54 protein-coding genes (1 of these 54 running past the window's edge) are annotated in these 56,898 nt (G+C 51.6%); 30 read left to right on the forward strand and 24 right to left on the reverse strand.

The genetic code is table 11. The features are described 5' to 3' along the window. On the forward strand, positions 1-361 hold the end of the coding sequence (locus R6H26_RS03690; RefSeq protein WP_404788432.1) for a sensor histidine kinase. 1,325 nt of this gene lie to the left of the window's left edge; 361 of the gene's 1,686 nt are visible here — the last part of the coding sequence; its start codon lies off the left edge, out of view; the stop codon is at positions 359-361. An 8-nt stretch (positions 362-369) separates the two neighbouring features. On the opposite strand, the gene R6H26_RS03695 is transcribed toward R6H26_RS03690, so the two are convergent. Beyond that, the gene (locus R6H26_RS03695) at positions 370-1,035 is read right to left on the reverse strand and encodes an L-threonylcarbamoyladenylate synthase (RefSeq protein ID WP_404788434.1); all 666 of its coding nucleotides are present in this window, start codon (positions 1,033-1,035) and stop codon (positions 370-372) included. A 68-nt stretch (positions 1,036-1,103) separates the two neighbouring features. Here R6H26_RS03695 and larC point away from each other — a divergent pair, with 68 nt between their 5' ends. The 3 genes from larC (at position 1,104) to R6H26_RS03710 (ending at position 5,399) form a co-directional block, all read left to right on the forward strand. Then, positions 1,104-2,309, forward strand: a complete 1,206-nt coding sequence (gene larC / locus R6H26_RS03700; RefSeq protein ID WP_404788435.1) for a nickel pincer cofactor biosynthesis protein LarC — start codon at positions 1,104-1,106, stop codon at positions 2,307-2,309. A gap of 231 nt (positions 2,310-2,540) precedes the next feature. Further along, complete coding sequence (locus tag R6H26_RS03705; protein ID WP_404788437.1) at positions 2,541-4,829, forward strand: protein kinase; 2,289 nt, start codon at positions 2,541-2,543, stop codon at positions 4,827-4,829. Positions 4,830-4,952: 123 nt separating this feature from the next. Further along, positions 4,953-5,399 (forward strand): SufE family protein, encoded by a 447-nt coding sequence (locus R6H26_RS03710; RefSeq protein ID WP_404788439.1) that lies wholly within the window; start codon positions 4,953-4,955, stop codon positions 5,397-5,399. A gap of 55 nt (positions 5,400-5,454) precedes the next feature. Here the strand turns inward: R6H26_RS03710 and R6H26_RS03715 are convergent, their stop codons facing one another. Then, entirely contained in the window at positions 5,455-5,718 is a 264-nt protein-coding gene (locus R6H26_RS03715) for a transposase (RefSeq protein ID WP_404788441.1), read from the reverse strand. Between the two features lie 255 nt (positions 5,719-5,973). On the opposite strand from R6H26_RS03715, the gene R6H26_RS03720 reads away from it, so the two are divergent. The 3 genes from R6H26_RS03720 to R6H26_RS03730 all read left to right on the forward strand — a co-directional run bounded on the left by R6H26_RS03720 (position 5,974) and on the right by R6H26_RS03730 (position 8,997). After that, positions 5,974-7,236 (forward strand): MFS transporter, encoded by a 1,263-nt coding sequence (locus R6H26_RS03720; RefSeq protein ID WP_404788443.1) that lies wholly within the window; start codon positions 5,974-5,976, stop codon positions 7,234-7,236. 268 nt (positions 7,237-7,504) lie between these two features. Beyond that, positions 7,505-8,254 carry an NTP transferase domain-containing protein gene (locus R6H26_RS03725; RefSeq protein WP_404788445.1) on the forward strand — a complete coding sequence of 250 codons (750 nt, stop codon included), beginning with the start codon at positions 7,505-7,507 and terminating at the stop codon, positions 8,252-8,254. A gap of 47 nt (positions 8,255-8,301) precedes the next feature. Further along, positions 8,302-8,997: a hypothetical protein gene (locus R6H26_RS03730; RefSeq protein ID WP_404788447.1), complete on the forward strand. Its 696-nt coding sequence runs from the start codon at positions 8,302-8,304 to the stop codon at positions 8,995-8,997. Between the two features lie 145 nt (positions 8,998-9,142). Here the strand turns inward: R6H26_RS03730 and R6H26_RS03735 are convergent, their stop codons facing one another. Next, positions 9,143-10,492 carry an IS1380 family transposase gene (locus R6H26_RS03735; RefSeq protein ID WP_404783571.1) on the reverse strand — a complete coding sequence of 450 codons (1,350 nt, stop codon included), beginning with the start codon at positions 10,490-10,492 and terminating at the stop codon, positions 9,143-9,145. Between the two features lie 111 nt (positions 10,493-10,603). Here R6H26_RS03735 and R6H26_RS03740 point away from each other — a divergent pair, with 111 nt between their 5' ends. The 3 genes from R6H26_RS03740 (at position 10,604) to pstB (ending at position 13,532) form a co-directional block, all read left to right on the forward strand. Continuing rightward, on the forward strand, positions 10,604-11,302 hold the full coding sequence (locus R6H26_RS03740; RefSeq protein ID WP_404788449.1) for a phosphotransferase family protein: 699 nt from the start codon (positions 10,604-10,606) through the stop codon (positions 11,300-11,302). Positions 11,303-11,571: 269 nt separating this feature from the next. Beyond that, entirely contained in the window at positions 11,572-12,669 is a 1,098-nt protein-coding gene (locus R6H26_RS03745) for a CDP-glycerol glycerophosphotransferase family protein (protein WP_404788451.1), read from the forward strand. 35 nt (positions 12,670-12,704) lie between these two features. After that, on the forward strand, positions 12,705-13,532 hold the full coding sequence (gene pstB / locus R6H26_RS03750; RefSeq protein WP_404791192.1) for a phosphate ABC transporter ATP-binding protein PstB: 828 nt from the start codon (positions 12,705-12,707) through the stop codon (positions 13,530-13,532). 55 nt (positions 13,533-13,587) lie between these two features. Here the strand turns inward: pstB and R6H26_RS03755 are convergent, their stop codons facing one another. Then, positions 13,588-14,493: a LysR family transcriptional regulator gene (locus R6H26_RS03755; protein ID WP_404788453.1), complete on the reverse strand. Its 906-nt coding sequence runs from the start codon at positions 14,491-14,493 to the stop codon at positions 13,588-13,590. 135 nt (positions 14,494-14,628) lie between these two features. On the opposite strand from R6H26_RS03755, the gene R6H26_RS03760 reads away from it, so the two are divergent. The 3 genes from R6H26_RS03760 to R6H26_RS03770 all read left to right on the forward strand — a co-directional run bounded on the left by R6H26_RS03760 (position 14,629) and on the right by R6H26_RS03770 (position 16,276). Next, positions 14,629-15,333 carry a pirin family protein gene (locus R6H26_RS03760; protein ID WP_404788454.1) on the forward strand — a complete coding sequence of 235 codons (705 nt, stop codon included), beginning with the start codon at positions 14,629-14,631 and terminating at the stop codon, positions 15,331-15,333. 185 nt (positions 15,334-15,518) lie between these two features. Next, entirely contained in the window at positions 15,519-15,935 is a 417-nt protein-coding gene (locus R6H26_RS03765) for a XisH family protein (RefSeq protein ID WP_404788456.1), read from the forward strand. Beyond that, positions 15,923-16,276, forward strand: coding sequence for a XisI protein (locus R6H26_RS03770; RefSeq protein WP_404788458.1), 354 nt, complete (start codon positions 15,923-15,925; stop codon positions 16,274-16,276). Before R6H26_RS03765 ends, R6H26_RS03770 begins: the two co-directional genes overlap by 13 nt. Before the next feature lie 47 nt (positions 16,277-16,323). On the opposite strand, the gene R6H26_RS03775 is transcribed toward R6H26_RS03770, so the two are convergent. Next, entirely contained in the window at positions 16,324-17,994 is a 1,671-nt protein-coding gene (locus R6H26_RS03775) for an ABC transporter ATP-binding protein (RefSeq protein WP_404791194.1), read from the reverse strand. Between the two features lie 348 nt (positions 17,995-18,342). Here R6H26_RS03775 and R6H26_RS03780 point away from each other — a divergent pair, with 348 nt between their 5' ends. Further along, the gene (locus R6H26_RS03780; RefSeq protein WP_404788460.1) at positions 18,343-18,594 is read left to right on the forward strand and encodes a hypothetical protein; all 252 of its coding nucleotides are present in this window, start codon (positions 18,343-18,345) and stop codon (positions 18,592-18,594) included. On the opposite strand, the gene R6H26_RS03785 is transcribed toward R6H26_RS03780, so the two are convergent. Next, positions 18,554-19,237 carry a phage integrase N-terminal SAM-like domain-containing protein gene (locus R6H26_RS03785; protein ID WP_404788462.1) on the reverse strand — a complete coding sequence of 228 codons (684 nt, stop codon included), beginning with the start codon at positions 19,235-19,237 and terminating at the stop codon, positions 18,554-18,556. The two genes, R6H26_RS03780 and R6H26_RS03785, sit on opposite strands and share 41 nt — an antisense overlap. Positions 19,238-19,565: 328 nt before the next feature. Between R6H26_RS03785 and R6H26_RS03790 the strand changes: the two genes are divergently transcribed. Then, the gene (locus tag R6H26_RS03790) at positions 19,566-20,423 is read left to right on the forward strand and encodes a nucleotidyltransferase domain-containing protein (protein ID WP_404788464.1); all 858 of its coding nucleotides are present in this window, start codon (positions 19,566-19,568) and stop codon (positions 20,421-20,423) included. A gap of 158 nt (positions 20,424-20,581) precedes the next feature. Here R6H26_RS03790 and R6H26_RS03795 read toward each other — a convergent pair whose 3' ends face one another. Next, complete coding sequence (locus R6H26_RS03795) at positions 20,582-21,475, reverse strand: helix-turn-helix domain-containing protein (protein ID WP_404788466.1); 894 nt, start codon at positions 21,473-21,475, stop codon at positions 20,582-20,584. Between the two features lie 62 nt (positions 21,476-21,537). On the opposite strand from R6H26_RS03795, the gene R6H26_RS03800 reads away from it, so the two are divergent. Beyond that, a complete protein-coding gene (locus R6H26_RS03800; RefSeq protein ID WP_404788468.1) occupies positions 21,538-21,984 on the forward strand; it encodes a nuclear transport factor 2 family protein in 447 nt (148 codons plus the stop codon). Between the two features lie 133 nt (positions 21,985-22,117). On the opposite strand, the gene lepB is transcribed toward R6H26_RS03800, so the two are convergent. After that, positions 22,118-22,816, reverse strand: coding sequence for a signal peptidase I (gene lepB / locus R6H26_RS03805; protein ID WP_404788470.1), 699 nt, complete (start codon positions 22,814-22,816; stop codon positions 22,118-22,120). 141 nt (positions 22,817-22,957) lie between these two features. Here lepB and R6H26_RS03810 point away from each other — a divergent pair, with 141 nt between their 5' ends. Next, positions 22,958-23,350 carry a RidA family protein gene (locus R6H26_RS03810; RefSeq protein WP_404788472.1) on the forward strand — a complete coding sequence of 131 codons (393 nt, stop codon included), beginning with the start codon at positions 22,958-22,960 and terminating at the stop codon, positions 23,348-23,350. A gap of 8 nt (positions 23,351-23,358) precedes the next feature. Here the strand turns inward: R6H26_RS03810 and R6H26_RS03815 are convergent, their stop codons facing one another. Together R6H26_RS03815 and R6H26_RS03820 are read right to left on the reverse strand one after the other, a co-directional pair. Beyond that, positions 23,359-23,838 (reverse strand): GNAT family N-acetyltransferase, encoded by a 480-nt coding sequence (locus tag R6H26_RS03815; protein ID WP_404788474.1) that lies wholly within the window; start codon positions 23,836-23,838, stop codon positions 23,359-23,361. Next, a complete protein-coding gene (locus R6H26_RS03820; protein WP_404788476.1) occupies positions 23,838-24,440 on the reverse strand; it encodes a tRNA-(ms[2]io[6]A)-hydroxylase in 603 nt (200 codons plus the stop codon). Before R6H26_RS03820 ends, R6H26_RS03815 begins: the two co-directional genes overlap by 1 nt. A gap of 143 nt (positions 24,441-24,583) precedes the next feature. Between R6H26_RS03820 and R6H26_RS03825 the strand changes: the two genes are divergently transcribed. From R6H26_RS03825 to R6H26_RS03865, 9 genes are all read left to right on the forward strand, one after another. Continuing rightward, positions 24,584-25,144, forward strand: a complete 561-nt coding sequence (locus tag R6H26_RS03825; protein WP_404788478.1) for a LexA family protein — start codon at positions 24,584-24,586, stop codon at positions 25,142-25,144. A gap of 86 nt (positions 25,145-25,230) precedes the next feature. Next, on the forward strand, positions 25,231-25,455 hold the full coding sequence (locus tag R6H26_RS03830) for a hypothetical protein (RefSeq protein ID WP_404788480.1): 225 nt from the start codon (positions 25,231-25,233) through the stop codon (positions 25,453-25,455). Between the two features lie 28 nt (positions 25,456-25,483). After that, positions 25,484-25,873 carry a VOC family protein gene (locus tag R6H26_RS03835; RefSeq protein WP_404788482.1) on the forward strand — a complete coding sequence of 130 codons (390 nt, stop codon included), beginning with the start codon at positions 25,484-25,486 and terminating at the stop codon, positions 25,871-25,873. Positions 25,874-26,022: 149 nt separating this feature from the next. After that, a complete protein-coding gene (locus tag R6H26_RS03840; protein WP_404788484.1) occupies positions 26,023-29,379 on the forward strand; it encodes a tubulin-like doman-containing protein in 3,357 nt (1,118 codons plus the stop codon). After that, on the forward strand, positions 29,376-31,037 hold the full coding sequence (locus R6H26_RS03845) for an OmpA family protein (RefSeq protein WP_404788486.1): 1,662 nt from the start codon (positions 29,376-29,378) through the stop codon (positions 31,035-31,037). Before R6H26_RS03840 ends, R6H26_RS03845 begins: the two co-directional genes overlap by 4 nt. 199 nt (positions 31,038-31,236) lie before the next feature. Continuing rightward, positions 31,237-33,078, forward strand: coding sequence for a calcium-binding protein (locus R6H26_RS03850; protein ID WP_404788488.1), 1,842 nt, complete (start codon positions 31,237-31,239; stop codon positions 33,076-33,078). Between the two features lie 97 nt (positions 33,079-33,175). Beyond that, positions 33,176-34,360: a PstS family phosphate ABC transporter substrate-binding protein gene (locus R6H26_RS03855; RefSeq protein ID WP_404788490.1), complete on the forward strand. Its 1,185-nt coding sequence runs from the start codon at positions 33,176-33,178 to the stop codon at positions 34,358-34,360. Positions 34,361-34,568: 208 nt separating this feature from the next. Next, entirely contained in the window at positions 34,569-35,480 is a 912-nt protein-coding gene (gene ppk2, locus R6H26_RS03860) for a polyphosphate kinase 2 (protein ID WP_404788492.1), read from the forward strand. Continuing rightward, positions 35,470-35,736 carry a hypothetical protein gene (locus R6H26_RS03865; protein ID WP_404788494.1) on the forward strand — a complete coding sequence of 89 codons (267 nt, stop codon included), beginning with the start codon at positions 35,470-35,472 and terminating at the stop codon, positions 35,734-35,736. Before ppk2 (R6H26_RS03860) ends, R6H26_RS03865 begins: the two co-directional genes overlap by 11 nt. Positions 35,737-35,792: 56 nt before the next feature. On the opposite strand, the gene R6H26_RS03870 is transcribed toward R6H26_RS03865, so the two are convergent. The 5 genes from R6H26_RS03870 to R6H26_RS03890 form a co-directional block, all read right to left on the reverse strand. Continuing rightward, positions 35,793-36,731, reverse strand: coding sequence for a DUF4351 domain-containing protein (locus R6H26_RS03870; RefSeq protein WP_404788496.1), 939 nt, complete (start codon positions 36,729-36,731; stop codon positions 35,793-35,795). Between the two features lie 118 nt (positions 36,732-36,849). Continuing rightward, on the reverse strand, positions 36,850-37,011 hold the full coding sequence (locus R6H26_RS03875) for a hypothetical protein (protein ID WP_404788498.1): 162 nt from the start codon (positions 37,009-37,011) through the stop codon (positions 36,850-36,852). Further along, the gene (locus tag R6H26_RS03880; RefSeq protein WP_404788500.1) at positions 37,005-38,174 is read right to left on the reverse strand and encodes a CBS domain-containing protein; all 1,170 of its coding nucleotides are present in this window, start codon (positions 38,172-38,174) and stop codon (positions 37,005-37,007) included. The genes R6H26_RS03875 and R6H26_RS03880 overlap by 7 nt, the downstream gene beginning before the upstream one ends. Before the next feature lie 98 nt (positions 38,175-38,272). Continuing rightward, positions 38,273-38,866 (reverse strand): Uma2 family endonuclease, encoded by a 594-nt coding sequence (locus R6H26_RS03885; protein ID WP_404788502.1) that lies wholly within the window; start codon positions 38,864-38,866, stop codon positions 38,273-38,275. A gap of 45 nt (positions 38,867-38,911) precedes the next feature. Beyond that, positions 38,912-39,262: a recombinase family protein gene (locus R6H26_RS03890; RefSeq protein WP_404788504.1), complete on the reverse strand. Its 351-nt coding sequence runs from the start codon at positions 39,260-39,262 to the stop codon at positions 38,912-38,914. Between the two features lie 964 nt (positions 39,263-40,226). Between R6H26_RS03890 and ppk2 (R6H26_RS03895) the strand changes: the two genes are divergently transcribed. Continuing rightward, positions 40,227-41,012, forward strand: coding sequence for a polyphosphate kinase 2 (ppk2, locus tag R6H26_RS03895; protein WP_404791196.1), 786 nt, complete (start codon positions 40,227-40,229; stop codon positions 41,010-41,012). A 47-nt stretch (positions 41,013-41,059) separates the two neighbouring features. After that, positions 41,060-43,231 carry a glutamine synthetase III gene (locus R6H26_RS03900; protein ID WP_404788506.1) on the forward strand — a complete coding sequence of 724 codons (2,172 nt, stop codon included), beginning with the start codon at positions 41,060-41,062 and terminating at the stop codon, positions 43,229-43,231. A gap of 97 nt (positions 43,232-43,328) precedes the next feature. Here the strand turns inward: R6H26_RS03900 and R6H26_RS03905 are convergent, their stop codons facing one another. From R6H26_RS03905 to R6H26_RS03925, 5 genes are all read right to left on the reverse strand, one after another. After that, the gene (locus R6H26_RS03905) at positions 43,329-44,090 is read right to left on the reverse strand and encodes a hypothetical protein (RefSeq protein WP_404788508.1); all 762 of its coding nucleotides are present in this window, start codon (positions 44,088-44,090) and stop codon (positions 43,329-43,331) included. After that, positions 44,087-44,359: a DUF2188 domain-containing protein gene (locus R6H26_RS03910; protein WP_404788510.1), complete on the reverse strand. Its 273-nt coding sequence runs from the start codon at positions 44,357-44,359 to the stop codon at positions 44,087-44,089. Before R6H26_RS03910 ends, R6H26_RS03905 begins: the two co-directional genes overlap by 4 nt. Positions 44,360-44,507: 148 nt before the next feature. Further along, entirely contained in the window at positions 44,508-46,850 is a 2,343-nt protein-coding gene (pcrA, locus tag R6H26_RS03915) for a DNA helicase PcrA (RefSeq protein WP_404788512.1), read from the reverse strand. 173 nt (positions 46,851-47,023) lie between these two features. Further along, on the reverse strand, positions 47,024-47,506 hold the full coding sequence (locus R6H26_RS03920; RefSeq protein ID WP_404788514.1) for a thiol-disulfide oxidoreductase DCC family protein: 483 nt from the start codon (positions 47,504-47,506) through the stop codon (positions 47,024-47,026). Between the two features lie 28 nt (positions 47,507-47,534). After that, a complete protein-coding gene (locus tag R6H26_RS03925; protein ID WP_404788516.1) occupies positions 47,535-48,821 on the reverse strand; it encodes an RNA-guided endonuclease InsQ/TnpB family protein in 1,287 nt (428 codons plus the stop codon). A gap of 88 nt (positions 48,822-48,909) precedes the next feature. On the opposite strand from R6H26_RS03925, the gene R6H26_RS03930 reads away from it, so the two are divergent. After that, positions 48,910-49,143, forward strand: a complete 234-nt coding sequence (locus R6H26_RS03930) for a hypothetical protein (RefSeq protein WP_404788518.1) — start codon at positions 48,910-48,912, stop codon at positions 49,141-49,143. Between the two features lie 283 nt (positions 49,144-49,426). Further along, positions 49,427-49,882 carry an urease accessory protein UreE gene (gene ureE / locus R6H26_RS03935; protein ID WP_404788520.1) on the forward strand — a complete coding sequence of 152 codons (456 nt, stop codon included), beginning with the start codon at positions 49,427-49,429 and terminating at the stop codon, positions 49,880-49,882. On the opposite strand, the gene R6H26_RS03940 is transcribed toward ureE, so the two are convergent. The 4 genes from R6H26_RS03940 to R6H26_RS03955 all read right to left on the reverse strand — a co-directional run bounded on the left by R6H26_RS03940 (position 49,879) and on the right by R6H26_RS03955 (position 56,602). Continuing rightward, a complete protein-coding gene (locus R6H26_RS03940) occupies positions 49,879-51,084 on the reverse strand; it encodes a glutathione S-transferase family protein (protein WP_404788522.1) in 1,206 nt (401 codons plus the stop codon). The genes ureE and R6H26_RS03940 overlap by 4 nt on opposite strands. Before the next feature lie 99 nt (positions 51,085-51,183). Further along, entirely contained in the window at positions 51,184-51,834 is a 651-nt protein-coding gene (locus R6H26_RS03945) for a DUF938 domain-containing protein (protein WP_404788524.1), read from the reverse strand. 16 nt (positions 51,835-51,850) lie between these two features. Beyond that, positions 51,851-55,159 (reverse strand): efflux RND transporter permease subunit, encoded by a 3,309-nt coding sequence (locus tag R6H26_RS03950; protein WP_404788526.1) that lies wholly within the window; start codon positions 55,157-55,159, stop codon positions 51,851-51,853. 54 nt (positions 55,160-55,213) lie between these two features. Beyond that, positions 55,214-56,602: an efflux RND transporter periplasmic adaptor subunit gene (locus R6H26_RS03955; RefSeq protein ID WP_404788528.1), complete on the reverse strand. Its 1,389-nt coding sequence runs from the start codon at positions 56,600-56,602 to the stop codon at positions 55,214-55,216. Positions 56,603-56,898 lie beyond the last annotated feature (296 nt).

The raw sequence follows: 56,898 nt of genomic DNA on the forward strand, positions 1-56,898 counted from the left end.
CTCTTCCGCCCGCCCGCCAGTAACCATTTTTGTAGAGCTGCTTGCCTGCCTGTCCGGGGATTTCGGTTGCTCTATCTTGGTGGCAGACAATCCCGAACAAGCGGATCTGCTCGCCAAAATCTGGAAACCTCAAGCGATCGTCTGTACCGGATCGATGCAAACTTGGGCGGTGCATTTCTCAAAATCCTCTGTCTTGGCGCAGCTTCCGTTCTTTTTCCTCGCATTAGAAGGGCAAGAATTACCGCAGGTCGCCAACGCGAGTCGCTGTAGAATGCATCCCGTCGATCGCGACGTTTCGACTCGGCAAGCGGCCCGACATCTTTACGAGGCGTTGACCGCTGCTGTCCGAGAAAACGCCTGAGGCGTACCCTATTCTGCGATCGCCCCTTCCAGCAACGGTGCGATCTCGTCCCAACCTCGACCTTGGCGCAGGACTCGGATCGGATCTTCGCACAGATCTAAAATCGTTGAAACGTCATTGCTAGGAGCCTGACCGTTATCCACAATGAGATCGACGAGCTTGTCAAAAGCATCGAATAGCTCCGCCGTCGAGGCGGAAGAAATGGGGACGTATTCGTCGTCTGGGGACACACCAACGTTGGCTGACGTGGAGATAATGGGATTTCCCAGGGATTCCAGAAGGGCCTGAGCGACTGCGTGATCTGGGACGCGAATACCGGTGGTTTTGCGCTTGGGATTTTGCACTAGCTTAGGCACCAGCTTTGTAGCTGGCAAAATAAACGTCAGCGGTCCCGGTACGAACCGCCGCATGAGCCGATAGGAGGCATCGCTGACTTGGGCGTACTTGGCAATATCGGAAAGGGAAGAGCACAAAAAAGTTAGGGGTTTATCGTTGGCTAATTGCTTGATCTGTCGCACTTTTTGGACGGCGGATTTTGAGTTGAGATCGCAACCGATTGCATAGACCGTGTCGGTGGGGTAAAGCATCACCGCCCCGCCTCGCAGCGCATCCCGAACTTGCTCCACAACGCGGCGCTGGGGAGACTCTGGATGGACGGTGTACACTTGGGCCATGATGGTCGCTCGGGAAGACAATGCCGATACGCCTATCATAGACCCCATACTGTATTTCAAAATACCAAATGGCTCGAATTGCCTACTTTGACTGTCCCTCCGGCATTGCCGGAAATATGTGTTTGGGCGCTCTGTTGGATGTAGGAGTTCCCTTATCGCATTTAGAAGTTTCGCTCGCCCAGCTCCATCTGGCCGATGAGTATAAAATTTCGGTCGAACCAGCCTACCGTCAAGGTCAGCGGGGCACCTACGTCCGAGTAGAAGTTGTCGAGTCCCACCCCCATCACCCACCCCATCGCCACCTGCCGGAGATTGAGGCGTCGATCCGGCAAACTCAGCTTCCAGAGCGGGTGAAAACCTGGAGCTCGGACATTTTTCGAACCTTGGCGATCGCCGAAGGAGCCGTCCACGGCATCCCGCCGGAGTCAGTGCATTTTCACGAGGTGGGCGCGACAGATGCGATCGTCGATATTGTCGGAACCTGCATCGGTCTCGACTGGCTTGGCGTCGAGCGAGTATTTTGCTCCGCCCTCCCCACAGGCGGGGGGACCGTGCGGGCTGCCCATGGGTTGCTGCCCGTTCCCGTTCCGGCGGTGTTGCAGCTCGCAACTGCGCGCCAGATGCCCCTCTACGACAACGGCATCCAGAAAGAACTCGTCACGCCCACGGGGGCGGCCATCGTCGCAACCCTCGCCCAAACCTTCGGCCCCGTACCTGCCCTCGCCCTCGAACGAGTGGGATTGGGAGCAGGCAGCCGCGATTTGCCGATTCCCAACCTGCTGCGGCTGTGGTTGGGAGAAGACTGCACGACAAACGTCCCGCCTACCCCCCGAGAAACCATTGCCTTACTGGAAACTCAACTTGACGATATTAACCCGCAAGTTGTGGGCTATCTGTACGATCTACTGTTAGCGGTGGGGGCGGTGGAAGTCTTTACCCAGGCGATCGGCATGAAAAAGTCTAGACCCGGCTTATTGCTGAGCGTGCTCTGCCCCCCCGCCCTCATCGAAACCTGCGAAGCAATCCTCTTTCGCGAGACAACGACCCTTGGCATCCGCCGCTCGTTGCAGCAGCGCGCCATACTGGACAGACAGATCGAACGGGTCGAAACCCCCCTCGGTCAGATTCAAGTTAAAGTCGCGCGATATCACAACCGTGTTGTCAACGTTCAACCCGAGTATGAAGACTGCGTCCGGCTGGCACAGCAACACGGTAAACCCCTTAAAGACATCCAACAAATGGCCTTCCGTCACTGGGATGGTTCTTCGACCTGACCGCCTTTGAAGCCTCGCGAGAACCCTGGCATTTCCTCCAAACGCCCAAATGGTTGCGGGCAATGTCATCCCTCTGTTACAGAGCTTAATGTGAAGCCTAGCCCATCAAGAGTCAGGTCGCTTATGCTGGGGTAGATTTATCTGAAAAAATCAGCTTATCGATAGAGTCTGTCTCCCTCAAAATTGAATATGGGAGAATATAAATTAACTGCCACTGTAAAATACCGCACCATGGACGCAATCAGCCTCTCATCTGGAAATAAACTCGCCGGGCGCTATAGAGTGCTTCAAAAACTTGGTGAAGGGAGCTTTGCTGAGACTTTTTTGGCAGAAGACGAACATTTGCCCGATGCCTTTCGCTGCGTGATCAAGAAACTCAAGACGGGCGTCGAAGATGAAGCGAAGTTGAAAATTGCCAAGCGCCTTTTCGATGAAGAAGCTCGAACGCTGCATCAACTCGGCTCCCATCCCAATATCCCGCAGTTATTGGCCCATTTTGAAGAAGATAGCGAGTTTTATCTGGTTGAGGAGTATGTGGCTGGGACTAGCCTTTATCAGGAACTAGCCACAGGCCAGCAGTGGAGCGAAGGCTACGTCACAAAGCTGATGAAGGACATTCTGAGTGCGTTGAGCTTTGTGCATCAAAAACAAGTCATCCATCGAGACATCAAGCCATCCAACATCATTCGTCGCGAAAAAGACGGCCAAATTGTCTTGATTGATTTTGGGGCCGTGAAGCAGGTGGCCAATCAAGCGATCGATGAAGGCAGTCAGATTGCGCCCCATACCGTTATTGTGGGTACGCCGGGATACATGCCCGGAGAGCAGCTTCGCGGTAGCCCTCGGATGAGCAGCGATGTCTACGCGGTCGGGATGATTGGAATCTACGCCCTGACGGGACTCAACCCCGCTCTAGGTCAACTTCCCGAAGATGAATTGACTGCCGAAATTTTGTGGAAAGATCGCGCCTCGATTAGTCCAGAGTTTGCTTCCATTCTTGAAAAAATGGTGGCCTACGATTTTCGCCAGCGCTACCCTTCTGCCAAGGAAGCTCTAGATGCCTTGAACGCACTGGCACTTTATCGCCAGGACAACGCTCCTACAATTCTAAAAGACCCTGCCCATTCCATCGGCGTTCCGCCCGGTAGCGGTGCTGCGGTTAACCCCAACAACGGTCATGCTGCTAGCTCTAGCGGAGGCGTTAACGTCAACTTTGGCACCGGGCAGTCTACCGGACAAGGTTCTGACCGACAGGGAATTAAGAAACAGGGGACCGGGCAGGGCACGGCCAGTAGTGGCATTATTATTAATGCTGCGGCTGGAACGGGGAGCGGTCTTGGAGTTTCCCCTGGAACTGGCAGCAGTGCCGCGCTAGAGCCAACTTCAGTCGGTTCGGGAATTCATGCCAAGGCATCGGCAGCGCCGGATGACAGCGTCGAACGACCCAGCGGGAGGGTTGGGGGTGACGATCGAGGTTCGACTTCGACGAGCGCCTTGGAGCCAACTTCTGTAGGGACTTACGCTATTTCTAACGCTCGCCCTGCCGAAATATCTAAGCCAGCGCCAGACTCAGCGTCTGGAAACCGTCGCGCTTTCCCGCTGAAGGTTGTTGCCCTAGGGGGTGGGGTATTGGTGGGGCTGGGGGCGATCGCCGCCTTTGCCTCTCCCAATATCGAGCCGATTTGTAAGGCGCTCAACAATTGTTCTGCCAACGTTCGCTACGGTTCGGTCTATAAAGAAGCCAGCAATTCTGCCGAAGCGGCCTTGAGCGTTCTCAATAACGCAAAGTCTTTCCAGGATTTGCAAACGGCTCAATCTCAGCTCCAACAGTCCATTCAGCAACTGAACAAAGTTCCTAAAGGCGTCGATAGCTATAGCGACGCTCAAAAGTTACTGCCCAACTATCAGAAGCAGCTTAAAACGCTTCAGGAGCGCATGACTTTAGAGAAAAAAGCGCAGCAAGAGCTGCAACAAGCCGACACGATCGCCACCAAGGTGCTGACCCAGAAGAAGCTGCCCACTTCTGTCGCGGCTTTATCCACCAACAAGGCAAAGCTTCAGGAGGCCATTCAGCGCATCGACAAAATTCCGCAGAAATCTCTGAGTACGTCCCAAGGGTTGGCTCAAAAGCAGGCTTATCTTAAAAAATCGAAAGAACTAGATCGAGAAATTCAAAAACAAGCGGCTGCCGAGGCCGAGCGGCAGCGCCGTGCCGCAGCGGCAGCGCCGCAGCGGCGTTGGCGCGACCGCCCCGAACCTCAGTACTCGTCTGGAGGGCAGGAGCCTATCTGGGGAGAAGGCAGTTCCTCTCCGGCTGCGCCGCCGCCTGCGGTGTGGAATTCCGGTTCGTCTTCTGTCGCTCAAGATCCTCCTCGTTCCGCACCTGCGCCCGCGCCCGCGCCCGCACCTGCTGCTCAGGAACCGATTTGGGGCGGCGATGGCGGCGGTGGTGGCGCTTCGCAAGCGGCTCCTCCGCCTAGCAATGGCGGCGATGCTGGCGGCAATGAGCCGCTTTGGTAGTTTTACCTTCGAGACTTTTGGCAAAAACAGCGCGATCGATTCGGGATCGGCTGTTTTAAGGCTGCGAGGATCCTTTACGCGAAACCGTTAAAATAATAAATGCGCTGTCTATTTTTCTAACCTATGTCTTCTACGGCCCTTTCCCTTCCAGACTCTCTCGCAAAAGTGGTCAACCGCTTTGAGCGACTTTCTGAACCAAAGCGGCGTTACGAGCTATTGATTTGGTTTGCAAAGCGGTTGCCCGAGCTAGACGATGCGGCACGAACGCCAGAGAATAAGGTTCAAGGCTGCACGTCTCAGGTTTACGTAACGGCAAAGCTTGAGGATCGAAAGGTATACTTTGCCGGAGATTCGGATTCGCAGTTGGTGAAAGGGTTGGTAGCGTTGTTAGTAGAAGGACTCAGCGGGTTGCCGCCGGAGGTGGTGGGTTCCCTGTCACCAGATTTCATCCAAACCACGGGGCTGAATGTGAGTTTAACGCCGTCGCGCTCTAATGGGTTTTACAACATTTTTAGAGCGATGCAGCTTAAGGCGTTGGCCTATCAGCATGCTGAAAGTGCCTCTCAGTAGCTCATTGCAGATTCATTGGTTTGGAAAGAGCGATGATTGCGCAAAACTTGCGCAGTCATATATTCAACGATTCAATTGCGCTCGTGGTGCAGATCGCCTTACGGATTTTTAGCGAGAAAGCAAAGAAAAGAATAATGCTTTGATAGCGATTCATCCAGAATTTACTAATCATTGGGTACTGCTTATCCCACCTCTCAGCAAATAAGATCGAAACTTGCTTTGCGGCCCATTCCTCCTTCATTGAAGGTACGGTTTTGCAACTACTCGATACGATAAACCCTTTCGCTTCAATGATTTCCTGGATAAAGTGCGATCGCACTTAAGCTTCTCTAGTCGAACAGTGCGTCTGTAACTCTCTCTGCAACGAACTTACCCATCTCTTCTCTCTAAAAGTAGCGATGGAGATCGTGAGAAACTTCTCATGCAACCTTCATTTGGAAACGTTAATGGAGGGTTAAATTTAGGTTAACTCAATTCTGCGATTAAACTAAGCCAAAATTTTGCGGCTTTTTTAATCCCTTTTGCCCTTCATCTTTCGTCTCATCGCACTTGAATGCAATCATCCCACTCCACCATGAACCCAGCAACGATCGCCATTGTTGCCGAAGGGTTTTTATCTCGTCTCAGTTTTGGCATCATCAGTTTTGCCTTGCCCCTCTATGCCCATCGCTTAGGACTATCCCTATTTGAGATTGGTGTATTAATGACACTGAACCAAGTGGTTGCGATGGCGCTCAAGCCCAGTATGGGCTGGGTGGCCGATCGCATGGGTTTAAAGCGTAGTTTCACCGTATCCATTCTAGTTCGCAGTTTTATTGCCTTATTTTTAGTAGTTGCACAATCACCCTGGCAACTTTATTCGATTAAATCGATCCACGGTGCATCTAAAGCGCTGCGCGACCCAGCCGCAAATGCGCTCATCGCCGAACAAGGTGGCAAAAAAGCGATCGCGTCTGCCTTTGCTTGGTACCACACGGCCAAGATTGTGGCAGGTTCTATGGGAAAGGCGATCGCGGGAATTTTACTGACGCTTACAGTTTCTAACTTTTCCTTCGTGTTCAATATTGCCTTTATTCTGTCATTGCTACCCCTGTACAGCGTCATTCGCTATGTCAAGTCCGATCGGTCAAAAGTCTCAAAACGAGACGATTTAAGCCAGGTTCCGTCTGCTAATTCTTCTCAACCCAGCATCTCTCACTCGACGCATGAAGACAATACTGCGCTTTTAGCGCCTCTGCCCGCCAGTTCTAAGGCAATGCTTTTCTCATTCAGTCTGCTCTCCTTTGCGATCAACGGTACCGCTGAAATGCTACGGGGACTATTTCCCATCCTGGCAACGGAATATGCGGGCTTAAATGAAGCGCAGACGGGCTTAATTTATACTGCTTCAACGGTGATGGTGCTAGTTTCAGGGCCTATTTTTGGCTGGCTTGCCGATCGCGGGCGTCAAGAATCAGTTCTTCTGGTGAGGAGTTTGGGTAATATTCTCTCCTCGATCGTTTATATTATGGCTCCGAATCTCCTTGGTTTTACGGTCGGAAAACTATCGGACGATTTAGGAAAAGCAGCGTTTCGACCCGCCTGGGGCGCATTGATGGCGAATGTTTCGAGCTTCGATCCGAAACGCCGTGCCCAAACCATGAGCTGGATGCTGTTGGGCGAGGATGCCGGGGCGATCGCAGGGCCAATTTTGGCGGGACTCCTCTGGAGCACTTGGGGCCTGCCAGTCATGCTAGGCGCACGAGTCTTTCTGGCGATCGCGACTGAAGTGTATACGGTTTATCTAAGTCGTTCTCTGGAAGGAGTCTACCGACCGAGCGCGACTAGCCGTAAGTAAAGAAATCGATGATTAGGCTGGCTCCCTTGGCACTGCATTGTGCCTCAGACTTGGTGCGCCAAAGCAAGCAACAGGGAAAAAAACGCCGAAATCGGCAAAAGTAAGAACTTTCTCATACTAGTTTCATGAACCCTTTACAAAGTTAAGACAAGATTAATGAAAGGTTATTGAAAAGCTAACTCAATCCTAACGTTCGATTAACTTTTAATTCTATCGCGGTTTCTAGGCTGAAGAAGCCAATCGGTATTCATTAATAGAGGTATTTAAGATGCAAGCAATTATTTTAGCTGCGGGTTGCGGTTCCAGATTATCCACGGTTCTGAAGGGAAAGCCGAAGTGTCTGGCTCAAGTCGAGAACGACGTAAGCTTGATTGATTACCAACTTGCAGTCTTGAACAGTTTTGGAATTAACGATGTTTGTTTTGTCTTAGGCTATCGCGCTCACGAAATCTATCGGGTCATTAGCGATCGCGCTCACACGATTATTAACCGTCGTTATGCTGAGACCAATAGCCTGTACTCCCTATGGTTAGCTCGTCATTGGGTGAAGGAAGATTGCTTGATCGTGAATAGCGATATTCTGGCCCATCCGACCATTTATAAGCGATTGCTAAAGCACTCTGGAAACGCTCTGACCTATGATTCATGGTCTGGGGACCAAGACGAACATATGAAAGTAATTTTTCAAAATAAAAAGCTGCAAGAAATTAGCAAATCTTTGTCCGCCGAAGCGTCTCAAGGTGAAAGTGTAGGGCTACTCAAGCTCACGCACCAGGGCATGAATTCGTTATTTGAGGAAGCCGAAACAGCCCTAGCCTTGGGTGGAGAGAATCAGTGGGCACCAGCAGCCATTGCTCGTCTCGCGCAACAACAGGAGATTACAGGCATCGATGTGGCTGGATTACCTTGGGTTGAGATTGATTACCCCGAAGATTTGCAGCAGGCACGCCAAACCGTCTGGCCCTTGATTTCGCAAGTTGCCCTCCCTCAACCGTTAAGCCAGCGTAAAGTTGGCTAACTTACATCCCTGCTTCCTTGCTCTGAAATGCGTTTTGAAGTAAATCAATGAATTACACGACAGATCCGGTTTTTCAAGCCGTCCAAAACATTTTTACCCCTGCTGAAATTGAACCCGTCCTCAGTCAGTCCTGGGAACACTGGCTAGGACACAAGCCCCAATTCATCTCGGTTGTGCCCGCATTGACCTATTACAGACCGTTTAACCTTGCCAGAATTGTTGCAGAAGTAACGGTGACAGTAGAAGACGACGCAGAACCAACCCGACTCAATATCTTTTTTAATGTCTTGGCGGATAGCGACAAGATGCGCCAACAGCTCGAACAAGGCTATGAATTGGCGGTTCCTCCCAACGTCGCCTTACCCGTCTTTGCGATCGCCGATTGGCAAACCTTGGTTTGGACGCTCCCCCATGCACCTTGCTTGCCAGAGCTGATTCCACTTTTACAACCAGATTATTTCTGTCCGCTCCTGATTGCTCCTGAAGATTTGCCCGCTGACCCCCAAGATTATCCGCTGCCCCAATTGTTTCGTTACGTTCCTTTCAAGCGCGCTATCTTAACCTGGGACAGTCCTTGCACTCATCAACGTTACTTCATCAAACTCTGCAAGGAATTGGAATTTACCAGCGTCGTAGAGAATTTTCAACAGATTTACAACCTATCGAAATACCTCAGCTTTAGAGTCCCTGAACCCATTGCCGCAGATGCTGCTTCTAGCCTGCATTATTCACGAGGTGTATGAGGAGTTGTAAGTTTCACCAAAATTAGAGCTATAGGATGAGATGAAAAGTAAAAGTAGGCAAAAAAGCGATACAAATCGGCTCAAAAAGGCTAAAAACACCTATATTTCCGACAAATAGAGACAAGAATCCTATGACGGGCTTGGCCTACTCAAATTTGAGGGACTGGGACTGGGATAAGTTCCGAGAAATTTGACGCATCTCCTGGGCATAAGGGCAAAACGCAGCCAACTCCACCAGAATCCGTCGGGTAGAAACCGTTACCTTGGCAGCTCCTTTAATGAGCAACAACCGTAGGCGTTCCACCTGAGCCGTTGCCAGTTGTGTTCCATGGGCCGCTTGGCGAATTGCAATCATCAAAATGTAAGCAGCTTGAGCCAAGAGCAGACGAAACTGATTGGCAATAAAAGTGCTGCAACTGAGACGATCTGCTTTGATGCCGAGTTTGAGTTCTTTAATGCGATGCTCGCTGTCGCCGCCGCGTTGAACGTAGAAGTGGTCGTACAATTCTTGAGGCGGTTGCTCCAGATTGGTCACCACAAATCGAGGATTGGGGCCTTGGTCGAGCCATTCTGCCTTCATGACTAATCGTCTGGGTTCATCCCACGTCCGTGCCGCGTAATAGACATCGTCAAACAAGCGAGCCTTTTGCTGGGTTTGGATGTGTTGCAATCTTGCCCGTTCGAGCAAATCGGCAATTTTACGCTCCAATACCGCATTGCGGATAAAGCCAAGGGCATAGCCCACCTTGGAGCGTTCGCAAACCTGCATGATTTCGGGTAAGGAGAATCCCGCATCGCCTCGCAGAATCAGTCTCACAGACGGCCAAACGCGTTTGAGTCGCCAAAATAGCCAGCGTAAAATGCCTGCGACGCCTTTGCCTGAATGACTATTGCCCGCGCGTAACTGCAAAATCAACGGATACCCTGTACTGGCCTCGTTGATGAGCACTGGAAAGTACATATGATGACCGTAGTATCCATGGAAACAGCTCAATTGTTGATTCCCATGGGTTGGGTCGTCCCAGCCATCGATATCCAACACGATTTCGTCGGGTGCGCTCTTGTAGCGTTGGATGAATCCATCCACCATTCGGCTGCGCATGGCAGCGACTTCTGCTTTGCCAATGTGGTTCTCAAGTCGAGTGATGGTGGGTTGGCTTGCCAGTAAATCTGTTCCGACACTCGGCGATCGTCCGCAGGCAACCTTGAAGATGGGGTCGTGGCGCAGCACGTTACTGTCATTGGCATCTTCGTACCCTCCCACCATTTGATATACGCGTTGACTGACCAACTGATGCAGGTTATGGGTGATTTTGCTCGGGTCGCGCCAGTCCTGGATACACGCTGACAATCCTCGACACACTTGAACCTGCTCTTCTGCTTGTCGAGCCAGCAAGATCCCGGCATCTGAGCTTAATTCTAGATCTGAAAATCGAACGACTAAAGGGCGTGGCGTGGGGAAATTGTAGGGCAGGTCCGAATGACACTCTGTCATGGCACAATGGAGATACTAAAAACTCTAGAGAGCCTGATTCTAAACCGTTTCAGGCTCTCTTTTCTTGTGTTTTCCTATCTCTCATGAATTATCCAGGCTAGAACCTTTTCGATGAGAGCCTTGACAGGCCGTCAGTTTACAGAAGTGATGCGCCAAATTCGGCCCGAATCCCAACTGGAACCGTTTATCCGAGTTGGAAGCATCTTAGCCGAACTTCACCATGCCGATCTACATCCAACATCGGTCTGGACTCCTGCTAAAGAATTAAAAACCCTCAGGAGCGCAATGGCGGAAGTCAAACTAGCTTTACCTCACTTAGCTGTAGATATCGATCGGGCGATCGCTCAATTGACTGAAATGGCTCAGCATATTGATTTCCCCAGCAATTACCCCATTCATGCCAATCTCTTTGGCGATCAGATTCTCTACGATGGCGATCGCTTTGGCATGGTTGATTGGGATACCCTATCTTTAGGCGATCCGCACTACGATATCGGTCGTTTCTTGGCGCATTTTATCTACTTAGCTGGGCGAGAACAGCTCTCTTCCAAAGGCGTTAGAGCGGCTACGGAAGCTTTACTGCAAGGCTATGAAGCAGACATTGAATGGAAGCTCGATCGCACTTGTCTGACTTGGCATGTTGTTTCTCAGATCTTGCTGCGCGGTAAGATTTCTTCGTTGCGGAAACTTCCAGAGACTTGGCAAACACATTTAGAATTCGTGGTGGCTGAAGCAGAGTGGTTGCTAGCTGGATGTAGCACATACGTGTTTTTGCCGCCTTTAAGCCAGCCTGTACTTACTTCATCGTAGAGCTTGTTTGAAAAGTTGCTTAGTCCTTACACTCGCCCCCCTAGCCCCCAATTCTGGGGGGAAATGGTCAGAGTTTTTGGCTTTCTTCCCCCAGAATTGGGAAGCCACTTCCGTGGGCGGGTTTCCAAGGGAGTGCGTTGCCGGGGTTCCCCCGGTTGAAGCAACTCCCATCGACTGGAGGAAAGTGGCGCGGGTCGGGGGGGGCGAATGCAGGGTTAGATGAGACTTTTCAAACAGCCTCTGATTGAAAATATATTGGAGAAAATTGCATGACAGACCTTGCAACAATGGATGCTACCAAAATTATTCCGAAGCGGATTGCTTTTTATCTACGTTCTTGTGGAAATTCACATTATTTTGCAGCCATTAAACCCTATATCAGCTACTTTCTGAAACAAAATATTCACCAAGTCTTTATCGTTGTATCTCAGCTCAGCTCAGAGATTCAGAAGAATCCTGAGTATGACGGCTATCAACATCTATTTACGGATCGTTGCGATTTAGATACCTATGACCTGGTTGTAACACCTTCCTTTTTACGGGCTGAAGAGCGTACCGAACACACGCGAGCAGTACAGATTTTTCATGGAATGTCGGATAAACCCTTTACCTACGAACGAGATTTCCACGACTATTTGCTGTGTCTATGCGTAGGACAACGACAAGTCGATCGATTATTGCAACCACCCTGCAATCAGAGCATGAAATGGGAGCTGATTGGCTATCCTAAATTCGATAACCCGCCCACTGCGACACCTTTATTTGAGAATGACAAAAAAACGATTATTTATTCTCCTACCTGGCGCAAAGAAAACATTAGCTCGATTGAAATTTTTCTAAATCATCTAGATGCGATCGAGCACCTGACTCGAGATTACAACTTGATCGTAAAACCTCATCCAAATATCTTCAACCCCGATCGTCAGTTTTATGACCAACGTATTGTAGATCGCCTCTATCAGATTTCTGACATTAAGTTAATTCGGTCTGGCAATGTAATGCCCTGGTTTGCTCAAGCGGATTTGTTTGTCGGGGATGTTTCTGCTGCGGGTTATGAGTGGTTGTACTTCAACAAACCGATGGTGTTTCTGAATCCGCAGCCAGGGATTTTACAAGCTAGCTCCGATGTTTCCTCCATGACCTATCTTTGGCAGTGCGGGGATGTCTGCGATGACATGCAGCACCTGAAGGCACGGGTTGATGAAAACTTAAAGTGCGATCGCTACCAAGCAATGCGCGAGTCCCTTCTGCACTATAGCGTGTTCAATCCTAGAGATAATGGTGCAACCCAGCGCGGCATTGAAGCAATTCAGCATCTTCTCTACAAACAAGACGAAAATTTAGTTGCGGCAGAAATTTACTCATGAGCAAGCAGATCGAGAAAAATCCTGGGAACCTAAATATCGATCTGACCTCGTCTTGCGATACCAATAACCCCTTGAGTTTAGATGAATATAAAGCTATTTTTCAAATTGAAAATGCCAGCGTTAATTATGGAAAAACCCCTGCAATCCGCAATGTATTTTTAGACATTTATGAACGGCAGATCACTGCATTCATTGGTCCGTCTGGATGCGGTAAGAGTACGCTGCTACGCTGCTTGAATCGGATGAATGACTTAGTCCAAAATGCCCATGTGACAGGTAAAATTATTTTCCAAAATCAGGACCTATACGCAAAACAGATCGACCCTGTCGTGGTGCGACGACGGATTGGCATGATATTTCAAAAACCCAACCCTTTTCCCAAATCAATTTATGACAATATTGCTTTTGGCGCGCGTATCAATGGTTATCGGGGGGATCTAGACGAACTCGTTGAACGATCGCTACAACAGGTCGCATTGTGGGATGAAGTTAAGGATAAACTCAAAAATAGTGCTTTAGCCTTGTCTGGCGGTCAGCAACAGCGATTATGCATTGCACGAGCGATCGCGATTCAACCAGAAGTTTTGTTAATGGATGAGCCCTGTTCTGCACTCGATCCGATTTCAACCTTGCGCATTGAAGACCTAATTTATCAATTTAAACAGCAATATACCGTGATTATTGTCACGCACAATATGCAGCAAGCTGCACGGCTCTCAGACTTTACGGCGTTCTTTAATGTAGGATTGACCGAACACAATAATAATGCTGGGCATTTGGTGGAGTTTGATAAAACTGCTACTATTTTTAACGATCCGGCACAAGAAATAACTCGCGATTATGTGAGCGGTCATTTTGGGTGATGATGGTAGACTTTCACAGGCATTCATACTTCAACAATATCAAGTCAGTCATGCTTTAAGACCGATTTTCCGATCGCTGCCCAAATCGCTCCCGCAGAAAGTCAACCAGCAGTCGAATCTTGACCGATAAATGGCGATTCACCGGGTACAGCACATCAATGGAAAGTTCGGGAGGGTAATAAGTGGGCAGCACGATTTGCAACGCCTCCTCTTGGAGGGCAGTTTCTACAATAAAGCGAGGTAAAAGGGTAATTCCCAACCCGCGAATGGCTGCATCCCGCAACACTTCCCCATTGTTAGAACACAACGCGCCGCGAACGATCGCCGTATATTCGCCATCTGCTCCCCGTAAGGTCCACCGATTCTCCATTGCAACCTGCCCGTAATGCAAACAAGAATGCGATCGCAGCTCCATCGGATGCGTTGGAATACCGTATTTTTCCAAGTAAGTCGGGGACGCGCACAACACTCGTCGGGCAGGGGCTAAAGGTTGAACGAACAAACTAGACGTGGGTTGCGGTTCGGCAATGCGTACCGTTACGTCAAAGCCTTCCTCAATCGGATCGACAAAGCGATCGTTGAGGGTGAGTTCCACCTGGAGATCGGGATATTGCACCAAAAAATCGGCGATCGCCGGAGCTAAATACATCGTACCAAACGTCATGGGGGCGTTGAGGCGCAACCTCCCCTTGGGAGAACCGTGCAGTTGCGTCACCGATCGCTCCGCTTCCTCCACATCGGCCAAAATCTCCACACAGCGATCGTAAAAAGCCAACCCCGTTTCCGTAGGACTCACCACCCGCGTACTGCGATGCAACAGTTGCACCCCCAAATCGTTTTCCAATGCAATCACGAGCTTGTTCACCGCCGATCGCGATTGCCCCATCTGACGAGCAGCGGCAGCAAAACCGCCGGAAACGACTACTTGAACAAAGGCCCGCATCTGTTCGAACTTATCCATGGCGATCGCCGAGTATTGTATCCAAAATAGAGACGGCATGTCTATAAAATAGCATATTGTCTTTTTATTCGATTCAATGCATTATTGTAGTATCGAACAAACAAACCGCCTACAGACGTTAGGAGGACTCTAAAAATGATCGAGATTCGACCTGCCCAAGACCGAGGGATGGCCAACTTTGGCTGGCTCGACAGCCGACACACGTTTTCCTTTGGAGAGTACCGCGACCCCAACCACATGGGCTTTGCCGATCTGCGCGTCATCAATGAGGACAAGGTGTCTCCGGGGCAAGGGTTTGGCACCCACGGACATCAGGATATGGAAATTATTTCCTACGTTCTCGAAGGAGCGTTGGAGCACAAAGATAGCATCGGGACCGGATCGATCGTGCGTCCGGGAGACGTGCAGCGGATGTCTGCCGGAACTGGCATTCGGCACAGCGAATACAACGCTTCCAAAACCGAACCCGTGCATTTTCTGCAAATCTGGATCCTGCCCGAGCAAAAAGGGATCGAACCAGGTTACGAGCAAAAAAACTTTGCGATCGCCGAAAAGCAAGGCAAATTAAGGCTCGTTGCTTCTCGGGACGGGCGCGACGGATCGATTACGATTCACCAAAATGTCGATCTCTACGTTTCGGTTTTGGCGGAAGGCGAATTGGTGAATCATACCTTTGCGCCAAACCGAGCGGGCTGGTTGCAAGTTGCGCGGGGAGCCGTACAACTGAACGACCTGACCTTGAATGCTGGCGATGGAGCGGCGATCGCTCAGGAGTCGCTCATTACAATTCGAGGTGACGCGGGGGATGCTGAGGTCCTGTTGTTCGACATGGCAGCGTAGGAAAACACCTCTGACAGGGGCTAGGATTGACACTGTAAGGCTCATATTGCCTTGAAGAATATCCTGGCTATTGTTTTTTTGGCGGGAGGGAACTAAGCGAGCGATCGCCGTTCTCTTCCGCTATTTCAATGCTGTATGCAGCAAAATCGAATTTATAATAAGGGTAATGTCCGACTGCACCAAAAATGCCTGCAAAAGACCTTTATCACGATGCTGTTAGAAACGCTTTAATCGAAGATGGATGGTCGATTACAGCCGATCCTTATGTCATCAAATATAAAGATGCAGAGCTTTATGCGGATCTAGCTGCCGAAAAAACTATCGCAGCAGAACGTCAGGGGCAAAAAATCGTAGTCGAAATTAAGAGTTTCGTTGGAAAGTCTATGATGTATGACTTTCACAGCGCTTTAGGACAATACATTGTCTACCGTAACCTCATTCAACTTACCGAACCTGACTATATCCTTTATCTTGCGATCGACGATATTGTCTATGAGACGTTCTTTCAACGTCAGTCTATCCAAGTCATTACAACCCAGAATCAACTGCTGTTAATTGTTGTAGATACAGATCGGGAGACTATTCTAAAATGGATAACCTAGAGCGCTACCGGAGTACGATCGAAAGTATCCTGACTCGATACCATAACATTGCACTTGCTCAATCTCATCCTCAAAGTAGCTCTGAAGCTACTGAGCGCCTAGCCTTTGACGAACAGCGAGACCAGTATCTATGGTTCCGCTTTGGCTGGGATAATAAAACGCTGGTAGAGCACATCATTATGTATCTCTGTATTAAAGATGGCAAAATCTGGGTCGAGCAAGACGCGACCGATCTATGCGTTGTCGATGATTTACTTGCCTCTGGAGTTCCACACAGTGATATTGTTTTGGGATTTCATCACCCCCGCAAACGGATGCTCACTGAGTTTGCTCATGCCTGAACTCTTAGAAACGGCTTGAGCTACTCCTACCTTTTCCGTAGGCTTGTTCAAGCTGGGAACTGCTGTGCGTAAAACCTTGCATAGCGCGAATTGCGACCTATCAGCATTTCATGTGTCCCCTCTTCTACCACCTGCCCCTTTTCCAGTACCAAAATGCGATCCGCCCCCCGCACCGTCGCAAGGCGATGGGCGATAATAAACACCGTGCGTCCCTTCATCAATCGCTCTAGAGCCTCCTGCACCAACGCTTCAGACTCCGAATCCAGCGCCGAAGTCGCCTCGTCCAAAATCAAAATGCGCGGGTCTAAGAGAACCGCACGGGCGATCGCCACCCGCTGCCGCTGACCGCCTGAAAGATTGACGCCCCGCTCTCCGAGTACCGTGCTGTAGCCCTCCGCAAACTGCGAAATAAACTGATGGGCATTGGCAACCTTCGCCGCCGCCTCAATCGAAGCCAGGTCGTAGCGCGCCTGACCGAACGCTATATTCTGAGCGATCGTCCCTGAAAACAGCACCGTGTCTTGCGGGACAATCCCAATCTGCTGGCGCAGGCTCTTCAGCGTCACCCTTTGGATGTCCACCCCATCGATCGAGATCTCCCCCACCTGCGGCTCGTAAAAACGCGGCAGCAAATTCACCAGCGTGGTTTTCCCCGCCCCCGACGAGCCGACCAGCGCGATGACTTCTCCCGGCTGAGCCGTTAGCGTCAATTCCTTCAGAACCGGATGGCCGGAAGGGTAAGCAAAAGAGACATTGCGGTATTCCACCTTGCCTCGGACGAAAGGAAGGGCGATCGCATCGGGCCGTTCCACCACCGTCGGGCGCAAATCCATTAGCTCGAATACGCGATCGACGGAAGCTTCCCCCTGCTTGAATTCGTTGTAATTGTGAGTGGCGATATTGATGGGATTGAGAATGAGGGCAACCGCAGCCGTAAAGCTAATAAACTGCCCGCCTGTCAGGTTTCCCCGCGAGATCTGCCAGCCTCCCAAGATAAACAACAGCACGATGCCCATGGCCTCTAAAAAGCCCACCACCGGATACTGAATGGCCTTAATTCGCTCCGTCGCATATTTAGCTTGGCGGTTTTTTTCAGCAGTTTGCAAAAACCGCTCGATTTCGTAATCTTCGGACGCAAAGGCTTTGACCAGACGGATGCCGCCAAACACTTCCGTCAGCAAAGACGACAGATCCGAGATTTGGGTTTGGCTGTGACGCGAAAACCGCAGCAGGCGTTCGCCAAACCAACCGATCAGCACTGATACCACGGGCGCGATCAGCAGCGTAGCTAGCGTAAGCTGCCAGTTGAGATAAATCATGTACCCTAAAATCGCGATCAGTTCCAAGACGCAAGGCAAGAACTGATGGAATAGCTTGTAAATCACCTCCCCCACCCGGTCCACATCTTCTGTAAGTCGATAGACTAAATCGCCCGTCGCGGCGGTTTCAAAGTAGTCGATGTTGAGGCTTTGAAGCTGCACGTAGACCCGTCGCCTTAAATCCAGAACGATCCTCAGCGCCACTTTTGCTAGCAGCGCGTCTTGCCCAAACTGAAACAGACCCCGGATGACGAACAGGGCGATCGCCACAAATGGGAGCCGTAGCAACGCTTCCATATCGCCCTTGCCCACGTCCGTTGCAATTTGGCCGATCAGCACTGCGATCGCAGGCGTCGTCAGCACGAATCCGAACACGCACAGCAGCCCTACCCCCAGCATAGAAGCGTGGGGACGGACGTAGGGAGCAAGCAACCAATAGCGCGATCGCGATTTCAATCGTTCTAGCCCAGAAACATTGCGCCTTTCATTGTCTCATCCGGGCGATCGCGTTAAGGAGGGTACGGTTTGGAAACTGTCCATCGACTTCCCTCTTCTCTAGATTTCAGCCTTACCTTGTAAATAGCATTCAGACAAGTCAATCAAACCTCGATTGCGCTTTTCGCCCTTTAGCTTGCTTCTGCGCTGTGGCTTTATACGCGCATCGCTCGCTTTGAGAGCAATGCCAATCCGGGGTTAAATTTCACTCCTTTGAGTTATCCACTACCCTACTCATTGGGAAATCTCGCCATGATTAACCCTTTTAAGACCAGCCTCCTGCTGCTCGCGACCCTTATCTTGTTTAGCAATCAACCTCAAGTCAAGGCCGAACGAGAGGTTTCCGCTCTGCCCGTTCTTCAGCCCAATCTTGTCGCATTGGAAGAAGAGGTACGGGTATGGCCAGTGGAGCCAGATCCCGCGCTGCTATCTCTCACTGCGCCGCTGCCAGTAATCTCTACTCCTACACTGCCGGAGCTGGAACCTCAAACGCAAGTGCACTAACCCATCCTTTCTGACGATCGGTCGTGCAATCGACATCTTGTTGGTGTTGAAGTCGGGTGAGGTGGAGATGGTCTTTGAGAGGATCGCAGAGACTCAAAGGGAGCATCGTGATGCGACTGTTGCCCCCTTTGCCATCGCGCACGACAATCTGGGACTGGGCAAAGTCGATATCTTTAACACGCAAGGATAACGCCTCAGATAAGCGCAGACCGCTACCGTAGAGAATCTGAGAGACCAGTTGATAGGTGCCGGAAAGCTGAGTAATGACTGCGATCGCTTCCTCATGGGTAAGCACAGTGGGCAAATATCTCGACTTTCTAGCGCGCACGGCGTCAATAGATTGTCCAATCTCTTGTCGGAGAACGTGGCGATAAAGAAATAGCAAAGCGCAAAGGGCTTGATTTTGGGTGGAAGCAGCGACCTTCAGCTCGACTGCCAGATAAGTCAAGAAAGCTTCAATTTCCGGGGCACCCATGTCTTTGGGGTGACGCTTGCCGTGAAACAAAATGAAACGATAAGCCCAGTCTAGATAAGACTGTTCGGTTCGATAGGAATAATGCTTGACTCTCAGCGCATCGCGCATCTGGTCTAGGAGCCTTTTGGGAGGTTCGGGCATAGGAGGGTGTTGAATATCGGACATCATCCAGATGATACCGAGGATCCCAAAATCGGGGATCGGGAAAAATACGGAATCTATCCACCTAAACCCCAGCATGGGATAAAATACGGGCTATCATCGGCATAAACCGCCAGCAGGGCGATAAAAGCCGAAACTCATCGGACTAAGCAGCAAGATAGAGGGTTTAGGTGGACTGAAATCGGTTTTAAATGCTTGTGCAAAGTATTAGGCGGATCTTGTCCGCCTAAACAATAGTTGTGCGGCTTAGATATCGGTGGGGGTGTTATTTGAAGCTTGTCTGTTAGCATCGAATATGAGATTGTTTTGAACTGGTGGCGAAAATGGAGCCAACATGAATCAGCAATTGCCTCAGTTTATCCACTCTGTTGTCGATCGTTTGCAGTCAGTTCAGGGAATTGCAGCGATCGCTCTAGGTGGTTCAAGGGCACGAGGCAACCATACACAGAAGTCAGATGTAGATCTGGGAATTTATTACAAGCCAGAGAATCCACTTGATTTAGTTGCGCTAAATGACCTTGCCGCTGAACTTGACGACACCCATCGCCAAAATTTAATCACTCCAATTGGTGAATGGGGAAAATGGATTAATGGCGGTGGTTGGCTACAGGTAGAAGGTGTACCTGTAGATTTTCTCTATCGTGATGTGGCTGAGGTTAGCCGTGTTATTGATGATTGCCATGCTGGACAAATCACGATTGATTACCAACCCGGTCATCCCCACGGCTTTGTATCCTCTATTTATATGGGTGAAGTCGCCATTTGTCTGCCACTTTATGATCCGTGTAGTGTTTTAGACGGTTTAAAAGCTAGGACAACTCCCTATCCAAGTCAGCTTAAACAAGCAACAATTAATAAGTTTGCCTGGGAAATTAGTTTTTCGCTGTTCATTGCGGGAAAGGCTGTTGCACGCGAGGATGTTGCCTATGCAGCAGGGTGTTGTTTCCGCAGCGTGGCTTGTATGAATCAGGTATTATTTGCACTCAATGAAGAGTACTTATTGAATGAGAAAGGTGCGGTGGCAGTTGCCAACAGTTTTGCGCTGTGTCCACGAGACTATCAACAACGGGTTGAGTCGGTGTTTGCTTCGTTAGCAAGTGAGGCAAAATCAATCATGGATGAGATCGCCATCTTGGATGGACTTGAACAGGATTTGAGTCAATGGTATAGCGATCGTCGGTTGGTCATGTAAAGTCTGCACGGGTTAGCAATACCGCACAACAACGCCCATGCACACCGACCGCCGAGAGTTGATCGGCTATGATGCAGAGGTTATCTGCGGCAGGTGATGGGCAACGTTAGGCTTACATTTTGCAGTGTGTAGATTTGTGACTCCAAATCCACTTTGGATCATCGCTTTTGATAGGCTTTGGGTGTCATCCCTGTTATCTGACGGAAGACTTTTGTGAGATGAGTTTGATTTGAAAAGCCGCAATCTAGAGCAATGGTGCTAATTGCAATCGATCGCTGTTCCAGTAATTGCTTGGCTCGTTCCACACGTTGTTGCATCAAATACTGATAGGGTGCAATTCCCACTGATTGCTTGAAGGATCGGCTAAAGTGGGATTCGCTCATGTTGGTCAGGGTCGCCAAATCCAAGATCGATAAATCCTGCGCCAAATTCGCTTTCATGTAATCAATAACTCGCCCCAACTGCGATCGAGGTAAACCGTTGGCTTTGAACTCAAGCGAAGGTTTGCTGACTGCATAGTTCTGCACCAAGCGAGCAGCAAGAGCTGTTCCCAATGACTCGCCATACAATCTGCCAGACATACAACCCGTTTGGATTTCCATTTTGAGCGCGAGGGCTAGTTGCTGGATTACCGGATCGTCAATCGCAAACTGTGGAATCAGTTCTATTTCACCCTGCATCAATTCCTGAGTGGTTTGATTCAGCAATGTTGGACAAATCGCAATCACCGAAAATTCGACTTCCCGATCCCAATTTGTCCAATGATTGAGAAATGCTGGGATAACATCTACGCGACCATTCCCATGGGCATAGCGTTTAAATTTGCCGTCCAAACGACGCTCTGCCTGAAAGCAACTTTTGGGGTCTGCGATCGCCAGCGAATGTTGTAGGAGGCAATGCTCCACCGTTTCATGGGGAGGATGACAGTAGTGGGTGAAAGTTAACCCTTTCCACCCGGTACGATAGCTATCGAGCAGGGGGGCTTGTGGAAGTACTCGCGCTGCGTCCTCCTGGTTTGCAAAGTCAATTGTGGAGATTGCAGGATTCACCATAGGCTTTGCCGAGTCAAGATTTCTTATCCCAAGCAGGATTGAGGTAATTTTAGCAGAATTGGATGAGACGGCAGGTTGATAACGCTCCTATTGTAGGGGTGTTATCCATTTCCTTTGCCGATATTATGCCAAATCAACCTACGTCAGAAATCGAGCTGCTACGCGCAGCCTACGCAGCCTTCAATGCGCGCGACCTTGATGCCGCCCTCACCCTCATGACTCCCGACGTGCATTGGCCGAGAGCATTCAAAGGCGGTTTTGTCCGTGGACCGGAAGAAGTCCGCGCTTACTGGACGGAGCAGGGGAGCGAGATTGACGCACACGTCGAGCCGGTTGCCTTCAACCCGGAGGAGGATGGGCAGATCCTGGTCGAGGTACATCAGATTGTGCGCGATCTGGCTGGAGCTGTGCTTGCTGATGAGCGCGTCGGCCACCGTTTCACCTTTAAGGATGGCTTGATTCAAGTCATGGAAATCTGTCCACTTCGATCTTCCGGCCCCGGTACTTAGGGATACCCACGCACAACAACTGTTGAGAGTCAAGCGGTATACTACAAAGGTTCTCTGCAACGAGTGATGGGCAACGTTATGCGGCTAGGTAATTTTCGGGTCGGTTAGCAGCGAAGTTTGAATTTGGAATGGACTAGAAGTTGCTGAAGGAAAATCCGTTAGCTGAGTAAAACTGACCGACAACTTTGGCAATAATCTGCTGGCGGGAGATAGTTCGATCGGTGCAGTCTTCGGGGCGGTGAAAGGCTCGATCGTCCAGCAAAACATAGAATTTGCCGCGTGCTAATTGCATCGTAGGACAACTGGCTAATTCGCCAGCATGACGATCGACTGTGTAACGCTCTTCGAGCTGTTTGCTATCAATCCAAACTTCTCCCTGACGAACTTCGACCCGATCGCCAGGCAGCCCGACGATACGCATAATGCTCATACTATCCTGAGGTGCGCTTTCCCAGAGGATGATATCCGATCGCTGGGGTTGGCGAAACCAATAACTCGTGCGATCTCCGACGATGCGGGTTTGTGCGGGCAGATTTGGACTCATGCCATGATTAACGACATAAGCGGGCTGGAAGAATACCTGTCGAATTAGAATCACCGTGGCAATAACGGTGATTAAGGCGGCTCCGATCGCTTGGAGGACTTTCAGGGCGCGGCGGTGCTGGAGATATTGACCGATCGGGTAAGTGAAGAGGGCAATTAGCAAAATCAGATAGACGAAAATAGAAATGGCTGGGAATAGCTTCAGCGTGAAGAGGATGTAGAGCAGGGACAGGACCGCGATGCCGGGGAGGGTTGTGAAGCCTTGGGTAAGGAGAGCTTTGGGTTTCATAGGCTGACGCTTGAAATGCGACGGATATTGTCAGAATGCCCATCCAGTAGGGTAAGAGTGCCCCGTTCTTTTGTCCCCTTTCTGAAGTTCCCATTTCGCGGCACAATAGCTGAGGAATGCCTAGCACGAGTAAAGCCCAGTATGCCGAACGATGTAATTCAGACGTCTCAAGCGCCAGCCCCCGTAGGACCTTATAACCAAGCCATTCGGGCGACGGGCGCGATGGTATTCTGCTCCGGTCAGATTGCGCTCGATCCTGCTACCGGAGAAATTGTCGGTCGGGGGGATGTCGCGCAGCAGACAGTGCAAGTCATGGAAAACTTAGGGGCCGTTTTGAAAGCCGCTGGCGCAACGTGGACCGATGTTGTCAAAACAACGGTTTTTCTGGCAGACATGAATGATTTTGCCACAGTCAACAGCATCTACGCTCGCTACTTCGACGAAGCAAGCGCGCCAGCGCGGGCCTGCGTGCAAGTGGCTCGACTGCCCAAGGACGTGCAGGTGGAAGTAGACTGCATTGCCGTCCTAGACTGACGGGTTATTTAGAGCATTTTGACATAAGCGAGATCGCAGCGGGGCGTCTCAACGTCCTTCACGAGGGTATACCCGTTCTGCTCGTAGAGTCGGACGGCCTCTGTTAGCACGGAGACGGTTTCGATCCAGATTTGGCAATAGCGATCGGCGGCGATCGCCGCCTCCAATTGCTGCAACAAAAAGCGTCCCAACCCTTGCCCTCTAGCCACGGGCAACAGATACATCTTGCGGATTTCCACGGCTCGGACGCCCCGCTGGATCGGGTAGTACCCGCCCGTCCCGACGATGCGATCGCCCCGCTCGACGACCCAAAAGGCCCCTCCCGTTTCGAGATAGCAAGCCTCGACCGCTAGCGCATCCCGATCGACCCCTTCAGGGTCCCAGGCCAGCCCGTACTCCGCCAAGACGGTCGCGATCGCCTCTGCTGCTGCCTGGCGATCGCGAGGTTCCCAATCCCGGATCGAATAATCTTTGAAAGCGGTTTTCATTAGCTGTGAATTCTGGGTTCGGGGTGGGGGGTGCTGAGAATATCGCTTTCGATGACGGATAGGGCTTCCAGGCGCTCGGCTACGGCAGACGGATCGCAGTAGGTATTGGCAAGCACCCAATAGGTGCCGTAGTGTCGCGCTTCTGATGCCATGAGCGTCCGGTAAAACGTCGCGAGTTCAGCGTCGGGGCAGTGCTGGGCCAGCAACCCCAAGCGCTCGTGGCTGCGGGCTTCAATGAGGGCGGAAACCAGCAGCGCATCCAGGAGTCGTTCCGGTTCTTGGCGGCGGATATGGGCGTTGAGGCTGGCCCCGTAGGGAGGAGCGGGTAGCGCGGCCAGCGCAATCCCTCGGCGTTCGAGCCACTGGTTGACCAGCTCGAAATGCTCCAGCTCCTCGCGGGCGATCGCCGTGAGTTGCCGCACTAGCTTGTCGTAGGAGGGGTAGCGAAACATGAGATTGAGGGCAACCCCAGCAGCCTTGCGCTCGCAGTGGGAATGATCGAGCAGGATAGTATCGAGATGGGCGATGGCGCGATCGACCCAAGCCTCGGTCGTAGGCTGTTTCAGAAACTTAATCGCGGGCGATGCAGCAATAGAGGTCACAGCGGTTTGGCAAGGGTTTTGAGAGCTTGCAGCCGTTAAACGAAAGGCTGCTGTTGAAACAAATCTACCAAAGGAATCGCTCGGCGTGGATTTTTCCGCGATTTTCCTCTATATTGATTTTTGTACCCAAATCTAAAATCTTTATGCCTCGTGGAGGAACGCGTTCGGGTTCAGGTCGTCCCAAAGGGAGCGGAAAGTACAAAGAACCGACCCGAGCCATCCGACTGCCCGTAAGTTGGATCGAGCAAATCGAGCAGATGCAAGCGCGATCGCAGGAGCCGACGGTCGAAGCCATCTTGCGTCCGATGCGAACGGCAAAATGCGCCTTACCCTTTTACCTCGTTGCCGTGGCTGCGGGAATGCCATCCGCTGCCGAAGACTATGTCGAGGGCAAAATCGACCTCAATCGTCATTTAATCAAGAATCCTAGCTCGACCTTTCTGGTTCGGGTGACGGGCGACTCCATGATCGGTGCGGGTATCCATTCCGGCGATGTCTTGGTGGTCGATCGCGCCCTGGAGCCCGTTCAGAACAAGATCGTGATTGCCGTGCTCGACGGCGAACTCACCGTCAAACGGATTCTCTACGAACAGAATCGGGTTTACTTGATGCCAGAAAATCCGAACTATCCTGCCATCTGTATTGAAGAAGGGATGGAGCTACAGGTTTGGGGGGTCGTCACAAACGCGATCCACCCCGTCTAAACGGTAAAGAAGATTTAACCTTTGATAACTGTACAAAAATCAAAAAAGGAATTATTGTATGGGTGTCGCATGCAAAGGCGTTGCTTATGAATCTCGTTCAGTTGCCCCAGTTTCAATCTCGCCCTGAATCTTCGGTGGGAGTCATGACCCTTAACGATGCTTGGTTTTTGATCGCTCAAGGATGGCTTACGGTAGAAGGCGCGCAGTATTTATTTCCCAAGGAGTCATGGGACTTCCTGCCTCAAGCTACGTCTAAGCCTCGCTTGCCTCAAGTCAGGCCCCGCCAAAGGGTGCCAAAAGCAGTAGCCTGAAAACAGTCGCTCGCTTAGGAGAGTAGCCATGGATAATCCATTTCAGCAGCAGGGTGCCTTTAGTTGGTGCGAATTGATGACCACCGACCTGCAAGGTGCTGAGGAATTTTACAAACAGCTCTTTGGATGGACCTTTGAAGATGGTCCGGTAGACGGGATAGAATACCGAGTCATTTCTGCGGGCGGGCAGCAGGTGGGCGGGATAGCGGCGATGCCTGCAGGGATGCAGCAAAATTCGCCGATTTGGGGGACCTACGTGACGGTGGAGAATGTGGATGCCGCCGCTCAAATGGCCGAAACGTTGGGCGGACGCGTACTGATGCCGCCCCGCGATATTCCGAATGTCGGAAAGTTTGCGTTAATTCAAGACCCGCAGGGTGCTGTCATATCGGCCATTACTTATTCAAGCCCAAACTAAGCCAGGATGGATGGCTCTCCGTTCTTTTTCTCGACTAGCCATCGAAGGGCGATCGCCCTTCGATGGCCGAGCGCGCTTCGGAATGTAGTCAACCGCCAAGTTATGCTGCCACAATGAAATAGCTGCAACCTTAATAAGCGTTCAGACCTATGGCAGAATACATCGGCATGACTCCTACCGTCATCATTGGCTTAGGGGGGACGGGTAAAGAGGTTTTAATTAAAATTCGGCGGATGATTGTCGAAGCCTACGGGTCTCTCGACAATCTTCCCATCGTTTCGTTTCTGCACATCGACACGGAGCAGAATGCCAAGGCGACCGAGCCGCAGGTGGTGCTCAAGCAAGACATTTCTCTGCGTCCGGTCGAGCAGGTCTGGGCCAAGGTTGAAAATGCCAAGGCGATCCTTAATAACTTATCTTCCTATCCCTACCTCTCCGAATGGTTTCCGCCGCAACTGAAGGGAACGGATTCAATTTTGGCGGGTGCTGGCCAAGTGCGGGCTTTAGGTAAGTTTGCCTTTACCGTCAATTTTCCGCAGATTAAGGCGGCATTTCAGGACGCCAAACGGCGGATTGTCGGCCACGAAAAGTTCATGCTCGACAAATGGAAGGTGGAGCTAGACAAGGGCATCAATATTTTTGTGATCAGCTCGTTCTCCGGCGGAACGGGTTCCGGGATGTTTTTGGATCTGGCCTACAACGTCCGCGATTGGGTGCCCGCTTCGGAGATTCCCCAGACTTCTGCCTATATGCTGCTACCGGGGGCATTTTCGGGACTGGGCGATCGCGTGATTGCCAATGCCTACGCCGCCCTGATGGAACTCAACCACTTTTCCCGCAGCGATACGCGTTTTGAAGCCCAGTACAGTACCAGCGGGAGCGATCGCATCAGCCCTAACAGCGGCAGAGATGTCCCCTTCAGCTTTTGCTATCTGGTGGGCAATAGCAACGATAAAGTGACCTTGCCCAGCGTCGGTGCCGTGCTAGAGATGGTGGCGCAGAATGTCTTTTTAGACTTCAGCTCCGGCTTTAGCCAGTACAAAAAGCTCGTGCGCGACAACATTCGGATGCACTGGTCCAGCCCCGACCCGCTCGGGTTTCCCCAGAACTTTTTAACCTTTGGCCTCTCCAGCATCCAGTTTCCCGTGGATCGGGTGCTGAACGCCTGCGCGGCGCGATTGGCACGGCAGGTCGTGTCTTGGTGGCAGAATCCGACTCCTTCTCCGGCGGCGATGCGGGATGTGATTAAAACTGAAATTTTGCCCAACCTCAAGTTGGCGGAATCGGAAAACGATCGCCAAATTATCGACAGCATCAGCTTGGGCGACAACATGAAGCCCTACAGCAAGGAAGTGGCCGATTGGATTGCCGCGATCCGCAAAAAGCGAAACGATCTCAATATTCCCTTCGAGAACCTGCAAAAGTTTGTCTCCGTGGAGCAGGAAAAATACGCGCCCCACTTTAATGACAGCCACCCCGACCCCAAATTCTGGAGCGATTACTTCCAGAAAATGTGGGATAACCTTCAGAGTTTGATTCCCCAAAAGCGCCAAGAACTGCGCCAGACCGTTTACAACCTGCTCGAAGATCGCTTCCGAGGGCCGAAGTTTACCCGTCAGTTTTTGGAAGTCCTCCAAGAAGTGCTGACCGATTACCGCAATCAGTTCGACCAAGCGCGCCAAAAGGACTGGTTGCCCAAGGAAAAGTCGGCGGCCAATGCGCTCCAAGCCCTCCTCAAGACCATTGACGACCATGCCCGTCAAATGCTGATGCTGAATCGTCGCGGCGTGATTGACGAGGATTTCAAAAATATTTTGCAGGCTCTAGAACTTACCTACGTTGCTAAGGTGGAAGTTAAAGCCAGAACCCTCGGCGTAACGCTCCTGGATGAGCTAAAGCAGGAAGTCAATACGCTCCTGTCCGATCTCACGGCGTTCGATCGCGTGCTCGAATCGCTCCAAACCAACTTTGCCGAACGCGAGAATGTCTACGTCAAGGAGACCGGGACGCTGACCGTCAACGGGATTTTGCTCTACGACACGAAGGATATCGATCTGGTGTACGGACAAACTTTGGGCGATCGCGAGTCTACTATCTGTCAAAGTATCTCTCAGGATATTTTGGGCGCGGTCAATAGCCGATTGTTCGATCTATATGGGTTTGATACCCTGCGGGTCAAAGACCTGTTTGAGCGACTGCTAGGCCGTACCCAGGATGAGTTTAAGACCAGTGCCCAGGTGAATATTTCCACTGCCCGGAAGTTCCTAGAGCGCTACCCCACCCTCGACCAGCAGGAAGCACAGCTTAAAACCACCTTCCAAAAGAGCGAGCCATTTCTGCGCTTTAGCAAAGAACAGGTCAGCCTGGGCTGGGACGACGTGGCCGAAAAGCGTCAGAAACTCGTGGGCATCCAAGGCGGTACCAAACCGACTGACCCTGCCGTTGAAGCCATCCTGCCCATCCTGCGGAAAGTGAGTGCCCTCGACGACAAAAACATTAAGCCCCTCAACGACCCTCACCGCGTGTACTTTATTCACGAAGTGGGCGCATTTCCGCTGCGGCTGATTGAGGGCATCGATAAGATGCGCAATATCTATCGCTCGATCTCCCAGTCCGATGCGAATCCGCTCCATACCCATCAAGAGAATCGTCAGTTCAAAGACCTCTTACCTGCCCCTCAAGAAGAAGCTCAGGTCAAGCAAAATCTACGCTTGGGTGTTGCCCTAGAGCTGATTTATACCGTTGAGAACCGAGCTACGGGATTCTCTGAAATCCGCCTGCGCTACCCCGACAAACAAACGGGACTCGAAACCGTTGAGGTGCTAGGTTCCACCCATCAAGAAGCAGAAGATGCCCTCCTGAGCGACGCTAACGTCAATCTGCGGAACATTCTGTCCGATGCCCTAACCCAGAGAGGTCGAAGTGCGATTACCAAGCCCGATAAACAGGCTCTCTATCAGCATCTGATTACCTATCTCGATCGCTTCAAGCGATCGCTGCCGAACGGCGAAGACGATCCGATCTATCAGCAAGTTAAAGGGGCGATCGAGGACTACATCAAAACCCACAGTCTTTTCATTGTTTCTACCGCCACTGCCACCGCTCAACGGTCTGAATCCACCGTACCTATCCCAGCGCCTCAGACCCAGCCAGCAGCCACCAGGGGAGAGAACCTCGAAAAATTCCGCAAACTGGCCCAGACTTGCTATAGAAAAGGCACCCCTACCGCTACCGAACAGCAACTTTTAGAAAAATTTAGAGAAAAATACGGGATCTCGCCAGAACTAGCGGCTCAGATTGCTGTGGAATTTACAGCCAAACCGTCCCAAAGCGATCCAGTTCAAGAATACTCCTTGATGTTCCGAGCCTTTATTGAAAACGATGGCGATATTGACCTCGAAGAACAAGCTCAATTACTGGAGCTTCAAGAAGAGTTAGGATTGACCACGGAACAGGCTAATATAATCGAACAAAATATTCGAGAAGAGCTTGGTATAAGTACATGATGAACGACGTTAACCTTGTCGAATTCCCCAAGTGCGAACATCATTGCAACTTGGCTCTGCTCGACAAAGTTAATATTCGTCATTCCTCACAAAAAGGAGCGGCAAAACCGACGGTCCTAGTCTTGATCTCACTCCTGTCAGCCTTTGGTTTGGCGATCGCAGGCGCTGGCTATCTCCTTGGCAATCTCTTGGGCACAAAGCCCAATGCGGCGAGGATTCCTAGCCTTTCAAACCAACTCTCAACGGCGGATAGTACCCTCAAAATTCTGGGCGATACTTTTAGCGGCTACAGTACCTTCCGCACCCCAACGTTCCAAAATGCCCTCAAAGCCTCTGGGCTAAATTTGCAGTATGCGGATGAATTCGATCAGGCGAAACGTGCCGCTAGTTTGGAGCGAGGACAGGCCGATCTTTTGGTTACAACCCTGGATCAGTTTCTGATGCAAAAGCCCGCTGGGAAGGTGGTGGGGCTGATCGATCGAACGATTGGGGCGGATGCGGTGGTGCTTAATACGAAACAATTTCCGCAGCTTAAGTCTCTGCTGGATTTGACCCAGATGGTGCAACAGTCTCAGGTCAAACCGAAGGCGATGGCTTTTGCTGGGGATACACCGAGCGAATACTTGGGGCTAGTGCTCGATACCAAGTTTGAGGCGTTTAATCTCGCAGATTTTAAGGTGGTCGAGGTTGCGGATGCTTCTGAAGCCTGGAAGAGAATGCAGGATTCTAGGGAAAATGTGGCGATCGCCATCCTCTGGGAACCCTATGTCACCCAAGCGCGGCAGCAGGGCGGTACAGTCGTGTTGTCGAGCCAGGATACGCCCAACACTATTGTGGATGTCATCGTGGCTTCGGATCGATTAATCCAGTCTCGCCCCGAAAAAGTGGCTCAGTTCCTCACCCTTTACTACCGTCGGATAGATAGCACCGCGCAAGACAACGCCCAGCTTAAAAAAGACATTGCGGAAGACGGGCAGCTCTCCCCTGCGGATGCCGCCACGGTGCTCAAGGGCATTAACTTTTTTACGTCTCTAGAAACCCACCGTTGGCTGACCGATGGCACCTTTGAAAAACGCATTGGCTCGACGGCGGCCATCTTGACAATGGCAGGCAAGCTGGATCGGGTCCCCGACCGACCTAAAAATTTGTTTAGCGATCGGTTTATAAAAGGGGCGATCGCCAATACCCAAAAGCTGATCGACCTCATTCGTGCCAGCGACCCCCAAATGGCCGCGCGATTAGCAGGTACCCAGGCCGCGACTGTTTTAGGAAATCAGCCCAGCAAAACTCAGATTCAATCTGCTCCCGCCATTGGTAACTTAGATCTAAAGGGGCAGGTTAGCTTTGAAGCAGAGTCGGCTCAACTGACCCGTGACGGTCAGCAAACGCTCGATCGATTGAGAAAAGAGATTGCAGAATTCAATCCCCAAACTGTAGCGGTTCGCATCATCGGCCATACATCCCGAACCGGAGATGCAGGCCAGAACGAAACCTTGAGTCAGCTCAGGGCACAGGCTGTAGCAGACTATCTTTACTCTTTAGGTTTAAAGCACAAAATCATGGCCCAAGGGAAAGGATTTAGGGAGCCACTGGCGGGCGTATCCCCTGAAGACAACCAGAATCAACGGACCGAAATTCGCCTCGTGCGGTTGAGATGATTCTGCTACCCGTGTGAGGCATTTGTGAAGGCAGTTCTGTCGGCGATGCGTTATCTATGCTTAGGGGCTGCTCGATAGCACGGAAAAAATATTCTATTCCATATCTATAGGTGGTTTCAAAGGTTTTCCCGTCAAACAAGATTAAAACTTAGGGTATGATGCCGTTGCTAGTATTTTACTTGTCGCCGGAGAATAATCAATGGAAATCCCAAGTATTTCAGAGAGGGCTATTCATCGAATTCGATTAGCGATGACTTTAGGCTGGTTTTTACTGATTTGTTCGTTATTTTATGACCCAGTTTCATCAAGTCTAACGGATCCCAATAATTTGCAAAGCCCCTTTCACCCGGTCAAAGATGCTTGTTTATTATTTCAGGGGAATTGTATCGAAATTGAAAGATACACAATGGGGCCTCGAGTTTTCTGGAGCATGGTTGTACCCAGCTCGTTCTTTATTCTGCTGATATTTAGCCATGAGATCTGGCGGCGAATATGTCCTTTAGCCTTTGTCTCTCAGCTTCCTAGGCTTTTAGGTCTCCAACGTAGAAATCGGATTAAAAATGCAATTGGACAAACAGTTCGCTATGAAACATTCAAAGTATCTAAAGACTCATGGCTGGGGAAGAATTTCTTGTATTTCCAGTTTTTTATGCTTTTCCTAGGTTTAAATATTCGCCTTCTTTTTGCAAACTCAGATCGAATTGCTTTAGGTAGCTACTTACTCTTTACTTTGATTTGTGTATTAGTTGTGGGCTTTTTGTATGGGGGTAAAAGTTGGTGTCAATACTTTTGTCCAATGGCTCCCGTACAGCTTGTTTTTACAGGCCCTCGCGGGTTTCTTGGAAAACAAGCCCATCTTCAAAACACCAAAATTACGCAGTCAATGTGTCGAGAAATTGACAAATCAGGCATAGAAAAAAGTGCGTGTGTCGCATGTCAATCTCCTTGTGTTGATATAGACGCTGAGCGTTTATATTGGGAAAATATTAAGCAACCCGATCGTCAACTCTTATACTACGGCTACCTCGGACTAGCGGTGGGATTCTATCTTTATTTCTATCTTTACTCTGGTAGCTGGGATTTTCTGTCCGGTGGCGTTTGGAGCGAAACCGATCAAGTTAAGACTTTGCTAGGGTCAGGACTTTATCTTTTTGGTCATCCCATTCTTTCAATTCCAAAGTATATTGCTGTTCCTCTTATTCTTGGCTCTTTTACGGTAATTTCTTATCTCATTGGCCTGCAAATCGAACAAACCATACAGAAGAAATCTAAAAATAATTCTTGTTCTATTGATGTAGATCGGGTTAAAAATCAAATTTTTTCATTTTATGCCTTTTTCTCGTTTAACTTAATTTTCTTTCTAGGTATTTATCCGACTCTATCTTGGATTCCTGTTTGGCTCAGAGAATTTATTGCATTTATCTCTGTATTTTTTTCGTCGGCCTGGTTTTTTAGGACTTATAAAAGAACGGCGGAGCAATATAAAAAAGAACGTCTAGCCAATGTGCTTCGGAAAGAGCTAAAAATTCTTGCCTTAGAATTCCCTGCCTTTTTAGAGGGACGTAATTTAGATGAACTGAAGCCTGATGAACTGTATATTTTAGCTAGAGTTTTGCCTAAGATAAGTCATGAAAAGCAGTTAAAGATTTACGGCGCTATTTTAGAAGAGGCTTTGACGATCGGGAATATTGACATCCTTGGAAATTCTGAAGTTCTAGATACTCTACGTCAGAATTTTAATATTACCGAGCAAGACCATCAAACGGTAATTGATAAACTCTTTGCGGAGGAAACAGATTTAGTGAGTTCTTATGAAAAGCCGGATGACAAAGAAATCCACGAGCTTTGTGAATTATTGATTAGCAAAAATCTACTTTCTCCCTATCAAGTAAAAGTTGCGTTAGAAGAGCAAGAAGCTTCTAGGGCAACGTTTATCGAGGTTCTAATTGAGATGAAATTTATTTCTCAAGAACAACTCGATAAAATTTTTCTCGAGCAAAACCTCCGACGTAAGGGATTTTGGACGGGGTACAGCGGATAGCGGCTCGATCGGTGATACTTCAGGGAGAATTAGGTCTGACGGCTGAACGAGCGAATATAATCGAACAAAATACCTGAGAAGAGCTGGGCTTAAGCACATGACGAACGACTTTAACTTTGTCAAATGCCCCAAGTGCGAACACGATCGCAACCCTGTCACCGCGACCAAGTGCGAAATTTGCGGTACGGCCCTTAAAAAAGGAAGTTTGCCGATTGCGCCTATTTTGGTGGGCGTTGGATTGCTCGGCATTTTAGGGGCAGGCGGTTTCTTGCTCAAGGATATGTTCTCTGGCTCAAAGCCCAGCGCGGTTAGCAGTCCGTCCGTTACGACGACTGCCTCCCCGCCCGCAGTTCCCGTGACCGCCCCTGAAAATCCAGACAGTGCCCAAGTTAAGGGTGCGGTGGTGCAGACCTATCCCAAACTATCGGACGTGCCCAATGTCCCCCAAGGGATTTTTAACTATGGAGGGTCGACCACGTTTGCGCCGCTGCGATCGCCCACTATCCTCAGCCAGTTCAGCACAGTCTTTCCTCAATATCAGCTTCGCTATACCGAACCGTTGACGGGAAAACCCGGTTCCGGCAAGGGTATCGAAATGCTCATTGATGGTCAGCTCAGTATTGCCCAGTCGTCTCGCTCCCCCAAGGACGAGGAATTTGCCTCAGCCAAATCGCGAGGATTTGCGCTGGACTCGGTACCCGTTGCCATCGACGGTATTGCCTTGTTCGTAACGCCCTCTCTCATCAGTCAAGGTGTTAAAGGACTCAGCCTCAACCAAGTACGAGATATCTTTACGGACAAAATCCAGAACTGGCAAGCGGTCGGCGGGCCTAACCTCAAAATTACGCCCGTCAGCCGCGACCCCAGCGCCGGAGGAACCGTCGATTTCTTTGTCGAGAATGTTTTAGAGAATCAGCCCTTGGGGACCGATGTAAAAATAGCCCGCGATGCAACAGATTCTATCCGGCAAACTTCAGCGGCGCCAGGCGGTATCGGTTTTGCTACCGCTTCGGAATTGATTAACCAGCGCACGATTCGGCTGCTGCCGATCGCCAAGGGCAGCAGCCAAAGCTTTGTGTCTCCTTGTAGCGACGAGACCTGCACTTCAGCCAATGAAAAAGCGTTTGCGGATGGGTCCTATCCAGTCACGCGGCGGTTGTTTGTGGTGCTGAAGCGAGATGGGAAATTGGACGAGCAGGCGGGGGTTGCCTATGCCAATCTACTGCTGAGCGATGAAGGGCAACAACTCGTCAAAAAAGCTGGATTTGTACCCATTCGCTGAAATCCCGATGGAGTTTGACGCCTTGTCCGGGCGCGTTAGGCATTCTTGCTTAAAATCTAGAACAATCTATGCAAGGCGTGTCTGACGTGACAGACCCCCGTTCGAACGCTCCTCTAAATTAAGCTTTAGTGTAGAGATCTGACTGTCGATGTCTCCGGGGGAGAAAGCATCGAACTGCAACTCGCTCTTAAGTTTGGAGAAACCCGCTATGACTGCCGAGAGCAACAATGGCACAGCGCCATTCGAAAAAGCTTCAAAGAAAGATAAAAAACAAAAAAAGGATAAAAAGCTCAAAAAAGAAAAGTTCCTCAGCTATGACGAGTTTGAAGAAAGCGCTACAGCTCCCAAACTCAACAGCAAGTTTTACGAAGCCGAACTGCTGCGGCTCCAGTCGGAACTCGTCAAGATGCAGTACTGGGTAAAGCACACGGGCTGCCGCATTGTGATGATTTTTGAGGGCCGCGATGCGGCAGGCAAGGGCGGCACCATCAAGCGCATCACCGAGCCGCTGAATCCGCGTGGATGCCGGGTGGTGGCTCTGGGTACCCCCAGCGATCGCGAGAAAACCCAGTGGTATTTCCAGCGCTATGTTCCCCATCTGCCTGCGGCGGGCGAAATTGTGTGCTTTGACCGGAGCTGGTACAACCGCGCTGGGGTGGAGCATGTGATGGGGTTCTGCACGGACGAGCAGTATCAGGAATTTATGCAGACCTGTCCTGAATTCGAGCGAATGCTGGTACGCTCCGGCATTATTTTGCTGAAGTATTGGTTCTCCGTCAGCGATGAAGAGCAAGAGCGTCGGTTTCAGTCGCGCACCACAGACCCGATGCGCCGCTGGAAGCTCAGCCCGATGGATTTAGAATCCCGCGATCGCTGGGTGGAGTATTCCAAGGCCAAGGACAATATGTTTGCCCACACCAATATTCCAGAAGCGCCTTGGTTTACAGTTGAAGCGGATGACAAAAAGCGCGCTCGTCTCAATTGCCTCAAGCATGTCTTGAGCAAAATCCCCTACGTGGATATGACGCCCGAACCTCTGACGCTGCCGCCGCGCAGGCCAGCCGAAGACTACGTGCGTCCGCCGCTCAACGAGCAGTTTTTTGTGCCCCATGTGTACTAGACCCGGTTTTAATGGCACCAGTTTGGCTTTTTCCTGGGCTGTATTCAATGCAACTTCAAGCGCTTTTTCAACCTCGCTTTTGCTGAGCTGCTGGGAAACGCCGCCAATCCCAGCCTCCACAACCTTACGGGCGATCGCCCCTACGATGGCCTTTCCAATGCCTAACTCCCAAACCATCTGCGATCGCCCCTCACCATCGTTCCTCTGTCATTTTAGGCGAGGGAAAATGGCGATCGCAGTTTTACGACTGAAGTGAGCGGTCCTTTTGCGCTGAGGCTGCCGCGTGAGGATGAGGCGATCGCGTTTTGTTTTTCAGGAATGCGACCTCAGCCATGCATCCAAATCCTCAAAGCTGGAAAAATCGAGTAGATCCTCCCCCAGCAACTCAATCTGCGAGAGCGCGAGAGATTGAACTTGAGCTATGGCATTAGAAGAGAGCGAGCCAATTCTACGCGTTAACTGACGCAGAACCAGCTTTTTCTCGTGTTGCAAACCCTGTTGCAAGCCTTGTTGCAAGCCTTGTTGCAAACCCTGTTGCAAGCCCTCCTCCAAAGTCTCTTGCCGCCACTGCTCGTAGACCGGAGTCAAATTCATCGCCAAAGCCCTCTCATCCGTGGTTAAATTCTGCCCTACATTCAAGCTAATTTGCAACACCGCCAAATGCTCCATCGTTTTACGCTTCATCAGGTGGTCTGACGGTAAAGCTAGTAGCTCAGAAATTGCCCTTCGCTGCACCCCATCTCGCCCCATTAACCTTAACCACAACGTTTTCTCATCCACCGGAAGCTGATGAATCGCTACCAGTGCCGTGCGAAACTGCGGCGGCAAAAAGTAAAATCCCATAGACCAACTTGGGTCGTATGCTGCACCAAATCCCAGAACCACGCGCTCAGGGACCGTTGGGCTTAAAATCCACAATCGAGGCAAAGCCGACTCTAGTAAAGATTTCTTCTCTCGTTTTGCTTGCCGCCGCAAGACCTCAGTCAAATCAATCAGCTTTCCAACGCAGCTACTCACATCCTGAGATCGAACAGAATTGCGAAACGGTTCAATGACGCAACACTGAAACGCCATGCGCCCCAACATCCCCAAAGCAGACAACCCCGCTTTAGCCTCATCGTGGGGCGCAAACCAAAGATCGACTTCACGCGTTTCGCTGGTGACTTTACGACTGGTCGTGACCGTCCCCAACGATTCGAGCAGTGCTTCAAGATGTTGTTTAGCAAACAGATCGTGATGGGTACGAGTCATCCAGGGAAGTTAATGTTGCATTGCGCACCCATCGTACTACACTGCCATCGCCAACCTACTCAACTCCATCGGCAATAGAAAATTCCCTAAACTAAGGCGCACAGCCCTACCCGCCATATCAGTTCACCCGCTGGAGCGCCGTAATTTTTGGGTCTAAAATCTTCTGCCCCATGCCAGGAAACTTAACCGCCAAACAAATTTTATCGGCAGCTCCAAAAATATGGGTTACTTCGCCCACGCCAAAGCCCTTGTGGATCAGGCGATCGCACAGCATCAGCACAGTAAATTCTGAAATTGCTGTAGTTCGGACAGTATTGTCTGCAATACAGCTTGGCGTGCATCGGCTGTAAGTTCGGGACGATCGACCAAATGTTTAATCTGAAGCTGGAACGTATTTAAGAATGTCTTGAGGTTGGGGATTGCGTCCGGTTCAGGAACGGCTATAGAGGCAGAGAGGTGAGTATCGTGGTCGATCGCATTTGCCAACACTTTATCGAGATCTAGACCCAATTGCTGGATCGTGCGCTGTAGCGTTTCAATCACATCGTGCATTTCGATCGGGTCAAATACTCGAAGAATACTAGTCTGGGTCACAATACCCAGTTCTTGTCCCCAGTTCCAGGACACCACCAGCCGCCGCACCTGCCGCTGCTCCATTGCTTGATGAGCGGTCCAGAGCGAGTCTTCAGGACTTAAGACAAACAGCGGCGTACTCATGACCGCTCGGGCTTTGGTGGTGCCGATGTTTAAGCCTAGGGCCTGGAAACGCACGATATCCCGCTCGGTGACGATGCCAACCGGACGCTGGATTGAGTCTTCTCGATCCGATTTTTCTACAATCACCACGCAACTAATTTGATGAACTGCCATCAGTTCTGTCAGCTCATCCACCCGTGTGGTGGGCGATGCAGTCGTCACCTGATTCGTCATGACTTCGGCAACGCGGCGGATTTTGAGCAAGTTCGTCGGTCGCAGAATGTGGCGAATGCTATCGAGGGAAACGACGCCAATGAGCTGCTGGTGCTCGTCTGCGATCGCCAGATGACGAATCCGATGGCGGCGAAACAAAAAGATGGCAGCAAAAACGTTGTGGAGCGACTGTTCCGAGATCGTCAGGACGGGGTGATGCATCACATCGCAAACCTTTGTGGCGCGCAGGTCAGTCCCGACTGCGGTTAACTGGACTAAATCGCGCTCGGTGAAAATGCCCAGCAGGTTTTCATCCTGCATCACCAGGACACAGCTAGAGCGCGCGCCCCAAAGCGAATCCGCCGATTGAGGCTGTTGTAAATGGTCTAGGGGCTGATGGCTGCGCTCCGCAGCGTCATACATCAGCTTTACGACATCAGCCAAGCAGGTATTGGGAGCGGTAATGAGGGGATGCCGATCGATCGCCTCAGCCAGCGGCGGCGTACCGATCGAATCATCAAAGGATACAGTCATGAAGTCAGGTTCAAAGGAAAAGACAACCCTTCTAACCTATGTGAATTTTCCCTAAAACTTCTGCACCATCGGTCACTAAAACGAGCTGTGTCCATTTTTTAGTATGAGTCAGAGCTTTTTTCAGTTGCAAATACAACGTCTTCGTAGACCTGCTCGATCGAGAAAGTTAGTTTAATGCTGGTCAGCTCCACCAAATCCCCTGGCTCGTAGTCGATAATGCGCCAGTGATCTCCATCAACCTTACGAAACAGTTCGATTGCTATTGTCTCAGCATCAACCAAGATATATTCTTGCAAGCTGGGATTGCGTCGGTACAACTTGAATTTATTACCCCGGTCATAAGCTTCGGTAGAAGCGGAGAGCACTTCGACAATCAGACAAGGATAGGTGATGTACTGGGTTGTCGTCTTATCTCTCTCATCGCAAGTAACGCTCACGTCGGGATAAACATAGTGAGTGGATGCAACAATATTCACTCGTGCATCAGAATTAAGGACTTTACAACCGCTACCCCGCAGGTGGTTCCCTAACAAACGATTAAAATTTGAAGTAATCTGACTGTGATTAACAGTCCCACCAGTCGTTGCATAAACTTCGCCATCAATGTACTCATGACGAACTTGCTGCTGCTCCTCCCAAGCAAAGTACTCTTTGGGGGTGAATCTAGGGAGATTTTCTTTGGTAGCAATCATTTTAAAACCTCCGAAGCGCTGAGCTGACTGGTTTTCAGCCTTAAATTATTCTTTGTCCTGCAACTCTATCCCTGAGACTTTCGGCATTCGCCCGTATAGGCGATCGAGCACGCGCTTAACCGAGATCCGCTGCCACTGCTGCCCGCGTTTGGTGGTGTAGCCATTTTGGTTGAGCCAGTCTGCCACTTGCTGAAGGGATTTTCCAGACTTATGATGGCGGCGAATCAACTCGATGACCTGTTGTTCATCCGTATTTTCAGCAAGTTCTCCATCAATCGCCTGCTGCCCAAAAGCAGGAGAACCATAGCCAGCATAGCCACCCTGAGCTGCTTTTGCCCTTCGTGCTTGCTCTAAGCGTTCCCAAATCTCTCGCTCTTGAAAGTTTTCAGCAACCATTCCCCGCGTCCAGTTTTACTCAAGCACAGCATATCTTGACATCTAAGGTTTGTGCTAGTGCCACACGGCTTATTTACATCACAGCGTTATTGAGGAGATAACGGGCACGCTCAATCTCACGGGCGGCTCCTTCAACGACAAGCAATAAGCGTTGATTGTAATGCCAACCAATCCTAGGATTGGCTTCAGTTCATTACTTGAGTTGGACATGCTGAGCTGTTACATCCCTCGGAGATTTACATACAATATCTCTAGGGGTGAATCGCTGATAAATCCGTATCGTTAAATACAAACAATCTTTTGTGTTATTAGGCTAACTTCACCGAAGTCTTTGTGAGGTAAAGACTTCAGCGTCAACAACAATTTCAGCTTGCCTCTTTATTGAGTTTTGTAACGCGGATCCGAAATATTTTCCAAGTCCCTAGCTGAAAGCGAACTGAGCGAAAATTCAGAAATTTGCGCAGCATTTAGTAACTTGCAATACAAAAATCTTATTTTTCTGTTCTACTATGAGGCGAGTACCCAAAAACCTTCAGAAAGGCTTAGAGCTTGCAAATAAAAGGTTTGATAGTTCTGCTTGTTACATCTGTCGGCTAAGCGTTTTGGAACTTTTAGTTTGGGACTTTTAGGGTGCTACAGGGTAATGAATTTTAGGTTGTAATGCCTTGCCCTAGATCTTAGCAGCGATCGGATTTCTAGATTGAGATCGATCTGGAATCTGTTGTTCGATCGAGCATTTCTTTGTCAATCCCATTGGCCTGCTGTTACGTGTTCTGCAATTTTACGTCATGGAAGGATAGCTATGGATAGTCAAGTGATGAATGGCAGTTCCTCAACAACTGCCATTCTGGAGTCTCTGGTCGCAGAGCAAAAGAGCAAAAAGAAAAAGCATAAGCTTAAGAAAAATGATGATTTGAGCAAAACTTCAGAATTGAAGGCGCTTTGCCAGACTTCGGAGAGTGAAATGAATTCTAAACTCTCTAGCAAAGCGTACGAACAGGAATTAGCTCGTTTGCAGGTAGAGCTGGTGAAGCTGCAATATTGGGCAAAGCATACGGGTGCGCGCATTGTTATTTTGTTTGAGGGGCGCGATGCAGCAGGTAAAGGCGGCACGATTAAGCGCATCACCGAACCGCTCAATCCCCGTGGCTGTCGCGTGGTGGCTTTGGGAACTCCCAGCGATCGCGAGAAAACGGAGTGGTACTTCCAGCGCTACGTGCCCCATCTTCCGGCTGCGGGTGAAATTGTTTGCTTTGACCGGAGCTGGTATAACCGTGCTGGCGTAGAGCATGTGATGGGATTCTGCACGGATGCTCAATATCAGGAATTTATGCAGACCTGTCCAGAGTTTGAGCGGATGCTGGCTAAATCCGGCATTATTTTACTCAAGTACTGGTTCTCAGTGAGCGATGAAGAACAGGAACGTCGGTTTCAGTCTCGCACGATCGATCCGGCGCGTCGGTGGAAGCTGAGTCCGATGGATTTGGAATCGCGCGATCGCTGGGTGGAATATTCCCAAGCCAAAGACGCCATGTTTGCCCACACCAATATCCCTGAAGCGCCCTGGTTTACGGTGGAAGCAGACGACAAAAAGCGGGCGCGCCTGAATTGCATCAGCCATTTCTTAAGCAAGATTCCCTATGTGGATATGACGCCAGATCCGCTGGAACTCCCACCGCGCAAGAGCGCCCCCCATGACTACGTGCGTCCGCCTCGCAACGAGCAATTCTTTGTGCCGCAAGTGCATTAAAGATTCGCCTACGGCTTATTACCAATCACATTTTTAGGACTATCACCATGACCCATGAATTGCGCGTTCAGGCTGTTTCCCAAGTCACCGATCGCAAGCCTTTACCATCCAAGATTCCGCAGCGCCTGGAAGCGCTATGGGCAGCGGATGTGTTTACCCTGAGCAAGATGCAGGCAAGTTTACCCAAGGATGTTTATAAGTCCGTTAAAAGCACCATTCAAACTGGCGGAAAGCTGGATGTATCCGTCGCGGGGACGGTTGCCGCCGCGATGAAAGATTGGGCCGTTTCCAAAGGCGCGCTGTATTACGCCCACGTCTTTTATCCCATGACCAATGCAACTGCCGAAAAACATGACGGTTTTATTTCAGTGCAGGGGGATGGCAGCATCATCACTGAATTTACGGGCAAGGTTCTGGTGCAGGGGGAACCGGATGGATCGTCCTTTCCCAATGGCGGGCTGCGCTCGACCTTTGAAGCGCGGGGCTACACGGCCTGGGATGTCACCAGTCCTGCCTATGTGATGGAAACAGACAATGGCGTAACCCTGTGCATCCCTACAGTGTTTATTTCCTGGACAGGGGAAGCCCTGGATAAGAAAACGCCCCTACTGCGATCGAATGCGGCGATGAACAAAGCTGCAACTCGCGTGCTGAAGCTATTGGGGCATTCTGACGTTGCGCCCGTCAACTCTAGCTGCGGCGCAGAGCAGGAATACTTTTTGGTGGATGCCCACTTTGCCCACAGCCGTCCCGATCTGCTGCTTTCAGGCAGAACCCTGTTTGGTAAACCCGCAGCCAAGGGACAGCAGTTTGACGATCACTACTTTGGTGCCATTCCCGATCGCGTCCAAGTGTTTATGCAGGACGTGGAAGAGCGCATGTATCGGCTGGGTATTCCAGCTAAAACGCGCCACAACGAGGTCGCACCGGGGCAGTTTGAGCTGGCACCCTTTTTTGAAGCTGCTAACGTCGCGAGCGATCACCAGCAGCTCACTATGACCATCCTGAAGATGACTGCCAAAAAACATGGGTTTGCCTGTCTGCTCCACGAGAAGCCTTTTGCCGGAATCAATGGTTCTGGCAAGCACGTCAACTGGTCGGTGGGCAATCCCACTCAAGGCAACCTGCTAGATCCGGGCGATACGCCCCATGCCAATATGCAGTTTTTGCTATTTTGCGGTGCGGTGATTCGGGGTGTGCATAAATATGGCCCCCTCCTACGGGCGGTGGTAGCGACCGCCAGTAACGACCATCGCTTGGGTGCCAATGAAGCGCCCCCTGCCATCATTTCGGTTTACTTAGGCACGCAGCTCGCGCAGGTGTTTGAGCAAATCAGCAAAGGAGAACCGACGAGTTCTGCCCATGCTGGGGTGATGGAACTTGGCGTAGACACGCTGCCCGTATTTCCGAAGGATCCGGGCGATCGCAACCGTACGTCGCCCTTTGCCTTTACGGGCAATCGCTTTGAGTTCAGGGCCGTTGGCTCCAACCAGTCGGTGTCTGGCCCCTTGGTGGCCATGAACACCATTCTGGCGGATTCCTTAACCTGGGTTGCCGACGCGCTAGAGAGTGAAATGGCCGCAGGAGCGGAACTGAATGCTGCTATCCACACGGTGCTTAAACAGGTGATGGATACGCACGGCGCGGTTGTCTTTGGCGGCAATGGCTATTCGGAAGAATGGCACAAGATGGCCGTTGAAGCGCGCGGCTTAGCCAACCTGCGAACCACTGCCGATGCGCTGCCTATCTTAAAGGCGGACTACATCGAAGAACTGTTTAGCCGCGTGGGCGTGCTGACGCCCGTCGAGCTGGAAAGTCGGTTTGAGGTGTATGCAGAACAGTATATTCTGGCGATCGATGTCGAAGCCAAGCTGATGGTCAATATGGCTAAAACCATCATCTACCCCGCTGCGGTTCGGTATCTCTCTGACCTATCCACAGCGATTATCAAAGCCAAGAAGATTGGCATCGAAATGGACAAGGAAGTTGCTGAAAAGGTAGGGGTGCTGATACAGTCGATGATGGATAACGTCAGTAAGCTCAGCGATGCCATGGGCAAGCACGACTTTGCCACGATCGAAGACCACATGCAGTATATGGCTCAAACTATTCGTCCGCTAATGGACAATCTGCGGGAATATGCAGATGCCTTGGAAGGGGAGGTGGCGGATGAGTTCTGGCCTTTACCGACCTACCAAGAAATGCTGTTTGTGAAGTAACGTCTACCTGCGACCTTAGATTTTTTATCGTCAGCCGATGCGATCGCATCGGCTGACTTTGTTTGGACTCCATTTTGTCCGTGGGCAATCCGTTTTGTCAGGCGACTGTTGCTGACCATCTCGAAAATCCTGTCGTTGCTGGATCGCTTCCCAATCCAATGACTAAGACGCCCGCTCTAGGGTGGTAATTTTGGGATCTAAGATTTTTTAACCCATCCCTGGAAACTTGATTGCCAAATCGTTCATTAATCTCTAACCATTCAATTACCAGCTTGCGAAAATCCACAAAAATCAACTCTTCTACCTTTAGGCTAGATTTATCGCAGAAAATGGGCAAATCTTTGCAAAAATCATCATACCGCTCCGCAATATTCGCCCCTCCCGGCAAAATGCCGTCATCCAGCACCGCCCCCGCCAACCAATCGCGAACCACCCTAATCGCCTTCCCCGGCTCCCGATTGTGGGTCTGGATATCCTGTCCGGCAATATCAGAACAAAACCGTTGAGACCGATGCGGCTCTCGATCCAGAATTAAACACAGCTTTTCAGCCTGTTTCCCTTGCCCAAAACGCTTCGCCCCCAGAAATAGCCCTAGCTCCAGCGGCATATTAAAGCGGGGCAAAGGTTCAATGCCCGATGTCTCAGTCCGAGAAATATCGTGAATGCCAAACTTGCAGCTTTCAATAATCTGAAAAATCTTTTCAATGCGAACCGTACTGGAGTCATTGATTTCTAAAGCGCACCTCGGCCAAAACCCACAATCCTGCACCGCAAAAATGACCGCATAGAACAACGCCTGATATTCCAGGTCAAACGGACAGTTAATAAACACACTGCCCTCATAACCTGTCTGCGTCATACCTTATAAAATTCGCGTCGAAGTGTCTCGGCAGTTTTGGCGTGGACAATCACCTCAACATTTTGCCCGACAGAAAGTTCGCGGGCAAAATGTATTGCTTCAGCCTGGGTTGGAAAAACTCGATCCACGCGATCGCGCCCACTTTTCCGAACTTCCCAGCCCTGATCAGCGGGCAATACATGGACCGCCCGAACCACAGTCCGAATTTGTTCCGGGTCCAGATTCCCAACTTCCGTAGATGTAATCAGAGGTCGTATCTTCTGTGTCATCGTAGAGCCTTTGAATCTCCTGTATTTTTATATTAACCCTGCCCAGCAGAAACACAACAATCCTCAAACTGCACGACATTTTCTAGTGCACGGGCGCTCACTCCACCCTCGGTGAGCTCACAGGACTTCCAAGCCCTAGCGAAGAAAATTAATTCACCCGCTGGAGCGCCGTAATTTTTGGGTCTAAAATCTTCTGCCCCATGCCAGGAAACTTAACCGCCAAACAAATTTTATCGGCAGCTCCAAAAATATGGGTTACTTCGCCCACGCCAAAGCCCTTGTGGATCAGGCGATCGCCCACGGACCAGTCCTGAGCGTGAGTATTGGGCAGCGCCGAGGGCTTGGCTTTAGATGGGGTTGCCATTTCAGGCTTGTGTTTGGGAATAGCGAGGGGCGAGTTGAGCTGCATTAGCTCGCGCGGAATTTCAGAGAGAAACAAAGACGCTACCGCAGGTTCGCGGGAGCCGTAGAGACGGCGTTCGCGGGCGTGGGAAATAAACAGGCGTTCTTGGGCGCGGGTGATGCCCACGTAGCACAGGCGGCGCTCTTCTTCGAGGGAGGCAGGGTCGTCCAGGGAGCGGAAATTGGGGAACAGTCCCTGCTCTAATCCCACTAAAAATACGATGGGAAATTCCAATCCCTTGGCAGAATGGAGCGTCATCAGCGTGACCGTCTCCGCCGTATCTTTGCTGTCGGCATCGGACGCGAGGGCGGCGTTGGCAAGGAAAGTATCGAGGGCTGAGTCGTCGTTTTCTTCTGCAAATTGAAGGGAGGCGTTATAAAGTTCCTTAACGTTCGCGAGGCGCTCGTCGGCTTCGTCTGTGCCCTGCGCCAGCAAATCGCGTACGTAACCGGACTGCTCCAATACCTCCTGGATAATATTGGCAGCGGGTTTGGTTTCCACTTCCGCCTGCCACTGCTGGATCATGGAGACAAACTGCAAAATGGGCTTAGCGCTGCGAGCCGCTAGGGTTTTGACGGCAGATTCATCGCTGAGAATTTCCCAAAGCGGCACGCCCAACTCTTGGGCCGCTTGTCCCAGTCGATCGAGCGTCGTCTTCCCGACGCCCCGTCGCGGGGTATTAATGACTCGCTGAAGGCTGACCGTGTCGGCGGGGTTGGCAATCAGGCGCAGGTAGGACAGGACATCTTTAATCTCTTTGCGATCGTAGAACTTGAGTCCGCCCACCACAGTGTAAGGGATGCTCCAGCGCACCAACGCATCTTCAAAGGCGCGCGACTGGGCATTGGTGCGGTACAGAATAGCAAAGTCCCCCCAATTGACTTCGGGATTGTCCCGCTCGATGGATCGCATTTGATCCACGACGAACTCGGCTTCGTGGACCTCATCGTCGGCGCGGAAGCAGAAGATCGCGTCCCCTTCGCCCCGCGTGGCCTTCAGAATTTTATCGATCCGCTCGGTATTGTGCTCGATTAAGGCATTGGCGGCTTCGAGGATATTGGCAGTAGAGCGATAGTTTTCTTCCAGCTTCACCATCGTGCGGGTATCGTCATCGGGGAGGCGATCGCCGAAATCTTGCTGGAACCCCATCAGGATCGTAAAGTCGGCAGCGCGGAAGGAATAGATGGATTGGTCGGCGTCGCCCACCACAAAAATGGAGCGATTCTGCCAGTTTTTAAAGTTTTCGACCGCTTCGCCATTGGTGGCAATATACCGCAGCAGATCGTACTGGGTGCGGTTGGTATCTTGGTATTCATCCACCAGCATGTGGTGGAATTGACTGTGCCAGTAGGCCAGCACCGTTTCATTCTGGGCGAACAACTGCACCAAGATCCGAATCAGGTCGTCGAAGTCGAGGGCATTGTTGGCGGCAAGGCCGTCCTGGTAGGCTTCATAGACGCTGGCAATGACGCGCCCGCGAAAGTTGTTGTTTTCGAGTTCGTATTGCTGGGGGGTTTGGCCGAGGTTTTTGGCATTGCTGATGGCAAAGCGGACGGCGCGCGGCGGAAACTTGCGATCGTCTAAGTTCAGACGGTTGGTCACGATATCTTTAATCAGACTTTGAACGTCGGATTCGTCAAAAATCGAGAAATTTTTCTCCCAGCGGCGACCCTTCTCATCTCGATATTTGTCGATCTCCAACCGCAGGATCCGCGCGCACAGACTGTGAAATGTCCCAATCCAGAGGTGCTTGGTGATGGTTTTGTAAACCCGCGATCGCAGCTTGGTCTGTTCGTAGGGCGGTAGGAGTTCCAGGGGCTTGCCGTGGTCTTGTTGGGCGAGCTGTTCGGCAAATAGCTTTTCGATGCGCTCCTTCATCTCGCGGGCGGCTTTGTTGGTGAACGTAACCGCCAAAATATTCTCCGGGTTGACCCGATGCTTGAGAACCAAATTAGAAATGCGGTAGGTTAGCGCGCGGGTTTTACCGGATCCCGCCCCTGCGACCACCAACAGAGGTCCGCAATAATGCTCGACAGCCTGACGTTGAGAGGGATTCAGAATGCTTAAAAAGTCAGGAGAGGAGGGCATAGCAGTCGTCAACAGGTCGATAGAACGGTTTTTGGAGCTTTTGTACCCCTATCGCTGGGACGATAGCGGGCGTCAGCAGCGGTGAAAGTTGACCGAGCTCTTCTCCATCTTAAGACCGATCTGCCTTGTCCCTCTCGAGCGAGGTCGCGATTGCATCATTTTGCATGCCGTTTTCAGCGAGCATCGCAGGCGTCGCAGGCAGAATAGGGATATTCCGATCGATAGGTCTGCGATCGCCGTCCGAACCAGGCATAGCGATGGTCGCGCACTTGGACGTAGGTGCGATCGCCCAACGCTTTCAGACCTGGAATAGCGCGGTACGCCTGGATAATAGCGGCTCCTGCTGGCAAGAGCCGCGCGATTTCTTCGGCGGCGTCACTGCCCTGCCAGCGCTGTTGCGGGTTGTCGAGCTTCAGCAAAATCATGCCCATCTCGCAGGCTTCAGGCGTAATTTGCCAATGCGCGAGGGTTTCCGTATCCTGCATGGGCGCGTAGCGAAATAAGCTACCGCGCTCTAGCTGCGCTAGCGCCTGCACCAGCGTCGAGCACAAATTGCAACGGCCATCGTAAATCACGACGTAAGATGCAGTGCCATCCCCCTGACGGAACGGCGAAACATTCTCGGATCGAGGAGCGTCCATCGGTTTTGACTTCATGAAACGTGACATCCTCCCGAGGCTGATGCTACCCTTCGACAAGCTCAGGGCATCGCGCATACAGCGCGGGCTTCCCAAGATCGCTCTTGGATATTTCTGCCCCACGCCACTTATCTAGGTCATAGACCCCCGATAGCCCGACTTGACAGACTGTTTCCTTTCCCCAGAGTCCCTGGGTACTTACATTTTCTAGTCCACGACTCAAGACCATCTCTGCTGCTGCATGATCTCTATGCGTTTGATACCCACACTCAGGACAAAAATGCTCTCTGACACTCAAGTCTTTTTTGACAGTGGCAAAACAAGCTGGGCAAATTTGGCTTGTACCGTTGGGATTGACTTTGGCAAAGTACACCCCACGCTTCCAGCACACCCATTCAGTCAAACAGAGAAATTGACCAAAAGCAGCATCAACGCAATCTTTACGCAACATCCCTCTCGTCAAACCTTTGACGTTGAGGTCTTCTGCAAAGATAGTTTGAGCTTGATCGCAGAGTTTATGAGCCGTCTTGAGGTGGAAATCCTTGCGACGGTTTGCAATCCGGTGGTGCATTCTGGCAACTTCGATTTGTGCCTTCTCCCAGTTTTTAGAACGCTTCTTTTTCTTAGAGGCTCTGCGTTGCAGCAATTTCAGCTTGCCTTGCATAGACCGAAAGAATTTTGGACGTTCCTGAAAGCTGCCATCCGAAGCGCTCAAAAATCGCTCCAATCCCAAGTCAATTCCAATGGCTCGACCGTGAACCGAGGCATCTGGGATAGACACACTCGATTCAATTGCGACCACGACATACCATTGCGTTCCTCGAACCTTGGACAATACCCGAACCTGCTTTACCACAAATCCATCTGGTATTGGGCGGTGCAGTTCGATCCGAATCGCCCCGATCTTAGGCAGCTTGATAAAGTTGCTTTCAATCGGGTTGACCTTGAATTGAGGAAACACAAACGATTTGAATTGACCAAACTTTTTGAAGCGCGGAAATCCAAGTCCACGCTTTTGAAAAGCTTCCCAAGTGTCGTGCAGCCTGCGAATCGTAGTTTGCAGCACCTGAGAATGAACCTCGCCCAAACGAGGAATCAATTTCTTCGCTTTGGGCAAATTGTTCTGCTGTCGGTGATAGGAGGGGAACGGCTCAGATGCACTGATGATGTATTCCCGCTCCAAAGAACACCGATCGATCGTGCACTTACGCGAAGCAAGCCAGTCTTTGAGTTCGCGCAGAGCGTAATTATATACGCCTCGGCACGTCTCAAGCCACTCAAGCAAATCAGCCTTTTGAGCAGCATCTGGATAGATTCGGTAGGTGTAGTTCATGGTCAACATCGCCATATTCTACCACGGGCAGAGCGTGGTGGTAAATGCTTGCTTCGGGGGCATCGAACCGCGCTCAGCAAGCGGCGAGATGACCTGTTACCCGACGCTGAACGGAGTACCGTTACAGCGCGGGACTGATGTTCTCGCGCTCTTATTAGTCAAGCACCCTGTGTCCTGCATTCAAAATGTCACATTGTCTCGCACGGCAAGCCGCACCCTCGCGCTCGTCTTCATTTCCGGATTGAGTCCGCGCCACAAACTGCTCAAAATAGCGGATCTCTCGGCCTTGGAAGGTAACGGGAAACGCCTCGAACGGTGCTAGCACGATCTGGCGATCGGGACGAGCGCGAGGAATTAGCCGGGTTCGGAGGAGAGAGGAAACGCGTCAAAAAAGTGACACTCCAAAAAGTGTCACTTCAACGTTAGCGCTTTTTTTGAGAGGAGATATCTTTGGTTCAGTGAGGAGTGATTCAGATAAGAAGCTCTTGAGGTCGAAACACGGAAAGACTCTCAAGAGCTTTTTCTTGTGTATTTCTACCCTTAGATTTTTAGATTGACACCCGTGCAATGATGGGACTAGCCGCCGCAGTCGTTTGCCATCCGTCATGAGCCAGGAAATTGCTATCGTCGCTTTGACCCAGCGCCAATCTCCCAATGCAGAACAGGTCGTGCAAGGAGACTTGGTTCTCAGTGCAGAAGAAAGACTGCGATCGCGCTATCGCTGCCAAACCGAAGATGGGATCGAACTATTGCTCGATCTCCCTCGCGGAACGGTTTTGCAGGAAGGCGACCTCCTGACAACCGCAACAGCCGATTGGCGAGTGCGGGTCCGGGCTAAAGCAGAGCCTGTCTTGAGTGTGGAGGCGGCATCGCCGTTGGATTTACTGAGAATGGCCTATCACTTGGGCAACCGGCACGTTCCGGTAGAGGTAACGCTGACGGCCCTAAAGCTCTCGCCGGATCCCGTTCTCAGGGAGATGTTGGAACACCTGGGCGCCGCGATCGCAGAGAGCAATGAGCCGTTTTATCCCGAGACGGGGGCCTATCGCGCCCATGCTTAGGGTTTGGCAAAGGGAACGGGATCTTGATCGCGGCGGTGCTTCAGGGGGATGGGTGGACCTTGGCGATCGCCAACCAGCGCAGCCGTAGCCTCTAGAGACTCCCTCAACCGCTTGCCCGCATAGATGGACATGTCTCGCGGGACGCTAATGCGATCGCGTAAATATCGCAGGGCAATATCGGACTCGGCAGGCGGCGGACAAACTTCGCCCGTGATGAGGTGAGTGAGGGCGCAGCGCAGGGCTGCATCGAAGAGCGCGCCATCGGCAGGATTCACCCGAATGATGTTAGCGCGGTGCTTGAGCACCCGTTGGAGCGCCTCGGCGCGGGAGGTTTCAGGCTCTGGATAAGCGACATCGGGCAGTCCAAACCAAGGGCCGTTATCCACCCGCGTCTTATTGCGCTGCATCTGCGGTTCGCCGTTTTCCCAACATCCGCCCATCTGCGGCGGTAAATCGTGGGCGTGGGTGTGGAAATCGCTCTGGGTGCCGCGATAGGTGGGGCGGCTTTCCATGCCGTCAAACCAGGCCAAAAGTTGGGAATTGTCTTCGCGGAGGGAATAGCCTTTGTAGTAGTAAAGGCTGGCGTTCATGCGCTCGACGTAGGGCGTAAAGATGACATCTGCGGTGCCAAATTCTTCCAGGAAATAGGGACCTGGGGTGCGACCTAAGGCGTTTTCAACCTGGGCGACGACGCTGACAAACTGGTCGCGGTTCTGCTGTTCTTCTCGCGCTGAGCGGGACGGATAGCACAGCCAATTGCACCAAGCTCTAAATAAAAGTCGCTCCAGCCGTCGCAGGGGAAGAACGTCGGGGTTTTCCATGCCCGATCCCAAGGGACCGAAGACTCGCTCTAGGGCGATCAAAATATCGTCGCTTTCTGTGAGGATGCGACCGTCTAATTCAAGGGCAGGGAGCATTCCCGATGGGACTTTGCGCTTGTACCAAATTTCTTTTTCCCCGTAGCAAAACATGGTCACTTTTTCGATGCGGTAGGGAATTTGCTTTTCCTCTAACCACAGCCAGATTTTCTGACAGTAGGGACACCAAGCATGGTTATCGCGGTATAGCGTCACCCGCACGTCAGCTTCGGTTTTTCCAAATAAGCGCAGTCGGGATTGGGCGTTGGTGGGACCGTTGACCGGATCGATGTGAAAGTCTGTCAGGGCTTCTAGTTCTGGCCAACTGAGGGGGGCGGTGCTCATAGGAGTTGCAAGTTTCGGACGGATCTTCTCTCAATCATAAAGACTGGGCGTTGGGTTTTAGCTTGAAGCGGTGCAAACTAGGGGGAATTGAGAGCGCCTTTATCTTCGTCGTCGCTCGAATACGACGGAGAGGTTGTTGGCAGGCATGGGAATGATGTCGCGCAGATGCAAACCGCGCTGCGCCGCAACGGCCACAACATCCTCTACATTCCGCAAACCCCACTCTGGATTGCGCGATCGCAGGCTTGCATCGAAAGCTTCGTTACTCAGCGCCGTCGGCACGTCCTTTTGTCGGTACGGCCCGTACAGATAGAGCACGCCCCCATCGGGCAAAAGGGCCTCGGCCCCTGCCATTAAACCCAAAGTGGCAGACCAAGGCGAAATGTGAATCATGTTGATGTTCGCGATGGCTGAAATCGCAAGGGGTGGGGCATGCAGGGCGATCGCCGCTTTAGCCTTGTCAGGCCAATCTCCTTGGCTCACCTCCAACGCAACGGGAGGGAGCAAGCGCTCTGCGGGCCGATCGTCCTGCCAAGCCCGAATGCTTTTCAACGCTTCGGGGTCGGCATCGCTGGGAAGCCAGTAACGCGGGAAAAGCAGTGGAGTCAGGAACGCGGCATGCTCTCCCGTCCCGCTGGCAATTTCTAGAACGAGGCCCTCCTGGGGTAAAACCCGTCGCAATACCGCAAGGATAGGCTCGCGGTTGCGCTGGGTGGCCGGAGCAAATTGTCTGGCATCTGTCTGAGTCATGCCTTCGCCATCGAGATTACAACTTCACCCTATCATTGCGTTCGGGGAGTAGGAGAGTGGGGGTGCGAGTTGCTTTTAGATCTGTTTTTTTCCGATTGAAAGGCCAGTCGAACAAATCGTGAACGAGCAAGTAAAAGCAGGGGATGATGAAAAGGGTCAAAACCGTTGCTAGAGAGAGTCCAGAAAAGACCACGATGCCCAAGGGCTGCAAGAATTCTCCCCCCTGCCCCACGCCTAGGGCCAAGGGAAACATTCCCAACACCGTCGTAATGGTCGTCATTAGGATGGGGCGCAGTCGCTGAGGGGCGGCCTTCAGGATGGCAAGACGGCGGCTGCATTCCTCGCGTTCGCGGATTTGGTTGGCCAGCTCGATCATAATAATGGCGTTGTTGACCACAATCCCGACCAGCAGCACCGCGCCGACGATCACCGTCGCCCCGATCGCCGTTTGGGTCGCAAACAGCCCGAAGATGCCGCCCGCCAACGCCAGCGGAATCGTAAACATAATCACGAGCGGGTCGAGCAGGGAGTTATACTGCACCGCCATGACGACAAAGACGAGAAAGGCTGCCAAGCCGCCCAAGATCGGGAGCGTGCTTTGCAACTGACGATTGCTTTCCGACGCGGCGCTCGGGAGCAAGCTAACGCCCTCAGGTAGGTCCAAACTGCTCACCACTTCGTTGACTTGGGCCAGTGCGTTCCCCAGGGTCGCCCCCTCGTTTAAGTTCCCTGCAATTAAAAATACCTGCCGCTGGTTGATCCGTTGAATTTGACCGGGGGCTTGGCCCGCTTCAATTTGAGCCACCTCTCCCAGGCGGACTTGGCGATTTCCTTCCACAAAGAGCGGCAGGCGCTCGAGTTGGGACGGACGCTGAATGGAAGCTTCGTCGAGTTCTAGGCGCACGTCTACCAAGCGATTCCCTCGCTGAAGCTGCGTGGCAACCGTCCCCTGAATGGCTGTCTCTAAGGTTTCGCCGATGGAGCGCGTGTTGAGATTGAGGGCCGCCAACCGTTCGCGATCGGGACGGATTTGAATTTCCGGCTGGCGCGCATCGGCATCGGGACGGAAACTGGTTAGGGTGGCTCGCTCCTCCAGCGCTTGCAGCACTTGCTGGCCTGCTTCTTCCAAGACGGTGCTGTCCGCCCCCTGAAGCATGACATCGACCTCTGCTCCTCGCACCGGAGAGTTGCTCAAAATCAAGCCGCGCACTTGACCGGGGCTGATCCGCAGGCGAATCCCCACTAAATTTAGTTTCAAAAACGCTCGGCTCATTCTTTCGGAAAACGCTTCGACGTCGGTGCCGGGTTTGAGGGTGATGTTGCTAGAACTGCGGAGCGGATTTTCAGTGGTGTTGTTACCGAACAGCGAGCCGCCGATAGTGGTAAACACGTACTCTGTCTCGGGCTGCTCGATTAACAGCTTGTCCGTCGCCTCCATCACCTTACGGCTGGTTTCAAGGGGCGTCCCCGGCGGAAACTGCGCGTTTAAGTTTGCCTGTCCGGTATTGATGCGCGGCAAAATTTCTTGGGGGATTTGGCCGACCATCCAAAAACTGCTGCTGCTAAACACCAAAACAACGAGCCCGACAACGAGCCAGCGTCTGGATAGCACCCATTCTAAAAAGCCAGCGTATCCGCGCACGGAGTCCTCAAAGCGGCGGTTAAACTGACTTAAAACCCATAATCGACCCACATTACTCGACCAGCGGATCGCCAGCAACCGCGAGGTCAGCATGGGCACGACGGTGACGGCGATTAAGATCGAGGCAGCGACGGAGAAGCTAATGGTCAAAATGAGCTCGTTAAATAACAGCGCGATGAAGCCGCCGATCAGCAAAAAGGGTAAGACGGCCACCAAGTTGGTACTGGTGGATGCCAACAGCGCAGACTCTACTTCTTGACTGCTTTGAATGGAGCGCTGGATCAGTTGGTTTAGACCGAGGCGCGATTTCGTATCCTTGCCAGGGGTCATGTCCGCACCCTCGGCGATCGCCTCCAGCATCACGATGGAGTTATCCACCACAATCCCCACCCCTAGCGCCAATCCTCCCAAACTAAACACGTTCAGCGATAGTCCGAAGACGCCCATCAAGATAATGGCGGCGAGGGTCGCCAGGGGAATGGAAACCACAATAATGAGGGTTTGACGCAGAGAACCGAGGAAGAGGAGAACGGCGATCGCCGCCAGCCCAGTCCCGATCAACCCCGAGCTGGTGACGTTAGAGATTGCGTTTTGAATGAATACAGACTCATCCAGCGTCGGCAGCAGCTTCATGTCTTGAGGAATCGTTTCGGCTTGGCGGAGCTGTTCGATTCGCTGTTTGACCGCCTCGACCACTGCGATCGTGTTGGCATCTGGCTGCTTTTGAATGCTAACTTTGACCGCGGGCTGTCCGTTCAAGTTCACAAACACGCGCTGCTGCTGGGTTCCGTCAATGACACGGGCAAAGTCCCGCAGATAAACCCGTCGAGCAGGTACGGCAGTGCTACTCGCGGGCGAGCTGCCTTCAACCGTTGTAGGGGTATTGTTGTTAGCGCTCTCGGGCAGGTTGCCGCCAACCTCAAAAGAAATGTTCTCGATTTCAGCTGCCTCCCGAAACCGACCGATCGCGCGGGTCAGCGGTTCGGAGTTTTGCCCTAGAATCCGGCCTCCAGACACATCCTGATTGGTTGCCTCTAGTTCGTCGAGGACGGCATTGAGTCCGACCCCTTGGGCCTGCAGCCGATCGAGATCGACCAATACCCGCACCTCTTCTTCGACGCCGCCCGAGACATCCACTGCGGCGACGCCTGAAACCACGCCCAATTCGCGGGCTAACTCTTCATCTGCAAAGACGCGCAGGTCCGAAATCTTGAGCGCGGGAGACGTCAGGGCAAATTCGTAAACGGGTAGTTGGGAAGGATCCACTTTAAACAATCGCGGCTCCTCAATCGTATCTGGGAGCTGGTTTCTGGCCCGGTTGAAAGTTGCAGTGGCATCGTTGAGCGCTTGGTCGATGTTGCCCCCCGGCTCGAAAAATAGGTCGAGGCTCACCTGCCCTTCTCGCGTTTGGGAGTACACCTGCACCACGCCTTCCGTGGCAGAAAGTGCCTCTTCTAGCGGCTTTGTAACTTCATCAACGGCCACGTCCGGGGAAATACCAGGAGCGTCCACTCGCACGCCGATGCGGGGGTAAGTAATGGATGGCAGCAAATCGACCTGAAGCGTCGAGATGAAAAATACCCCCATGACGATCACAGCTAAGGTCAACATCAGCGTCCCAATGTGGCGACGAATCGAAATGGCACTCAAACTGAAGCCTGTGGGTTTGGCGTTGTTCGTCATAGGTTGCAGGGACGAGGAGTAAAGGGGTGGGTATCTGAAGAAATTTTGAGAAGATCACGATCGCCCGGCAGGCTTTGCAGCGTTGGAAGGTGCGTTTGCGGGTTCCGACAAAATACTCAATCGCACCGGATCGCCATTTTTGAGCGGTTTGCTGCTGCGCAGAACAAAGCGATCGCCGGGCCTCAACCCAGTTGTTACCTCTACCTGTCCGTCCTGACGCTGGCCTAGGGTGACGTTGCGGGCCGCGACCTTAGCGCGATCGCCCGCACCCTCGACGATATAAAGGGTGCCAGCCTGACGGGGTGGCTGCTCGCGATTGGAAGAATCGCCGCCGCCCTGCCGCGCCCCGCGCCTGCGGTTGGTTTGAAACGCAGTCTCCGGCACCCGGATCGAGCGCGCGGCCTGCCGTCCAAAACTCACCCGTGCCAGCAAACCGCTGCCGATGCGCTGCCCCACGTTGGGTATAGCGACCTCAATAGGGACCAGCCTTGCGGTCGGATCCGCCACTGGAGAAATGCGGCTGACCCGACCGCTGAAGGTGTCTTTAGGAAACGCATCTAGCCTGACGCGTACCGGCTGACCGACTCGAATTTCGCTCAACTCCAGCTCCGAAACTTGCACGGCGATTTTCACTTGGCTGAAGTCCCCCAACTTCAAAATTTCACTGCCTGCCTGGGCCAAATTGCCAGGTTCGGAGACTCGCTCCAGCACGACGCCATTCACGGGGGAAGTCAGGGTCGTGTAAGACTGACGCTCCCGCTCGCGGGCGATAACGGCTTGTTGGGCGCTGACGCGCCGTTCGGCTGCGCTTACCGCCTGCTGCCGGGTTCGTACCACTTCTTGCGCCGAGCGCAATGCCTGTCGCGCCGTTCCCGCTTCGGTTCGGGCCTGTTCTGCTTGCTGCTGGGCGATCGCCCCAGCCCTGTAAAGCTTGTCAAATCGCGCGCGATCGGCTTCGGCCTGCTGGAGCTCCAGCCGCGCAGACTCCACCTGCCGCAGGGCATCGCTCACTTGGGCGCGGGCCTGTGCCACTTCTGAATCCAGAGCTGCAACTTCTGCGGTCGCTTCGAGAACGGCTGTGGTCAGCACCTTATCGTCAATTTGTGCCAGCACCTGCCCTTGGGTCACGGCATCACCCACATCCGCGCGCAAACTCAATAGCTGGCCTTCCACCTGAGCGCGCAGCGAAACTTGACGGTAGGGCTGTGTCGTCCCGACATACTCTAGACCCCCTTCCGATGCGGCTGCGCGAGCAACCCCCACATCGACCGAAGCCGGTCCTTGATTTTGCTGCCCGTTTTGGCCGCGTCGGGTCTGGGCGTCCGCTTCCTCTTTAGGCAGAGAACCGCATCCCGCGATCGCCCCTACCAGCAGGCTCGATAAAACGAACAGTCCTCCGAGATTTGCTCTCGCGCGATCGAACGTGTGGGAAGACTGCCGCATAAATGCATCCTTAGACGAGGGACCGATCGGGTGAGGGAGCGAACTGAAAAGGTGACACAAAAGTTTACATAACTAATGGTAATGGATTTCTTGAAGGCTGCAATCTGCCTCTAGAAGGAGCAAAAGCTTTTAAGGAAAAGGTTGGCTAGCTCCAACGTCTCTCGTGAAACATTTTGTAGGAGATCGACTGGCCGCACTGAATAATGGATGCTATTGCTAAAGCGCTTAAAAAGAACCGATGATTGAATGAAGCCAATATTTGTTAAAGTCTGCTTTTTCGAGCCTTTTGTTTCCAA

The sequence above is a fragment of the Altericista sp. CCNU0014 genome, assembly GCF_044923475.1.
Taxonomy (GTDB): domain Bacteria; phylum Cyanobacteriota; class Cyanobacteriia; order Thermosynechococcales; family Thermosynechococcaceae; genus JAAURS01.

Coding starts and splice junctions, on each gene's coding strand:
- R6H26_RS03695 (WP_404788434.1), bottom strand. CDS start 1,035: ATGGCCCAAGTGTACACCGTCCATCCAGAGTCTCCCCAGCGCCGCGTT.
- larC (WP_404788435.1), top strand. CDS start 1,104: ATGGCTCGAATTGCCTACTTTGACTGTCCCTCCGGCATTGCCGGAAAT.
- R6H26_RS03705 (WP_404788437.1), top strand. CDS start 2,541: ATGGACGCAATCAGCCTCTCATCTGGAAATAAACTCGCCGGGCGCTAT.
- R6H26_RS03710 (WP_404788439.1), top strand. CDS start 4,953: ATGTCTTCTACGGCCCTTTCCCTTCCAGACTCTCTCGCAAAAGTGGTC.
- R6H26_RS03720 (WP_404788443.1), top strand. CDS start 5,974: ATGAACCCAGCAACGATCGCCATTGTTGCCGAAGGGTTTTTATCTCGT.
- R6H26_RS03725 (WP_404788445.1), top strand. CDS start 7,505: ATGCAAGCAATTATTTTAGCTGCGGGTTGCGGTTCCAGATTATCCACG.
- R6H26_RS03730 (WP_404788447.1), top strand. CDS start 8,302: ATGAATTACACGACAGATCCGGTTTTTCAAGCCGTCCAAAACATTTTT.
- R6H26_RS03735 (WP_404783571.1), bottom strand. CDS start 10,492: ATGACAGAGTGTCATTCGGACCTGCCCTACAATTTCCCCACGCCACGC.
- R6H26_RS03740 (WP_404788449.1), top strand. CDS start 10,604: ATGAGAGCCTTGACAGGCCGTCAGTTTACAGAAGTGATGCGCCAAATT.
- R6H26_RS03745 (WP_404788451.1), top strand. CDS start 11,572: ATGACAGACCTTGCAACAATGGATGCTACCAAAATTATTCCGAAGCGG.
- R6H26_RS03755 (WP_404788453.1), bottom strand. CDS start 14,493: ATGGATAAGTTCGAACAGATGCGGGCCTTTGTTCAAGTAGTCGTTTCC.
- R6H26_RS03760 (WP_404788454.1), top strand. CDS start 14,629: ATGATCGAGATTCGACCTGCCCAAGACCGAGGGATGGCCAACTTTGGC.
- R6H26_RS03765 (WP_404788456.1), top strand. CDS start 15,519: ATGCCTGCAAAAGACCTTTATCACGATGCTGTTAGAAACGCTTTAATC.
- R6H26_RS03770 (WP_404788458.1), top strand. CDS start 15,923: ATGGATAACCTAGAGCGCTACCGGAGTACGATCGAAAGTATCCTGACT.
- R6H26_RS03775 (WP_404791194.1), bottom strand. CDS start 17,994: ATGCTGGGGGTAGGGCTGCTGTGCGTGTTCGGATTCGTGCTGACGACG.
- R6H26_RS03780 (WP_404788460.1), top strand. CDS start 18,343: ATGATTAACCCTTTTAAGACCAGCCTCCTGCTGCTCGCGACCCTTATC.
- R6H26_RS03785 (WP_404788462.1), bottom strand. CDS start 19,237: ATGATGTCCGATATTCAACACCCTCCTATGCCCGAACCTCCCAAAAGG.
- R6H26_RS03790 (WP_404788464.1), top strand. CDS start 19,566: ATGAATCAGCAATTGCCTCAGTTTATCCACTCTGTTGTCGATCGTTTG.
- R6H26_RS03795 (WP_404788466.1), bottom strand. CDS start 21,475: ATGGTGAATCCTGCAATCTCCACAATTGACTTTGCAAACCAGGAGGAC.
- R6H26_RS03800 (WP_404788468.1), top strand. CDS start 21,538: ATGAGACGGCAGGTTGATAACGCTCCTATTGTAGGGGTGTTATCCATT.
- lepB (WP_404788470.1), bottom strand. CDS start 22,816: ATGAAACCCAAAGCTCTCCTTACCCAAGGCTTCACAACCCTCCCCGGC.
- R6H26_RS03810 (WP_404788472.1), top strand. CDS start 22,958: ATGCCGAACGATGTAATTCAGACGTCTCAAGCGCCAGCCCCCGTAGGA.
- R6H26_RS03815 (WP_404788474.1), bottom strand. CDS start 23,838: ATGAAAACCGCTTTCAAAGATTATTCGATCCGGGATTGGGAACCTCGC.
- R6H26_RS03825 (WP_404788478.1), top strand. CDS start 24,584: ATGCCTCGTGGAGGAACGCGTTCGGGTTCAGGTCGTCCCAAAGGGAGC.
- R6H26_RS03830 (WP_404788480.1), top strand. CDS start 25,231: ATGAATCTCGTTCAGTTGCCCCAGTTTCAATCTCGCCCTGAATCTTCG.
- R6H26_RS03835 (WP_404788482.1), top strand. CDS start 25,484: ATGGATAATCCATTTCAGCAGCAGGGTGCCTTTAGTTGGTGCGAATTG.
- R6H26_RS03840 (WP_404788484.1), top strand. CDS start 26,023: ATGGCAGAATACATCGGCATGACTCCTACCGTCATCATTGGCTTAGGG.
- R6H26_RS03845 (WP_404788486.1), top strand. CDS start 29,376: ATGATGAACGACGTTAACCTTGTCGAATTCCCCAAGTGCGAACATCAT.
- R6H26_RS03850 (WP_404788488.1), top strand. CDS start 31,237: ATGGAAATCCCAAGTATTTCAGAGAGGGCTATTCATCGAATTCGATTA.
- R6H26_RS03855 (WP_404788490.1), top strand. CDS start 33,176: ATGACGAACGACTTTAACTTTGTCAAATGCCCCAAGTGCGAACACGAT.
- ppk2 (WP_404788492.1), top strand. CDS start 34,569: ATGACTGCCGAGAGCAACAATGGCACAGCGCCATTCGAAAAAGCTTCA.
- R6H26_RS03865 (WP_404788494.1), top strand. CDS start 35,470: ATGTGTACTAGACCCGGTTTTAATGGCACCAGTTTGGCTTTTTCCTGG.
- R6H26_RS03870 (WP_404788496.1), bottom strand. CDS start 36,731: ATGACTCGTACCCATCACGATCTGTTTGCTAAACAACATCTTGAAGCA.
- R6H26_RS03880 (WP_404788500.1), bottom strand. CDS start 38,174: ATGACTGTATCCTTTGATGATTCGATCGGTACGCCGCCGCTGGCTGAG.
- R6H26_RS03885 (WP_404788502.1), bottom strand. CDS start 38,866: ATGATTGCTACCAAAGAAAATCTCCCTAGATTCACCCCCAAAGAGTAC.
- R6H26_RS03890 (WP_404788504.1), bottom strand. CDS start 39,262: ATGGTTGCTGAAAACTTTCAAGAGCGAGAGATTTGGGAACGCTTAGAG.
- ppk2 (WP_404791196.1), top strand. CDS start 40,227: ATGAATTCTAAACTCTCTAGCAAAGCGTACGAACAGGAATTAGCTCGT.
- R6H26_RS03900 (WP_404788506.1), top strand. CDS start 41,060: ATGACCCATGAATTGCGCGTTCAGGCTGTTTCCCAAGTCACCGATCGC.
- R6H26_RS03905 (WP_404788508.1), bottom strand. CDS start 44,090: ATGACGCAGACAGGTTATGAGGGCAGTGTGTTTATTAACTGTCCGTTT.
- R6H26_RS03910 (WP_404788510.1), bottom strand. CDS start 44,359: ATGACACAGAAGATACGACCTCTGATTACATCTACGGAAGTTGGGAAT.
- pcrA (WP_404788512.1), bottom strand. CDS start 46,850: ATGCCCTCCTCTCCTGACTTTTTAAGCATTCTGAATCCCTCTCAACGT.
- R6H26_RS03920 (WP_404788514.1), bottom strand. CDS start 47,506: ATGAAGTCAAAACCGATGGACGCTCCTCGATCCGAGAATGTTTCGCCG.
- R6H26_RS03925 (WP_404788516.1), bottom strand. CDS start 48,821: ATGAACTACACCTACCGAATCTATCCAGATGCTGCTCAAAAGGCTGAT.
- R6H26_RS03930 (WP_404788518.1), top strand. CDS start 48,910: ATGACCTGTTACCCGACGCTGAACGGAGTACCGTTACAGCGCGGGACT.
- ureE (WP_404788520.1), top strand. CDS start 49,427: ATGAGCCAGGAAATTGCTATCGTCGCTTTGACCCAGCGCCAATCTCCC.
- R6H26_RS03940 (WP_404788522.1), bottom strand. CDS start 51,084: ATGAGCACCGCCCCCCTCAGTTGGCCAGAACTAGAAGCCCTGACAGAC.
- R6H26_RS03945 (WP_404788524.1), bottom strand. CDS start 51,834: ATGACTCAGACAGATGCCAGACAATTTGCTCCGGCCACCCAGCGCAAC.
- R6H26_RS03950 (WP_404788526.1), bottom strand. CDS start 55,159: ATGACGAACAACGCCAAACCCACAGGCTTCAGTTTGAGTGCCATTTCG.
- R6H26_RS03955 (WP_404788528.1), bottom strand. CDS start 56,602: ATGCGGCAGTCTTCCCACACGTTCGATCGCGCGAGAGCAAATCTCGGA.